At 51.0% G+C, this 57671-nt stretch carries 45 protein-coding genes, 1 tRNA gene, 1 pseudogene and 1 riboswitch (1 of these 48 running past the window's edge); of the genes and pseudogenes, 25 read left to right on the forward strand and 22 right to left on the reverse strand.

All coding sequences use genetic code 11. The features are described from left to right. Window positions 1-84: 84 nt before the first annotated feature. Window positions 85-160 (forward strand) — tRNA-Trp (locus tag JK211_RS10615). Window positions 161-296: 136 nt separating this feature from the next. On the opposite strand, the gene hdfR is transcribed toward JK211_RS10615, so the two are convergent. After that, window positions 297-1121, reverse strand: a complete 825-nt coding sequence (gene hdfR, locus JK211_RS10620; RefSeq protein ID WP_212708652.1) for an HTH-type transcriptional regulator HdfR — start codon at window positions 1119-1121, stop codon at window positions 297-299. 121 nt (window positions 1122-1242) lie between these two features. On the opposite strand from hdfR, the gene JK211_RS10625 reads away from it, so the two are divergent. Beyond that, the gene (locus JK211_RS10625; RefSeq protein ID WP_212708653.1) at window positions 1243-1581 is read left to right on the forward strand and encodes a DUF413 domain-containing protein; all 339 of its coding nucleotides are present in this window, start codon (window positions 1243-1245) and stop codon (window positions 1579-1581) included. 47 nt (window positions 1582-1628) lie between these two features. Here JK211_RS10625 and JK211_RS10630 read toward each other — a convergent pair whose 3' ends face one another. Further along, a complete protein-coding gene (locus tag JK211_RS10630; protein WP_212708654.1) occupies window positions 1629-3149 on the reverse strand; it encodes a YifB family Mg chelatase-like AAA ATPase in 1521 nt (506 codons plus the stop codon). A gap of 327 nt (window positions 3150-3476) precedes the next feature. Here JK211_RS10630 and ilvL point away from each other — a divergent pair, with 327 nt between their 5' ends. The 6 genes from ilvL to ilvA all read left to right on the forward strand — a co-directional run bounded on the left by ilvL (window position 3477) and on the right by ilvA (window position 10047). Then, a complete protein-coding gene (gene ilvL / locus JK211_RS10635; RefSeq protein ID WP_071780145.1) occupies window positions 3477-3575 on the forward strand; it encodes an ilv operon leader peptide in 99 nt (32 codons plus the stop codon). A 150-nt stretch (window positions 3576-3725) separates the two neighbouring features. Then, complete coding sequence (gene ilvG / locus JK211_RS10640; RefSeq protein WP_212708655.1) at window positions 3726-5372, forward strand: acetolactate synthase 2 catalytic subunit; 1647 nt, start codon at window positions 3726-3728, stop codon at window positions 5370-5372. Continuing rightward, entirely contained in the window at window positions 5369-5602 is a 234-nt protein-coding gene (gene ilvM / locus JK211_RS10645; RefSeq protein ID WP_212708656.1) for an acetolactate synthase 2 small subunit, read from the forward strand. The genes ilvG and ilvM overlap by 4 nt, the downstream gene beginning before the upstream one ends. 46 nt (window positions 5603-5648) lie before the next feature. Beyond that, a complete protein-coding gene (ilvE, locus tag JK211_RS10650; protein ID WP_212708657.1) occupies window positions 5649-6578 on the forward strand; it encodes a branched-chain-amino-acid transaminase in 930 nt (309 codons plus the stop codon). Window positions 6579-6642: 64 nt separating this feature from the next. Continuing rightward, on the forward strand, window positions 6643-8493 hold the full coding sequence (gene ilvD / locus JK211_RS10655; RefSeq protein WP_212708658.1) for a dihydroxy-acid dehydratase: 1851 nt from the start codon (window positions 6643-6645) through the stop codon (window positions 8491-8493). Between the two features lie 6 nt (window positions 8494-8499). Further along, window positions 8500-10047 (forward strand): threonine ammonia-lyase, biosynthetic, encoded by a 1548-nt coding sequence (ilvA, locus tag JK211_RS10660; RefSeq protein ID WP_212708659.1) that lies wholly within the window; start codon window positions 8500-8502, stop codon window positions 10045-10047. On the opposite strand, the gene ilvY is transcribed toward ilvA, so the two are convergent. Then, entirely contained in the window at window positions 10048-10929 is an 882-nt protein-coding gene (ilvY, locus tag JK211_RS10665) for an HTH-type transcriptional activator IlvY (protein WP_212708660.1), read from the reverse strand. 161 nt (window positions 10930-11090) lie between these two features. On the opposite strand from ilvY, the gene ilvC reads away from it, so the two are divergent. Further along, window positions 11091-12569, forward strand: coding sequence for a ketol-acid reductoisomerase (gene ilvC / locus JK211_RS10670; protein WP_212708661.1), 1479 nt, complete (start codon window positions 11091-11093; stop codon window positions 12567-12569). Window positions 12570-12890: 321 nt separating this feature from the next. Here the strand turns inward: ilvC and JK211_RS10675 are convergent, their stop codons facing one another. From JK211_RS10675 to JK211_RS10695, 5 genes are all read right to left on the reverse strand, one after another. Continuing rightward, window positions 12891-14225 (reverse strand): MFS transporter, encoded by a 1335-nt coding sequence (locus JK211_RS10675; RefSeq protein WP_212708662.1) that lies wholly within the window; start codon window positions 14223-14225, stop codon window positions 12891-12893. Between the two features lie 268 nt (window positions 14226-14493). Next, on the reverse strand, window positions 14494-15531 hold the full coding sequence (gene yhjD / locus JK211_RS10680; protein ID WP_283092853.1) for an inner membrane protein YhjD: 1038 nt from the start codon (window positions 15529-15531) through the stop codon (window positions 14494-14496). A gap of 78 nt (window positions 15532-15609) precedes the next feature. Beyond that, the gene (locus JK211_RS10685) at window positions 15610-16464 is read right to left on the reverse strand and encodes a PhzF family phenazine biosynthesis protein (protein WP_212708663.1); all 855 of its coding nucleotides are present in this window, start codon (window positions 16462-16464) and stop codon (window positions 15610-15612) included. Between the two features lie 415 nt (window positions 16465-16879). After that, the gene (mqo, locus tag JK211_RS10690) at window positions 16880-18523 is read right to left on the reverse strand and encodes a malate dehydrogenase (quinone) (protein WP_212708664.1); all 1644 of its coding nucleotides are present in this window, start codon (window positions 18521-18523) and stop codon (window positions 16880-16882) included. A gap of 515 nt (window positions 18524-19038) precedes the next feature. Continuing rightward, window positions 19039-19281, reverse strand: coding sequence for a DUF1158 domain-containing protein (locus JK211_RS10695; protein WP_212708665.1), 243 nt, complete (start codon window positions 19279-19281; stop codon window positions 19039-19041). Between the two features lie 314 nt (window positions 19282-19595). Here JK211_RS10695 and mntP point away from each other — a divergent pair, with 314 nt between their 5' ends. From mntP to JK211_RS10715, 4 genes are all read left to right on the forward strand, one after another. Beyond that, a complete protein-coding gene (gene mntP, locus JK211_RS10700) occupies window positions 19596-20168 on the forward strand; it encodes a manganese efflux pump MntP (RefSeq protein WP_212708666.1) in 573 nt (190 codons plus the stop codon). Between the two features lie 131 nt (window positions 20169-20299). Beyond that, window positions 20300-20376: riboswitch (Fluoride riboswitch) on the forward strand. Between the two features lie 95 nt (window positions 20377-20471). Next, window positions 20472-20849, forward strand: coding sequence for a fluoride efflux transporter CrcB (crcB, locus tag JK211_RS10705; RefSeq protein WP_212708667.1), 378 nt, complete (start codon window positions 20472-20474; stop codon window positions 20847-20849). A gap of 177 nt (window positions 20850-21026) precedes the next feature. Beyond that, window positions 21027-22859 (forward strand): ABC transporter ATP-binding protein, encoded by a 1833-nt coding sequence (locus JK211_RS10710; RefSeq protein WP_212708668.1) that lies wholly within the window; start codon window positions 21027-21029, stop codon window positions 22857-22859. 118 nt (window positions 22860-22977) lie between these two features. After that, window positions 22978-23481, forward strand: coding sequence for a TIGR00645 family protein (locus JK211_RS10715; RefSeq protein ID WP_212708669.1), 504 nt, complete (start codon window positions 22978-22980; stop codon window positions 23479-23481). Between the two features lie 100 nt (window positions 23482-23581). On the opposite strand, the gene JK211_RS10720 is transcribed toward JK211_RS10715, so the two are convergent. Continuing rightward, the gene (locus JK211_RS10720) at window positions 23582-24520 is read right to left on the reverse strand and encodes a LysR family transcriptional regulator (protein ID WP_212708670.1); all 939 of its coding nucleotides are present in this window, start codon (window positions 24518-24520) and stop codon (window positions 23582-23584) included. Between the two features lie 94 nt (window positions 24521-24614). On the opposite strand from JK211_RS10720, the gene JK211_RS10725 reads away from it, so the two are divergent. From JK211_RS10725 to JK211_RS10735, 3 genes and pseudogenes are all read left to right on the forward strand, one after another. After that, window positions 24615-25817 (forward strand): MFS transporter, encoded by a 1203-nt coding sequence (locus JK211_RS10725; RefSeq protein ID WP_212708671.1) that lies wholly within the window; start codon window positions 24615-24617, stop codon window positions 25815-25817. Window positions 25818-26008: 191 nt separating this feature from the next. Continuing rightward, window positions 26009-26979, forward strand: a pseudogene (locus JK211_RS10730) (helix-turn-helix transcriptional regulator). A gap of 138 nt (window positions 26980-27117) precedes the next feature. Further along, a complete protein-coding gene (locus tag JK211_RS10735; RefSeq protein WP_212708672.1) occupies window positions 27118-29253 on the forward strand; it encodes a TonB-dependent siderophore receptor in 2136 nt (711 codons plus the stop codon). A 57-nt stretch (window positions 29254-29310) separates the two neighbouring features. On the opposite strand, the gene JK211_RS10740 is transcribed toward JK211_RS10735, so the two are convergent. From JK211_RS10740 to JK211_RS10755, 4 genes are all read right to left on the reverse strand, one after another. Further along, a complete protein-coding gene (locus JK211_RS10740) occupies window positions 29311-30624 on the reverse strand; it encodes a sigma-54 dependent transcriptional regulator (protein ID WP_249213781.1) in 1314 nt (437 codons plus the stop codon). Further along, on the reverse strand, window positions 30617-32488 hold the full coding sequence (locus tag JK211_RS10745; RefSeq protein ID WP_212708673.1) for an ATP-binding protein: 1872 nt from the start codon (window positions 32486-32488) through the stop codon (window positions 30617-30619). Before JK211_RS10745 ends, JK211_RS10740 begins: the two co-directional genes overlap by 8 nt. 101 nt (window positions 32489-32589) lie before the next feature. After that, the gene (locus JK211_RS10750) at window positions 32590-34254 is read right to left on the reverse strand and encodes an aspartate:alanine exchanger family transporter (RefSeq protein ID WP_212708674.1); all 1665 of its coding nucleotides are present in this window, start codon (window positions 34252-34254) and stop codon (window positions 32590-32592) included. 77 nt (window positions 34255-34331) lie between these two features. Next, on the reverse strand, window positions 34332-35957 hold the full coding sequence (locus JK211_RS10755; RefSeq protein ID WP_212708675.1) for an NAD-dependent malic enzyme: 1626 nt from the start codon (window positions 35955-35957) through the stop codon (window positions 34332-34334). A 735-nt stretch (window positions 35958-36692) separates the two neighbouring features. Between JK211_RS10755 and JK211_RS10760 the strand changes: the two genes are divergently transcribed. From JK211_RS10760 to JK211_RS10770, 3 genes are all read left to right on the forward strand, one after another. Continuing rightward, complete coding sequence (locus JK211_RS10760) at window positions 36693-36848, forward strand: YlcI/YnfO family protein (protein ID WP_212708676.1); 156 nt, start codon at window positions 36693-36695, stop codon at window positions 36846-36848. A 413-nt stretch (window positions 36849-37261) separates the two neighbouring features. Then, window positions 37262-38578, forward strand: coding sequence for a CitMHS family transporter (locus JK211_RS10765; RefSeq protein WP_212708677.1), 1317 nt, complete (start codon window positions 37262-37264; stop codon window positions 38576-38578). Window positions 38579-38769: 191 nt separating this feature from the next. Next, entirely contained in the window at window positions 38770-40101 is a 1332-nt protein-coding gene (locus JK211_RS10770; protein WP_212708678.1) for an aspartate aminotransferase family protein, read from the forward strand. 292 nt (window positions 40102-40393) lie between these two features. Here the strand turns inward: JK211_RS10770 and gorA are convergent, their stop codons facing one another. After that, window positions 40394-41746 carry a glutathione-disulfide reductase gene (gene gorA / locus JK211_RS10775; protein ID WP_212708679.1) on the reverse strand — a complete coding sequence of 451 codons (1353 nt, stop codon included), beginning with the start codon at window positions 41744-41746 and terminating at the stop codon, window positions 40394-40396. Between the two features lie 197 nt (window positions 41747-41943). Here gorA and rnz point away from each other — a divergent pair, with 197 nt between their 5' ends. Further along, on the forward strand, window positions 41944-42852 hold the full coding sequence (gene rnz / locus JK211_RS10780; protein ID WP_212708680.1) for a ribonuclease Z: 909 nt from the start codon (window positions 41944-41946) through the stop codon (window positions 42850-42852). An 8-nt stretch (window positions 42853-42860) separates the two neighbouring features. Here rnz and JK211_RS10785 read toward each other — a convergent pair whose 3' ends face one another. Further along, window positions 42861-43703: a 23S rRNA (adenine(2030)-N(6))-methyltransferase RlmJ gene (locus JK211_RS10785; RefSeq protein WP_212708681.1), complete on the reverse strand. Its 843-nt coding sequence runs from the start codon at window positions 43701-43703 to the stop codon at window positions 42861-42863. Window positions 43704-44020: 317 nt separating this feature from the next. Here JK211_RS10785 and prlC point away from each other — a divergent pair, with 317 nt between their 5' ends. Then, window positions 44021-46063 (forward strand): oligopeptidase A, encoded by a 2043-nt coding sequence (gene prlC / locus JK211_RS10790; protein WP_212708682.1) that lies wholly within the window; start codon window positions 44021-44023, stop codon window positions 46061-46063. A 7-nt stretch (window positions 46064-46070) separates the two neighbouring features. Further along, window positions 46071-46829: a 16S rRNA (guanine(1516)-N(2))-methyltransferase RsmJ gene (rsmJ, locus tag JK211_RS10795; protein WP_343876748.1), complete on the forward strand. Its 759-nt coding sequence runs from the start codon at window positions 46071-46073 to the stop codon at window positions 46827-46829. A gap of 111 nt (window positions 46830-46940) precedes the next feature. On the opposite strand, the gene uspA is transcribed toward rsmJ, so the two are convergent. Then, window positions 46941-47372: a universal stress protein UspA gene (gene uspA / locus JK211_RS10800; protein ID WP_212708684.1), complete on the reverse strand. Its 432-nt coding sequence runs from the start codon at window positions 47370-47372 to the stop codon at window positions 46941-46943. Between the two features lie 322 nt (window positions 47373-47694). On the opposite strand from uspA, the gene uspB reads away from it, so the two are divergent. Continuing rightward, window positions 47695-48030: a universal stress protein UspB gene (gene uspB, locus JK211_RS10805; protein WP_212708704.1), complete on the forward strand. Its 336-nt coding sequence runs from the start codon at window positions 47695-47697 to the stop codon at window positions 48028-48030. 70 nt (window positions 48031-48100) lie between these two features. Here uspB and pitA read toward each other — a convergent pair whose 3' ends face one another. Beyond that, entirely contained in the window at window positions 48101-49588 is a 1488-nt protein-coding gene (gene pitA / locus JK211_RS10810; RefSeq protein WP_212708685.1) for an inorganic phosphate transporter PitA, read from the reverse strand. A gap of 234 nt (window positions 49589-49822) precedes the next feature. On the opposite strand from pitA, the gene JK211_RS10815 reads away from it, so the two are divergent. Both JK211_RS10815 and JK211_RS10820 read left to right on the forward strand, forming a co-directional pair. Further along, a complete protein-coding gene (locus tag JK211_RS10815; RefSeq protein ID WP_212708686.1) occupies window positions 49823-51010 on the forward strand; it encodes an NAD(P)/FAD-dependent oxidoreductase in 1188 nt (395 codons plus the stop codon). A 1297-nt stretch (window positions 51011-52307) separates the two neighbouring features. Further along, window positions 52308-53417 carry an SDR family oxidoreductase gene (locus tag JK211_RS10820; protein WP_212708687.1) on the forward strand — a complete coding sequence of 370 codons (1110 nt, stop codon included), beginning with the start codon at window positions 52308-52310 and terminating at the stop codon, window positions 53415-53417. A 74-nt stretch (window positions 53418-53491) separates the two neighbouring features. Here JK211_RS10820 and JK211_RS10825 read toward each other — a convergent pair whose 3' ends face one another. The 5 genes from JK211_RS10825 to JK211_RS10840 all read right to left on the reverse strand — a co-directional run. Beyond that, window positions 53492-53809 (reverse strand): hypothetical protein, encoded by a 318-nt coding sequence (locus tag JK211_RS10825; protein WP_212708688.1) that lies wholly within the window; start codon window positions 53807-53809, stop codon window positions 53492-53494. Window positions 53810-53900: 91 nt separating this feature from the next. Next, a complete protein-coding gene (locus JK211_RS10830) occupies window positions 53901-54770 on the reverse strand; it encodes a helix-turn-helix domain-containing protein (RefSeq protein WP_212708689.1) in 870 nt (289 codons plus the stop codon). Between the two features lie 439 nt (window positions 54771-55209). Beyond that, window positions 55210-55392 carry a DUF6404 family protein gene (locus JK211_RS17095; RefSeq protein WP_371734621.1) on the reverse strand — a complete coding sequence of 61 codons (183 nt, stop codon included), beginning with the start codon at window positions 55390-55392 and terminating at the stop codon, window positions 55210-55212. Window positions 55393-55521: 129 nt separating this feature from the next. Next, window positions 55522-56220, reverse strand: coding sequence for a fimbria/pilus periplasmic chaperone (locus JK211_RS10835; RefSeq protein WP_212708690.1), 699 nt, complete (start codon window positions 56218-56220; stop codon window positions 55522-55524). Continuing rightward, a protein-coding gene (locus tag JK211_RS10840) for a hypothetical protein (protein WP_212708691.1) crosses the window boundary here: on the reverse strand, window positions 56189-57671 show its 3' portion. 182 nt of this gene lie beyond the right edge of the window; only the last 1483 of its 1665 coding nucleotides appear in the window; its start codon lies beyond the right edge, outside the window; its stop codon occupies window positions 56189-56191. Before JK211_RS10840 ends, JK211_RS10835 begins: the two co-directional genes overlap by 32 nt.

Genomic DNA, 57671 nt, shown 5'->3' on the forward strand with positions numbered 1-57671 from the left:
GAGCGGTAGTTCAGTTGGTTAGAATACCTGCCTGTCACGCAGGGGGTCGCGGGTTCGAGTCCCGTCCGTTCCGCCACCCTATTTAGGGGCGTAGTTCAATTGGTAGAGCACCGGTCTCCAAAACCGGGTGTTGGGGGTTCGAGTCCCTCCGCCCCTGCCAGAAAAAATAATCCTTTGCCTGGCAAAGGATTTTTTTTTGTCTGAAAAAACCTGTCTTTTACCGACATTCGCCGTCTGGCGATGCCGGTTCCTGTTCTTTCTGTATTTTCCTGAATAAATGTTTATCTGATAATTATTTAACGTAACACTACCGGTACTTTCAGTAATTGTTTCAGGGCTGATTGCTGATCACTATTTTGCAGCCAGACAGCATATAAAGGTCTGACAACTGTTGCTGTATCGGTCACCGGAACCAAATCTTTATACAGTGTTTGCCAGTATTCCGGCAGAAATGCACAGGAATCGGTAGTGTGCAGTAAATCCCGGGCAATATGAGCGGATGTCGTCGTCAGTATCGGGGTATCCTCATTTCCTGACAGATAAAACTCGTGCTGATGAAAGTCTGCCCCCCATTCCAGTTTGATATACCGGTACTTCTCTTTTTTCTCTGAGTGACGGGAACGGAATAATGCCAGCGAAATATGGCCAATTTGCTGGCTGGATAATTCATCCATTTTTGGTGCTTCGGTGGTGATCAGAACATCCAGTTGCCGTTCGTGGATCTGTTTGACCAGCAGGTGCCTCTGGGCGACCCTGGCTTCAATATACAGGTTTTCCCTGGTCTGATACAGGCTTTTCAGCCAGGGGGTCATATAAGCCTCCCAGAGCGCAGTACTGGCACCGATCGTCAGTTCATGGTGCTGTAGTGACAGGGATACCTCTTTCTTTGCCAGCTGCCAGGTATTCATCAGGTTCTCTGCATACGGCAGCAGGCGTTCGCCAGCTGATGTCAGACGAATATTATTCCGGTGTCGGGTAAACAGGCTGACACCGAGCTGATTTTCGAGCTGGCGAATGCGGAAACTTACCGCGGACTGGGTCAGATACAATGCTTCTGCAGCCCTTCCAAAATGGCGTGTTCTGCTGACTTCGAGGAAAGTTTTCAGCAATTCAGTATCCACAATTTCATCTCCAAAATCATTAATCGTTATGATTTAAATCTTTTGTTTTACACTTTGTCAAGCGTATCTAATACTCCGCGCCATAAATCACACGACCATAAAAGAGTTAGGAGCGTGTAAAATGTCGGACAGCTTTACCACAACCAATCGCTTTTTTGATAATAAACACTACCCGCGAGGGTTCTCACGCCACGGTGATTTTACCATCAGGGAAGCCCAGCTACTTGAGCGTCATGGCTTTGCTTTTAATGAGCTGGATTTGGCAAAGCGTGAACCTGTAACGGAAGAAGAACACAGATTTGTAGAAGTCTGTCGCGGTATTCGTGAGCCGGCAACCGAAGCAGAACGCGTCTGGTCAAAATACATGTCCAGAATTAAACGTCCAAAACGTTTCCACACGTTATCCGGCGGTAAACCGCAGATGGATACCGTCGAAGAGTTTAATGACAGCGACGATTAATAGTATCAGTGAAAGGGCCAGCGGCCCTTTTTTTCGTCTGTTATTTATCAGGTCCGTTCCTGTTGTAAACGATGTAATAATCTGTCCATCGCACGGTAGCTTAATGCCTCCAGCAGTTGCTCTTTGGTAATTTCCGGTTGCAGCCTGAGATCAGCCAGCGTCCTGGCAACTTTCAGAATGCGCTGCCATGCCCGGACGGACAGACCGAGAGCAGATAAGGTCTCTTCAAGCCATTGTGCATCTTGCTGAGTGATCTGACACCAGCGCCTTACCTCTGCATTATTCAGCAAAGCATTTATCTTACCGGCCCGTTTCTGTTGGTATTCCCTGGCCCTGATAACCCGTTCACGGACCTGTCCGCTACTTTCGCCAGGCTGGAATGTTTTGCTCAGTGTACCCGGCGGTAACAGGGGGACTTCAAGAGAGAGATCAAAGCGGTCGAGGAATGGTCCTGATAACCGGTTCAGATAACGAAGTAACTGGCTGGCTGACTGCCGGCGATGCACTCCTTCGTAATGTCCGGTTGGGCCGGGATTCATAGCAGCAATTAACTGAAAACGTGCCGGAAAAGTGATCCTTGCTTTTGCTCTGGCAATTGATATGTCTCCGGACTCCAGAGGCTGGCGGAGGGCATCCAGTGTTTTTCGCTCAAATTCGGGTAGTTCATCGAGGAACAGTACCCCGTTATGGGCCAGAGATATCTCTCCGGGCAGTGGCAGAGAGCCTCCCCCGACCAGAGCAAACATGGAAGCACTGTGGTGGGGAGCGCGAAACGGGCGATCGGTACAGAGTGTTGCAGCAGGGGCATTATGGCTCAGACTCAGCAGGGCGGTACATTCCAGGGCTTCGTGCGCTGTCAGCGGGGGTAAAAGGCCGGGAAGTCTGGCTGCCAGCATCGTTTTCCCGGTTCCCGGCGGACCAACCAGCAACATATTGTGTCCGCCGGCGGCTGTAATCTCTAATGCCCGGCGGGCATGCTGCTGGCCGATAATATCCTGCAGGTCGGGATACTGCCTGCTGATAACGGGCAGGTGATTTTCTGCCTGACGCAACTCGCCTTTGCCGTGCAGAAAATGACAGATTTCAAGCAGAGTTTTGCCAATACAGGCGGTATCGCCCTGGATGAGCCCGGCTTCGGCTTCGTTATCGGCAGAAAGGATCATGGTTCGCTGTGCATTCCGGGCAGCGATAACGGCAGGGATTGCACCTCTGACTGCTCTCAGGCTGCCATTCAGTGCCAGTTCACTGAGGAATTCTAGCCGGGGCAACTGTGCCGCAGGTATTTGATGAGACGCAGCCAGGATAGCGATGGCGATAGGCAGGTCATAGCGTCCGCCCTCTTTAGGCATATCTGCCGGTGCCAGGTTAACGGTAATACGGCGTGCGGGAAAAGTGAATCCGCTATTGAGTATGGCGCTGCGCACCCGCTCGCGGGCTTCTTTTACCGTTGCTTCGGGTAATCCGACCAGTGTCAGCCCGGGGAGCCCACTGCTCAGATGTACTTCAATCATGACTAAGGGTGCATCAATACCGATACTTGCCCGGGTCATTACTCTGGCTAATGACATATTCTCTCCTTATGATCATCGCCAGTGTAAAATGCTGGTCATGGATACGGTGAGAAAATAAGCAAAATTCAGAAGTTACCACGCAAAGAAACAGGCCGGGGAAAAAATTTTTGCGGTGTCATTATGAGCGGTTTTACAGTACTGCTGTTTTTTCGACATAAAAAGATGGCAATTATCTTTTTAAATATAACTAATACTTATCAATATCTTAAAAAAATACCATACCGGTTCCCAAAAAAATAAACACAGAAAAATGTTGTCACATCACATTAATCTGTGATAACTCTTTAGGCATTACTTCGAATTAAGCGAATTATTGTACTTATTATGAAAGCCCTTCTACGAGTGATTAGCCTGGTCGTGATTAGTGTGGTGGTGATTATTCTACCATCGTGCGGGGCTGCACTCGGAGAAAGAAAGGCTTAAAAATCAAGCCTTAATCGAAAGAGAACCCCCGCACCGAAAGGTCCGGGGGTTTTTTTTTGGTTATCAGGCATTACAGTATTTTAATGTGGAGCAGATGATGAAAAGTAGTATGAAATTCTGTTGTTCCCGACAAAAGGCAGGAGAATAGCCATGACCGGAGCACAGTGGGTAGTTCAGGCATTACGGACACAGGGGATTCAGACCGTTTTTGGTTATCCGGGCGGGGCAATTATGCCAGTGTATGATGCTCTTTATGATGGTGGTGTTGAACACCTGCTGTGCCGGCATGAGCAAGGCGCTGTAATGGCGGCAATTGGTTATGCCAGAGCGACCGGTAATACGGGCGTGTGTATTGCAACTTCTGGTCCGGGAGCGACTAACCTGATCACCGGGCTGGCGGATGCGATGATGGATTCAGTTCCTGTGGTTGCCATCACCGGACAGGTTTCTTCTGCTGTGATTGGTACTGATGCTTTCCAGGAGATTGATGTTCTTGGATTATCCCTGGCCTGTACTAAACACAGTTTTATGGTGCAGTCACTGGAAGAACTGCCTGCGATACTGGAAAGCGCGTTTGATATTGCTAATTCCGGTCGTCCGGGGCCGGTTCTGGTCGATATCCCTAAAGATATCCAGCTGGGTTCTGCTGATTTCACGCCACATCAGTTACCGGTTAATCCGCCGCTGCAGCTGCCTGACGCGGATATCGCAGCCGCCCGGCAGTTAATGTCCCGGTCAGTAAAACCGGTAGTGTACATCGGTGGTGGTGTGGGGATCGCCGGTGCGGTTCCGGCGTTACGTGATTTTCTGCGGGTGACCGGCATCCCGTCAGTTTGTACCCTGAAAGGGTTAGGGGCAGTTGCGGATACGGAAGAGGCTTATCTGGGCATGCTGGGCATGCATGGCAGTAAAGTGGCCAACCTGGCAGTCCAGCAGTGTGATTTGCTGATTGCTGTCGGGGCCCGTTTTGATGACCGCGTGACCGGGAAACTGGACACTTTTGCGCCTGATGCCTCGGTTATCCATCTGGATATTGACCCTGCAGAGTTGAATAAACTGCGCCGTGCCCATGTCAGCCTGCAGGGATGCCTGAATCAGCTGTTACCCGCCATCAGCCAGCCAATGGATATCGCTGAATGGTGCAGCGCCACAGCGTCGACGAAGCGGGATTTCGCCCCCGCGTATAATCATCCCGGTGACGCCATCTATGCCCCTGCATTATTAAATACCCTCTCAGAAAAAAAACCGCCCGCAACCATTATCACAACCGACGTCGGCCAGCACCAAATGTGGGCGGCTCAGCATATGACGTTTGATACACCGGATCGTTTTATTACCTCCAGTGGTCTGGGGACCATGGGCTTTGGTTTACCCGCCGCCATTGGTGCTCAGGTGGCCTGTCCGCAGGATACCGTCATTTGTGTATCCGGCGATGGCTCTATCATGATGAATATTCAGGAACTTGGCACCATTAAACGCCGGAAATTACCGGTGAAAATCCTGCTGCTGGATAACCAGCGACTGGGTATGGTTCGCCAGTGGCAGCAATTGTTTTTTGAACAACGCTACAGTGAAACCATTCTGACCGATAATCCTGACTTCCTGACGCTGGCAAGCGCTTTCGGTATTCCGGGGCAGCAAATCAGCCGTAAAGAGCAGATTGATGGTGCATTAGCCGAAATGCTGAATAGCGACGGGCCTTACTTTCTGCATGTCTCCATCGATGAAGCTGAAAATGTCTGGCCACTGGTTCCTCCCGGTGCCAGCAATGCCAATATGATGGAGGACAGTTTATGAAACAGCATCAGTTATCTATCGAAGCACAGTTCCGCCCTGAAATTTTAGAACGTATTTTACGGGTTATCCGCCATCGTGGTTTTCGGGTATGCACTATGAATGTTGTCGCCCGGGCAGCGGACAATGAGCAGGTCAGTATTGACCTGACCGTGGCCAGCCAGCGGCCGATTGATTTATTGTCGGTACAACTTACAAAACTGATGGACGTTACCCGCGTTCAGGTTCAATAACAAACAAACACAACACATCCACGCTAAAGCGTAAAAGGACAGAATAATGACGACTAAAAAAGCAGAGCTTATCTGGTTCAACGGGGAAATGGTTAAATGGGAAGAGGCTAAAGTCAGTGTGATGTCACACGCACTGCACTATGGTACTTCAGTATTTGAAGGTATCCGTTGCTATGACTCGCATAAAGGCCCGGTTGTTTTTCGCCATCGTGAACATATGCAGCGCCTGCGCGACTCAGCCAAAATCTATCGTTTCCCTGTGTCACAAAGCGTTGATCAACTGATGGAAGCATGCCGTGAAGTTCTGCGGGTGAATAACCTGAAAAGTGCTTATATCCGTCCGTTAGTCTTTGTCGGAGATGTCGGCCTGGGAGTTAACCCGCCGGAAGGATTCAGTACCGATGTCATTATTGCCGCCTTCCCGTGGGGAGCCTATCTGGGCGCAGAAGCCCTGGACCAGGGTATTGATGCTATGGTCTCATCCTGGAACCGTGTTGCGGCAAATACCATCCCGACAGCGGCGAAAGCCGGAGGGAACTACCTGTCCTCATTGCTGGTGGGCAGCGAAGCGCGTCGTCATGGCTATCAGGAAGGGATCGCGCTGGATGTGAACGGCTACGTTTCAGAAGGCGCAGGTGAAAACCTGTTCGAAGTGAAAGATGGCATTCTGTTTACCCCGCCATTCACCTCTTCGGCGCTGCCGGGGATCACCCGTGATGCCATCATTAAACTGGCCGCAGACTTAGGTATCGAAGTCCGTGAACAGGTGCTGTCCCGTGAATCCCTGTACCTGGCGGACGAAGTCTTTATGTCCGGGACTGCAGCAGAAATCACACCGGTGCGCAGTGTTGACGGCATTCAGGTCGGCGAAGGTCGCTGTGGCCCTGTGACAAAACGTATTCAGCAGGCATTCTTTGGTCTGTTTACCGGTGAAACGGAAGATAAATGGGGCTGGTTGGATCAGGTCAACCCATAATAATTGAGATATCACGCGGGTAGTCACTGCCCGCGAATTTTTTCCAGACTGGAGTAAACAGAGCATGCCTAAGTACCGTTCCGCCACCACCACCCATGGACGTAATATGGCCGGAGCCCGCGCCCTGTGGCGCGCAACCGGAATGACTGATGATGATTTCGGTAAGCCGATCATTGCGGTTGTAAACTCATTCACTCAGTTTGTGCCGGGCCATGTGCACTTACGTGATCTGGGTAAGCTGGTTGCCGAACAAATTGAAGCATCAGGGGGCGTTGCTAAAGAATTTAATACCATTGCGGTTGACGATGGTATCGCAATGGGCCATGGCGGTATGCTGTATTCACTGCCATCACGTGAGCTGATTGCTGACTCCGTAGAATATATGGTAAATGCGCACTGTGCTGATGCCATGGTCTGTATCTCAAACTGCGATAAGATCACCCCGGGAATGCTGATGGCGTCATTGCGTCTGAATATTCCGGTCATTTTTGTGTCCGGCGGCCCGATGGAAGCCGGTAAAACTAAACTGTCAGACCAAATCATTAAGCTGGATTTGGTGGATGCGATGATTCAGGGTGCGAATCCGAATGTCAGCGATGCCGACAGTGAACAGATTGAACGTTCAGCCTGTCCGACCTGTGGTTCCTGCTCCGGTATGTTTACGGCAAACTCCATGAACTGTCTGACCGAAGCTCTGGGTCTTTCTCAGCCGGGAAATGGTTCTCTGCTGGCGACCCATGCCGATCGCGAACAACTGTTTATCAACGCCGGTAAGCGAATTGTCAGCCTGACAAAGCGTTATTATGAACAGGATGATACTTCTGTGCTGCCACGTAATATCGCCAGCAAGGAAGCATTTGAAAATGCGATGACGCTGGATATCGCCATGGGCGGGTCGACAAATACCGTACTGCACTTACTGGCAGCGGCGCGGGAAGGGGAAATTGACTTCGATATTTCAGATATCGATCGCCTGTCCCGTCAGGTACCTCATCTGTGTAAAGTGGCACCCAGTACCCCGAAATACCATATGGAGGATGTGCACCGTGCCGGTGGAGTGATTGGTATTCTCGGTGAGCTGGACCGTGCAGGCCTGCTGAACACCTCAGTACCGAATATCCTGGGTACCACCTTGCGGGAAGCCCTGGATAATTACGATATCATGCTGACGAAAGATGAAGCAGTGAAAGAAATGTACCGTGCCGGCCCTGCCGGGATTCGTACCACGAAAGCTTTCTCGCAGAACTGTCGCTGGGATACGCTGGATGATGACCGTGAACAGGGCTGTATCCGGACCCGTGAACATGCATATTCACAGGATGGCGGGCTGGCAGTACTGTACGGCAATATGGCGCTGGATGGCTGTATTGTGAAAACAGCCGGGGTGGATAAAGACATTCTGACCTTCCGTGGTCCGGCAAAAGTGTATGAAAGTCAGGATGATGCCGTAGAGGCGATCCTTGGCGGTAAGGTTGTTGCCGGCGATGTTGTGGTGATCCGCTACGAAGGCCCGAAAGGAGGGCCGGGTATGCAGGAAATGCTGTACCCCACCACCTATCTGAAATCGATGGGCCTGGGTAAAAGCTGCGCATTAATTACTGATGGTCGTTTCTCCGGAGGGACATCCGGATTATCTATCGGCCACGCGTCTCCGGAAGCAGCGAATGGCGGCACTATTGCCCTGGTAAAAGACGGTGACATGATTGATATCAATATCCCTGGCCGCAGTATCAGCCTGGATATCAGCGATGCAGAACTGCAGACACGTCGTACCGCGGAAGAAGCCCGTGGCAATGCCGCTTATACCCCACAGGATCGTCAGCGTGAAGTGTCGTTTGCACTGCGGGCTTACGCTTCACTGGCGACCAGTGCCGATAAAGGTGCCGTTCGCGACAAGAGTAAACTGGGAGGTTAATCGATCATGGCAGCTTCCAAACCTCTTTCTTCCGCACCTTCGGGTGCGGAGTACCTGCATGCAGCGTTGCGATCCCCGGTCTATGAGATTACCCGGGTCACTCCGTTACAGACGATGGAAAAACTGTCGCGGCGTCTTGGCAATACCATCATGGTAAAACGTGAAGATCGTCAGCCGGTGCATAGCTTTAAATTGCGCGGAGCTTACGCAATGATTGCCGGGTTGAATCAACAGCAACGCACCCGGGGAGTGGTGACTGCGTCGGCCGGTAACCATGCTCAGGGGGTTGCACTGTCTGCCAGCCAGCTAGGGATCAAGTCTCTGATTGTGATGCCGGTAGCCACCGCAGAAATTAAGGTAGATGCGGTGCGTGCTTTTGGCGGAGAGGCCTGTCTGCATGGCGCAAACTTTGATGAAGCAAAAGCGAAAGCTATCTCGCTGGCAGAAGAACATGGTTATACCTTTGTGCCGCCGTTCGATCATCCGGCAGTGATCGCGGGGCAGGGTACCCTGGCACTGGAACTGCTGCAGCAGGATGCACATATCGATCGTATCTTCGTCCCGGTGGGTGGTGGCGGTCTGGCTGCCGGGGTGGCGGTGGTTATTAAACAACTGATGCCGGAAATTAAAGTGATCGCTGTTGAAGCTGAAGATTCCGCCTGCCTTAATGCCGCACTCAAGGCGGGTGGGCCGGTGGATTTATCGCGGGTCGGTTTGTTTGCCGAAGGGGTGGCTGTTAAGCGTATTGGTAACGAAACCTATCGTCTTTGCAGGGAGTACCTGGATGATATCGTGACTGTCGACAGTGATGCTATTTGCTCAGCAATGAAAGATATTTTCGAAGATGTGCGTGCAATCGCCGAGCCTTCCGGGGCTCTGGCGCTGGCAGGGATGAAAAAATATATTCAGCAGCATGATATTAAAGATGAGCGGCTGGCACATGTTTTATCCGGTGCTAACGTCAATTTTCACGGACTGCGTTATGTCTCAGAACGCTGTGAGCTGGGCGAACAGCGCGAAGCTTTGCTGGCAGTGACGATCCCGGAACAGCCGGGGAGCTTCCTGAAGTTTTGTCAGATCCTCGGTGGCCGTGCGGTGACCGAATTTAATTATCGTTATGCGGATGACCAGAATGCCTGCATTTTTGTCGGCGTGCGTTTAACCCGCGGGCTGGACGAACGCACTGAAATTGTCCGGCAACTGAGTGACGAAGGTTACCTGGTGGTGGACCTGTCAGACGACGAAATGGCTAAACTGCATCTGCGTTATATGGTCGGGGGCAGGCCGGGTAAACCATTGCAGGAAAGGTTATACAGTTTTGAGTTTCCTGAATCGCCGGGAGCTCTGCTGAAATTTCTGCAGACCCTGGGCACGCACTGGAATATCTCCCTGTTTCACTACCGTAGTCATGGCACAGACTATGGCCGGGTACTGGCTGCATTTGAACTCGGTAATAATGATCCCCGGTTTGCGGAGCATCTGTCCGCACTGGGTTATGATTTTCATGATGAAAGTAATAATCCGGCCTTCCGGTTTTTCCTTGCTGGCCGGTGATCAGAGTAAATCCCAGAAAGCATTGATCAGCGGCTCTCCGAGCCGCTTCTTCCGGACACACACCCCCAGTTCCAGCGGAGTACCCGTATCGCTGAGTGGCAGGGACATAATACGGTTACGTACCGGCTCGGGGCTGTTTTCCAGCACCACGACCGGCAATAAAGCCACACCACAGCCGAGGGCAACCATCGACACTATCGCTTCGTGTCCTGCGACCGTGGCATAAATCAGCGGATTGGTGATTTTTCTGCGGCGCAGCCACAGATCGACGCTGCGCCGTACCGGCCCTTGCTCAGGAAAAATAAAGGGTACCCGGCTCCAGTCAGGATCGACCGAGGTGACCTCGCTCCTGACCGGGCAAGGTAATGCCGGCGCAATCAGTGCCAGGGGCAGCACATCCAGAGGATTAAATGCTATTCCTGCAGGCAGAGACTCAGGTTTACCGGCTATTGCCAGGTCGGCTTCACCGGAACTGATTTTCTCTACGGCATCAGAAGGGTCGCCGGTAGATAATTTAATTTCCACCTGCGGATGTTCGGCCCGAAAACGGTCAAGGACAGGAGGCAGATGGCTATAGGCAGCAGTCACGGAGCAGAACAGATGTAACTCACCACTCAGGGAAGGACTATTAAGGTCCATCAGGTGACGCAGTTGCTGATAATGCAGCAGGGTTTGTCTGGCAAACAGGCTGAAATTTTCTCCGGCGGTGGTCAGGGCAACTGAACGATTATCGCGCATAAATAACGGGTGACCCACGTCCTCTTCCAGCCGCTGGATTTGACGTGAAAGGGTGGAGGGACTGACGTGCATAGCGCGGGCCGTCTGGCCAAAATGACGGCTGTCGGCCAGATGCAGAAATAATTTCAGATCCCGTAAATCCATGCTGAGTGACTCCGTAGTGTATTGCAGTTATTGCAATATAACGTTGTTAATATATCAATTTAAGCAATAGAAATCCTGACATATGATGGAGGTATTCTCAGTCACGCAACCTTCGCGGCTGAATACCTTATAAATACAAACACAACTCAACCGGAGTACCCATGGCTAACTATTTCAACACTCTGAATCTGCGTAACCAGTTAGCGCAGTTAGGCAAATGTCGTTTTATGTCCCGTGACGAATTTGCGGACGAAGCCAGCTTTCTGAAAGGCAAAAAAATCGTGATTGTTGGTTGTGGTGCGCAGGGCCTTAACCAGGGGCTGAATATGCGTGATTCCGGTCTGGATATTGCTTACGCCCTGCGTGCTGAAGCGATTGCTGAGAAACGTGCCTCATGGCGCAAAGCGACAGATAACGGCTTTAAAGTCGGTACCTATGAACAGCTGATCCCGCAGGCCGACCTGGTGGTCAACCTGACGCCGGACAAGCAGCACTCTGCTGTAGTTCAGGCAGTGCAGCCTCTGATGAAAGAAGGCTCTGCACTGGGTTACTCTCATGGTTTTAACATTGTTGAAGTCGGCGAAACTATCCGTAAAGATATTACGGTCGTGATGGTCGCGCCAAAATGTCCGGGCACTGAAGTCCGTGAAGAATATAAGCGTGGTTTCGGGGTTCCTACCCTGATCGCCGTACATCCGGAAAATGATCCTAAGGGTGAAGGTCTGGCGATTGCCAAAGCATGGGCAGCAGCTACCGGAGGCCACCGTGCCGGGGTGCTGGAATCTTCTTTTGTTGCCGAAGTAAAATCAGACCTGATGGGTGAACAGACTATCCTGTGCGGTATGTTACAGGCGGGTTCTTTACTGTGTTTTGATAAGCTGGTGGCTGAAGGTACCGATGCCGCTTATGCTGAAAAACTGATCCAGTTTGGCTGGGAAACGATCACCGAATCACTGAAGTTTGGTGGTATTACCCTGATGATGGATCGTCTGTCGAATCCTGCAAAAATTCGTGCGTATGAACTGTCAGAACAGCTGAAAGAGATCATGGCTCCTCTGTTTCAGAAACATATGGATGACATTATCTCTGGTGCATTCTCTTCCGGTATGATGGCTGACTGGGCTAATAATGATAAAGATTTGCTGACCTGGCGTGAAGAGACCGGTAAAACAGCCTTCGAAAATGCTGCGCAGTTCGAAGGAAAAATTGCTGAGCAGGACTACTACGACCAGGGCGTGGTGATGATTGCGATGGTTAAAGCCGGCGTTGAACTGGCGTTTGAAACCATGGTTGACTCCGGAATTATCGAAGAGTCTGCATATTATGAATCACTGCATGAACTGCCTCTGATCGCGAATACCATTGCACGTAAGCGTCTGTATGAAATGAATGTCGTTATTTCCGATACTGCCGAGTACGGTAACTATCTGTTCTCTTTTGCGGCGGTTCCGCTGCTGAAAGACTTTATGGCTCAGCTGCAGACCGGTGATTTAGGTCAGGAAACCCTGAAGGGTAATGGCGTTGATAATGCGCAGCTGCGTGAAGTTAATGAAGCTATCCGCCAGCACCCGATTGAAAAGGTCGGTGGTAAACTGCGCGGTTATATGACCGATATGAAACGCATTGCCGTTGCCGGTTAATGCTAACCAAGGTTTAACAAACAGCCCGGCAATGCCGGGTTTTTTGTTGCCAGGTAACAGCCCGTACCTCAGGGACGAAATACAGCCCTTCATCTGTCACCTTTTCTGTCCGCTATTACTTTTGCCACTGGTGCTGGCGATCAGGCAATAGGGTGTATTGATTATCCTAAGTCTGATCAATATTGCCGGGCAGGGAGCGGTTATACGCCGCTTCACTGTTATTCAGCCTGAGTGAACAACCTGAATTTTGTGGCACTGAACACGGAAAGGGAAACAGAAAAGTGACCTCTTCCCCCTGTGGCGAGGAAGAGGTTTCAGGACTCAGGAGACTTCAAACAGGGTCTGATGGCGTGTTTCTTTGCTGAGCACCAGTGCCAGCAGTGTCAGTACCGCCATCGACGCCAGATATAATCCGACAGCGAACAGTCCGTACTTAGCATTCAGCCAGGTGGCAATATAAGGGGCGACAGAAGCACCTAAAATTGACGACAGGTTATAGGAGAAAGATGCTCCGGTATAACGGACTTCGGTCGGGAACAACTCCGGTAATAACGCACCCATCGGCCCGAAAGTCAGGCCCATAATACTCAGTCCGGTCAGTAAGAACAGCATCACCAGCCATGATGATCCGGATCCCAGCAGGGCAGGGAACAGCAAGGCGAAGGCAATAATCAGCAACGTGATCGCGATCATGGTGCGGCGGCGACCAAACCGGTCCGCCATAATACCGGCCAGCGGGATGGTAATGCCGAATCCGATAACCGCAATCATCAGCATCCACAGGAAACTGTTACGCGAGAAGCCTAAACCGGCGGGTGCGGGTGCAGTGCCGAAGCTCATTGAATAGACAGTCATAATATAAAACAGGGTATAGGTGGCCAGCATAATAAACGTCCCGATAATTGTGGCCCCGAAATGTTCAGAAAGCAGGGTGGCAATCGGCACTTTAACCTGTTTATTCTCTTGTTTAACTTTGTCGAATACCGGGCTTTCATGCAGCGACACACGCACATACAGGCCAATAATCACCAGTACGGCTGACAGAATAAAAGGCACTCGCCAGCCCCAGTCCATAAACTGCTGGTCAGTCAGCAGCCAGGAAAGCAGTAAAAAAGTGCCGTTTGCGAAAAAGAAACCGATAGGCGCACCCAGCTGCGGGAACGAACCATAAAACGCCCGTTTTCTGGCCGGCGCATTTTCGGTCGCCAGCAGAGCTGCACCTCCCCATTCTCCGCCCAGTCCCAGCCCCTGGCCAAAGCGGGCCAGGGCCAGCAATAAAGGCGCTGCCACGCCGATGGTGCTATAGCCAGGCAGTAATCCGATCACGACCGTCGAAATACCCATCGTTAATAAAGAGGCTACCAGTGTCGCTTTACGGCCGATCCGGTCGCCGAAGTGACCAAATACTGCTGAGCCGATGGGCCGGGCAACGAAAGCAATGGCGAAAGTTGCCAGCGACTGAAGTGTCGCGACAGTGGCATCACCCTGCGGGAAAAAAATATGTGGAAATACAATAACGGCCGCAGTGGCATAAATATAGAAATCAAAAAATTCAATGGCGGTACCCACCAGGGAGGCGATAACGACTTTTCCTCTTGAGTTCACCGGGGGAGAGTCTGCGGCTGATAAGTAAGGCTCAGTATGGCTGGTTTGCATAATAATAGATTCTTATTTTTGTAACGATGGACGAACCATATTACGCAGCTGTTTTATAGCCTTCAATCACCAAAAAGCCTGAGCTGGTGCGGATATCAGGCGATAAAGTGAATAATCTTTGATGTGTTCTCTTTGCCAACAGATGGCAATGGTTAGTCGGGGGTTTTTCAGAGTATTTCGCTAATTTAAGGCCGAAAAAAAGTGGCTCTGTCACTCTGATCGGCCTTTTTGGCTTAAAAATATCCGTGAGATAAAATTTTTCGCTGATTTAATCTCTGGTTACATTTTGTGATATCTCGGCGGACGAATCACTTTCCGCGGCGGCACTCTGAGTCTGTGCAGTATTATACTGAGCGGTGGCTATCCATGCTGCACAGAACAATGTCAGCCGGGCAAAAAAGTAAAAGAATGCCATCAGGCCCAGCACTGAACCGAATGCGGCACCGGAAGGCGAAGACGCCACCTTCGGCAGCATAATCGTCATAATAAATTTAATCACTTCAAAGCCAATAGCGGCCAGTAATGTGCCCCGCAGTAAGGCTTTTCTGGGTGGCTGGTGGGCGGGTAATACCCAGAAAATCCATAAAAAAATCAGGAAGTTTGCTGATACAGAGATGGTCAGGGCAATAATCGTCATTACCGGCCGCAGCCAGTCGATATGATCTAACCCCAGCGCATGAACAATGATTGCCTGCGCAGAACCTGCCACCGATGTCAGAGAAAGAGCAATCACCAGCGCCAGCATCAGACCGGTCAGAGAAATAAAATCACGGATATATTTCCGCCAGATTTTTTCACGATCCCGTTCGGTCCGTTCCCAGATATCCCGGGACTGTGCGCGGATAGCTTCGCGTAAATTCCCCACCCAGCTGATACCGGAATAGAGCGCCAGTAATAACCCCGTAATGCCCACGGTGGTGCGTTGCTGGATAGCCGTGTTTACTGTACTTTTCAGGGTTCCGGCCAGCGAAGGGTCACTGATACTGTTCACTATCTTATCAATGAGTTCAGCCAGCAGGTTTTGATTCGACGCCAGAACAAAACCTATGGCAGCGAATGACACCATTAATATCGGGATAATCGAAAGAAAGGAAAAATAGGTAATCGCCGCGCCAAACTGGCTACCCATCCGGTCATTAAACCGTTCAATTGCGCGTAAAAAATGGGCGACAGCAGGTATATTTCTGAACCAGTGAATACCTTCGGTTGCTTTAGTGATCGAGCGATCGACGGAAGGATTGCCGGTCTTAATCACGGGTTCCGGCTGTTTTTTTTCTCCGTCAGTGACGGGTGTTTTTTCCACCATGGAGGTCAGGGATCCTTTTGTAATGTAATAAACAACAGGATAATTATAGCGGGCAATTCCCTGACAGACGAACCGGTATCAGGGCAGCAGGAAATTTCCACGGATGCGGGTAGTGACCTGGCCACCTATCCACACCTCTTCCCCGGCGTAATCAATGACAATGCGGCCATGGTGACCGATTGATAACCCCTGGCGGGCTCGATAACTGTCAGTACGTCCCTGCGAGGCCAGGTACTGTGCCAGACCGGCATTAGCACTGCCGGTGACCGGATCTTCGGTAACAGCACCGTGTTTGGTAAATATCACACGCAATTCATAATCATCGCCACTATTATCACTGACGGGCGCAAAGAGAACGATCCCTTTACTGCCGGTGTGTTGTGCCAATAGCGCCAGGGATTTTGCAGACACTGTCAGGGTTCTGAGATGCTCTGTGTGTGCTAACGGTAGCAGTAACCAGCGACTCCCGGCTCCTGCAACTGCCGGTGGCATGCTATCGTCCGTGGATATCCCTGTAATTTCTTCAATCAGTTGTGATGACACCTGAGTTATCGGTGCCGGCGGAGCAAGGAAGGACAAATGGTTTTTCTGGTCAAGACGAACCGGGATGAGTCCGGCGGCACATTCCTGTATTACTCTCCCTTGTTTCGCGCAAATGGATCCGTTTTCCAGTAAGACATGAGCGGTACCCAGTGTCGGGTGCCCGGCAAAATCGAGTTCTCCGTCAGGGGTGAAGATACGGACACGATAGTCAGCATCTTTGTGTTGCGCGGGGAGAACGAAAGTGGTTTCAGAAATATTCATCCATCGGGCAATTTGTAGCAGATGCTGCTCTTCCAGATCCACAGCATTGCAGATCACTGCCAGCGGGTTACCCTGAAAAGGTAATACAGAGAAAACATCTGCCTGGCTGAAACTGACTTCACGGCTCATAACGGTTACCTGAATAGCGGGTGGACGACAGCTCAGTATGCCATCGGATGGCCGGGATAAGGCGCTTTTTTAACCGGGATAACAGCAGGTTATATTACATTGATTTGTCAGCGGATCCGGCGGTGACGGGGCCTGATCCCTGACAGAGAAGCCGGTGATATTGTGGTGTGAATATCCGTGCGGAGATGAAGAAGCCCGGCGGGGAATAAATCCCCCGCGGGCTGAAAGATAAGTTGGTGCTTACTTTTATACCGGAGTATCACCGCAGGGCGGTACTGATTGCGATGCTCTCATCCCGGGTCGCCGGGATAAGGGAAAACGGGAGCCCCGCTAACCGGCAGTGACGCGACAGAAAGCGGGACCAGCGGCTCAGCGCTCTCTTTACGCGAACGGTGAGCGGGTATTCACTCCGGAGTTACTTTCCCACGACGTTTGCCGTGTGAGGACCCTCATCATTAGCCGCGGCCGGCGCTGTATTCTCAGGCCCGGAGCTGAGTTGCTCCGGGGCTGCATAATGTAAATTCAGACGATGACTGGTTGCTGAAAGCACCTGCTCGGTTGCTGCCACGTTACCGTCAAGGGATGTTCCGTAAGACGGGATCATCCGGCGAATTTTCTGTTGCCATGATGCTGAACTGAGTTCTGCCGGAAAGACTTTTGCGATCAGATCGAGCATGATTTTTGCGACAGTTGATGCACCCGGTGAGGCTCCCAGCAGGGCCGAAATGGTACCGTCTTGTGACGTGACAATTTCGGTGCCTAAACGCAGCACGCCTCCCTGCTTTTCATCATTTTCGATGATCTGCACCCGTTGTCCCGCCGTCACCAGACGCCAGTCTTCCGGGCGGGCACCCGGCACATAATTCTGCAGCGCTTCCATCCGGTCATTATCATTCTGCAGCACCTGACCAATCAGATATTTAATCAGGTTGAGGTTCTTACTGCCGACCTGCAACATTGGCAGCATATTTGCCGGTGTCATGGAACTGAACATATCCAGCAATGAGCCCTGCTTCAGGAATTTGGTCGAGAAGGTAGCAAAAGGACCGAACAACAGTACCTGCTTACCGTCCAGCATTCTGGTATCGACATGCGGTACCGACATTGGCGGCGCACCGACACTGGCCTTACCATACACTTTCGCCAGGTGTTGCTTCACCAGCTGCGGATTGTCGGTGACCAGAAACGATCCGCCCACCGGGAAACCGGCATAACGACGGGCTTCCGGAATACCGGTTTTTTGTAGCAGTGGTAATGCTGCACCGCCGGCACCGATAAACACATGGCGGGCGGTCAGTTTTTTTGAGGTATTTAAGTTCAGGTCCTGTACTGTGACCTGCCAGCGCCCGTCGGGTAATCGGTTGATCTCCCGGACTTCATGGCGGGTACGCAGGGTGAAATTATCATTTTTTTGCAGTGCATTAATCAGCTGCCGGGTAATTTCACCAAAGTTAACATCGGTTCCGGTCTCGGTACGGGTTGCGGCAATCGGGGCACCGCCAGTACGGCCCTGCATCAGCAGAGGCACCCACTCAGCGATCTGCTGCGGGTCTTCTGAATATTCCATGCCGCGAAACAGGGTACTGGATTTCAGTGCCTCAAAACGCTTACGCAGAAACTGAACATTCTCGTTTCCCCAGACAAAGCTCATATGCGGGGTGGTATTAATAAAGCGCTCCGGCTCACTCAGGCGTCCCATTTCGACCTGGGAGGCCCAGAACTGTCGTGAAATCTGAAACGCTTCATTAATTGCCACGGCTTTACTGATATCAATGCTTCCGTCGGCTTTTTGCGGAGTGTAGTTAAGTTCGGCCAGAGCCGAGTGTCCGGTCCCGGCATTATTCCAGCCATTAGAGGATTCTTCAGCAACACCGGACAGGCGTTCTGTCATCTCCAGAGTCCATTCAGGTTCCAGCTCCTGCAGAAAAGTCCCCAGTGTGGCACTCATCACACCAGCACCGATCAGTAATACATCGATGTCTTTTCCTTGCTGAACCTTTTGTCCTGCGCTGACCGCAGTGCTCATGGCGAGAGAAAGGTTCATTGTTGATTTACACATGAGGCAATATCTCCTCTTCTGTCGGGTGTCTTTCCCTGACAGGCTTGCGGGCAAAATAGAGGCCTTTCGTTAAGCATCCGGAGCTTGTCTGACAGGCCAAAAGTTATCCGGTAATATCCTGCCCGGGGGGGAAGGCGTTAATACCAGGTTATATGTTTTACCTATGAATATAACATTTCTGCCTCAGAATTAAACAAGTCTTTGTCGCGGATCTTTTATTAAAAAAACAGGCGGAATTTCTGCCTTTTACCGACAGCATTAATATTTAAAATTATTGAATTTCAACTGTTTATATATTTTTCTTCGCGGAAGGGAAAATAAAAATTCTGAAAGAAAGTGTGAAGAAGTTCAAAAAAACAAAATTTTCAACTAATTGATAATAAAATATATTTATTCTGTTATTGTTTAGAGGAGGAAGAGATATAAAGAGCAATATTTGTATGTTATTTGTTATTTAATTGTGTATCACCTCTGCGGGTTATCCTCCCCGGCATCGCGGGGAATGCAGGCTTATTTCAGTGGCGGGTGAAACGACGCCACAGAAAGCGAATCACAAAAAATTCCACGCTGCCAAGTAACAAAAACCACAGGCTGAAGACGATGGTATACAGCTGGTTTAAATCCATAATATGCAGTGCAGACATCAGCGCTCTGGCGACAGGCAACCCGAATGCCGGTGCCGGCAACAGTAAGGCTGATAAGAACCCCGCTAATAATATGCCACAGGGAATAAGCAAGCTTTCGAGAGGGTTTTTCATAATGATCCGCAACAGGAAAAGAAGAGTGCCTGACATTCTCCGGGAATTGCTGGCCGGTTTCAATCATCATCAGGGGATATTCATAAGGCGGAACTTATGCCTGCAGACAGCAGGATCTTTCTGAAGTTGCTTATTTTCCATTGAGTTAGCATAAACTTAGCGAATGTTATAAGTTATAGCCTTTGCTATAACTAACCCCATGATTTTATTGTCTTTTTTAATCCATCCCTTCGTGGTAGACTGCGCATCACCCGGTTGCCGGAAGTCAGAGCAACTTTAATTGTCCTGAGAGACAAGTCTGAGCGATAAACCTGATGGATGTAATTACTACAATTATTCTTGCCTTTGGCATGTCGATGGATGCCTTTGCCGCGGCGCTGGGAAAAGGCGCAGCACTTAAACGGCCGGGAATGAAAGAGGCATTACGTACCGGTGCTATCTTTGGTGGTATCGAAATGCTGACGCCATTGATTGGCTGGGGTATTGGCCTGGCGGCCAGCCAGTATGTGATGGCGTGGGACCACTGGATTGCTTTTCTCCTGCTGACGATACTGGGCGGCAGAATGGTGATGGGTGGCTTCCGGCATGGCGCCGCTGAGGAGTGTGTTGCCCCTGAGCGTCATGGCTTTATGGTGCTGGCGATGACAGCAGTCGCCACCAGCCTGGATGCACTGGCCGTAGGCGTGGGGCTGGCTTTTCTGCAGGTGAATATAGTTATTACCGCAGTGGCTATCGGAGCGGCGACGACGATTATGGCAACCACCGGAGTCTTAGTTGGCCGGTTTATCGGTCCTATCCTTGGGAAATGGGCTGAAGTCCTGGGCGGCGTTGTGCTGATAGGCATTGGCTGCACCATCCTTACTGAACATCTGGGTATATTCAGCTGATACCGGGTTCCCCGGGTCTGCCTTTCCGGCAGTATTCAGCAAAGGCATGTTGTCTGATCCGCCTTCACAGGCTATTATTTTCCGGCAGTATATACAGTGACGGCAGATCATCATGATCTGCCGTTTTACTGCCACTGCGGGGTGATGGTGTTCCGCCTCAACCAACCGCTGTTCTGATACCGGAACAGCTGATGACGCCTGACATAAAACTTAACCCGCCTGGCGGGGAGTTTGCTGTGTCAGGTGCTTTCCCCTGTCACCGGTCATGTCTCCCCGCGGCATAATAATATTCAGGAAACTGGTATGCTGAAGTCTTTTATGGCTGTGTTACTCGGGGGTGGTGCCGGGTGTTTGTTACGCTGGTGGTGCTCGGTCAGATTTAATCCGGTATTTCCGGGCTTACCGCTCGGCACGTTACTGGTCAACCTGGCCGGTGGATTTATTATCGGCGGGGCTCTGGCCTGGTTTGTCCGCCATCCTCAGCTGGATCCTGCCTGGAAACTATTAATCACTACCGGACTCTGTGGTGGTCTGACAACCTTTTCGACCTTTTCGGCGGAACTGATGGTCATGCTGCAATCCGGTAAGTATTTCTGGGCAATGAGCAGTGCCTGCCTTCATCTGTTCGGTACTTTACTGATGACATTTGCCGGCTTTACACTGATTACCCTCATCGGGTAGCAGAGTATCACGGCCGGTCCGGTGAGATGAATTGCCGGTCCGGCCACAGGATCCGCGTGATCGGATCCTGTGGCCGCCGCCGATCTGCGGCATCAGCCCGTTTTCCGCTGACATGCTGAAGGATGGTGCGTTTTGCACTAAGCTATCGGTTAATTCTTCAGCTCCGGGTCATACGCTATGCTATCTGAACGTTTTGAACGATTTATCGATATTTTCCGTGAAGCACCTTCCGATTCTCCTCCTGAAACCATTGGCCGCTTCTACGCTTATTATCTGCGCCAGGTCTGGCCATCTTTTGCCGGGTTACTGGTGGTTGGCTTAGTCGGCGCGCTGATTGAAGTGTCGCTGTTTGGCTATCTGAGTAAGATTATCGATTTAGTGAATGCCTCAAAACCGGCGACCTTATTCACTGACCACTGGATATTACTTAGCTGGATGGGGGCTGTTGCATTGATCATCCGGCCGCTGTTTATCGGCTTGCATGATCTGTTAATCCACCAGACGATTAATCCGCGGATGACCAGTATGATACGCTGGCAGCATCATAAATATGTGCTGCGGCAGAGCCTGACCTTTTTCCAGAATGATTTTGCCGGGCGTATTGCCCAGCGAATTATGCAGACCGGTAATTCATTATGTGATTCTGCAGTACAGCTGGTGGATGCTATCTGGCACGTCTTAATCTATGCCATCACCGCCCTGGTACTGTTTGCGGCCGCAGACTGGAAATTAATGATTCCGTTAATTATCTGGATGGTAATATACGTTTCCTCATTATTATTTTTTGTCCCGAGGGTAAAACAACGTTCAGTGGTATCTTCTGAGGCCCGGTCGAAACTGATGGGTTTTATTGTTGATGGTTATACTAATATTGCGACCCTGAAGTTATTCGCCCACAGTTCACTGGAAGAAAATAAGGCCCGCGAGGCGATTCATGACCAGACCGTGAAAACGCAGCATGCCGGGCGAATGATAACCGCCATGGATGTTACGCTCTCGATACTGAATGGCGCACTGATCGTCAGTACCACCGGTATGGCGTTAATTTTATGGACTCAGTCGTTAATTTCGGTCGGCGCTATTGCACTCGCGACCGGGTTAGTGATCCGACTGGTGAATATGTCCGGCTGGATTATGTGGGTGGTGAACGGTATTTTTGCCAATATTGGTATGGTCCAGGATGGTATGGCGACTATCTCACAACCACTGAGTGTTCAGGATAAGCCCGCAGCCCCGGAACTGAAGGTCACTGCCGGAGAAATTCACTTCGACCACCTCTCTTTCCGCTATGGTCATGGCCGGCCAATTCTGTCGGATATCGATATCACAATTAAACCCGGAGAAAAAATCGGTCTGATTGGTGCTTCCGGAGCGGGTAAATCTACCCTGGTGAACCTGTTACTGCGGATGTATGACCTGAATGAAGGCCGTATCTGTATCGACGGACAGGATATTGCCGGGGTAACCCAGCAAAGTCTGCGCAGTCAGATTGGGATGATCACCCAGGACACCTCGTTACTGCACCGTTCTATCCGTGACAACCTGCTGTATGGCCGTCCTGATGCCAGTGATGCTGAAATCGCCGCGGCTATCCGCGGGGCGCGGGCGGAAGAATTTATACCTCAGTTGTCTGACTCCCTGGGACGGTACGGGCTGGATGCACATGTCGGTGAGCGGGGGGTAAAACTTTCCGGCGGTCAGCGGCAGCGTATTGCGATTGCCAGGGTACTGCTGAAAAATGCCCCGATTCTGATTATGGACGAAGCGACTTCGGCACTGGATTCAGAAGTCGAAGCGGCAATTCAGGAAAGCCTGGAATCACTGATGACCGGGAAAACGGTGATAGCCATCGCCCACCGTCTATCGACCATCGCACGGATGGATCGGCTGATTGTGCTGGAACAGGGAAAAATTGCAGAAACGGGGAATCATCAGCAGTTGCTGGAAAAACAGGGCGTCTATGCGCGCTTATGGCAGCGACAAACCGGCGGTTTTGTCGGCACAGATTAACCGCCGGCGGTGACAGGCGGGGTTGCCCGCCGGTGCAGAGAAAAACAACCACGGGGTTACAGGCTGAATCTCCAGTCGGGTATACTGCCGGGATATATTTAATATTTTGCGGGTTGTTATGGAACGTTTTATCGAAAATATGATGTATGCCACTCGCTGGCTGTTAGCGCCGGTTTACTTAGGACTGTCGCTCGGGCTGCTGGCATTAACGATCAAATTCTTTCAGGAAATTGTGCATGTTCTGCCGCATATTCTCTCGGTGACCGAAAATGAACTTATCCTGTTGTTATTATCGCTGATAGATATGGCGCTGGTGGGGGGATTGCTGATTATGGTGATGCTGTCCGGCTATGAAAACTTTATCTCAGCGCTGGATATTGATGAGCATAAAGAAAAGCTGAACTGGCTGGGAAAAATGGACTCCGGCTCGCTGAAGAATAAGGTCGCGGCCTCGATTGTCGCCATCTCTTCGATTCATCTGCTCAGAGTATTTATGGAAATGAAAAGTATCGATAACAGCAAAATACTCTGGTATATCCTGTTGCACCTGACCTTTGTACTGTCAGCCTTTGTGATGGGATACCTGGATAAAATGTCACGTTATGGCAAATCAGCCCATTAGTCCTTACCGTTAACCTGATGCTGCAACGGCTCCGCTTTCTGACGGGGCCGTTTTCTTCTCTGCCAGCCTGCGGTTTGGATCCGCGGATCACCGGAACAGACTATTTTGTCGCCGGGCGGGTACCTGTCAGGGTGGGCATCACCTGCTTTATCATGCTGAAAAAATGGCGTAGCCTGGCCGGGTAATAGCTGGCCCACGGATAAGTCAGCCAGACCGGTAGTGGCGGAGCCTGCCATTCCGGCAAAGGTTCCAGTAAACGGCCTGTCGCCAGATCATCAGCCACCAGCCAGGACGATACCAGCGCGACCCCCATTCCCGCCACCGCCGCTTTTCTTACAGCATAAATGCTGTCACTGAGCAGGCGGGGACTGATGGTGATGGTCTGACTGAGTGCATGATGAGTGTGTTTCAGGGTAATTTCAGTACGATAAAAAGTGCTCAGGGAAAGCCACGGAAGGGCCGCCAGATGGTCGAGTGTTTCCAGCGGCGGTACACTGGCCAGCAATTGTGGTGTGGCAACCAGACTGCGGGGGACTTCGGCGATTTGAATCGCGACTAAATCCGGGTCACTGAGCGCACCGACCTGGATAGCACAGTCAATATTTTCGGCCACAAAATCAGGGGTACGATCATTCAGCATCCACTCGATATTCAGGGCCGGGGACTGTTGTAACCAGTCAACCAGTGGCGCAATCATCTGGTCCTGACCAAAGGCATGGGGAGCCCGCACCCGCAGTGTACCCACCGGTTCATCGTGGCTGTTAGTCAGTTCATCTTCCAGCGCATACCAGTTACCCACCAGCTGCCGGGCCCTGCGGTAACAGCGTTCCCCGTCATCGGTAAGTTTCAGTGCGTGGGTTGAGCGCATAATCAGTTTCTGGCCGAGCATATTTTCTAATGCCTGTAACCGGCGGCTGACCGTTGGCTGACTGACCGAAAGCTGCCGTGCACAGGCCGATAAACTGCCACTTTCCACAATCCTGATAAAGGTTTGCATCAATTCAATGCGGTCAATACTGCCGGACGAGACGACTTTCATACGTACCACGCATAACAGATTTGTGTAATCCGAGTCTACCATGCATTAAAGAGTTCAGGTTTACTTAACTCAACCCTGATACGGAGAAAGAATAATGTCAGCAATTGAGCAGACCACAAACGATGAACACCTTTCAGCCCCGCTACTGTTTACCCTGGCCGCCGGTGCCGGGCTAAGTGTTGCTGCTATTTATTACAGCCAGCCAATGCTGGGACTGATGGGAAAACAGTTTAATGCGACTACCGCCCAGTCGGGACTGATCCCGATGCTGACTCAGGCAGGTTACGCACTGGGGATCCTGTTGCTGACGCCACTGGGGGATCGCTTTGATCGTCGTAAGCTGATCGCCGTGAAAGGATTATTACTGGTTGCGGCACTGATACTCTGTGCGGTTGCACCGGGACTGAATTTATTACTGGTCGCGAGCTTGCTGACCGGGCTGGCGGCGACCATGGCACAGGATATTGTCCCGGCATCGGCGGCTCTGGCACCGGAACGCAGCCGCGGGAAAACCGTCGGCACGGTAATGACCGGGCTACTCACCGGGATCCTGTTATCACGGGTAGTCAGCGGGATTATCGGTGAATATCTGGGCTGGCGGAGTCTGTATTTTATTGCTGCGGCATCGGTATTATTGATTACTCTGGCACTATGGCGGGTATTACCGGTTTTTCGTCCATCGGCAGCGGTTCCCTGGACTTCACTGATGCGCTCCCTCTGGAAGCTGTGGCATCAACACGCGACACTGCGGCGTGCTGCGATTGCGCAAGGTCTGTTATCTGTCGCTTTCAGTGCTTTCTGGTCAACGCTGGCGCTGATGCTGTATCAGGATTTTGGTCTGGACAGTGCGGTGGCGGGGGCATTCGGTCTGGCAGGGGCCGCGGGCGCCCTGGCAGCACCTTTAGCCGGGGGAATGGCGGACCGTATTGGTCCTGCCCGCGTCACTCAGTTAGGTGCCGGACTGGTTATTTTTGCGTTCGGGCTGATGCTGCTGATGCCGTTATTCCCGGCAGAAGGGAAGCTGGGGATAATTGTTGTCAGTGCCATTATTTTTGACCTCGGGATCCAGGCATCACTGGTCGCCCATCAGACCCTGGTCTTCCGGCTGGCGCCGGAAGCACGCAGCCGCCTGAATGCACTGCTATTTACGGTCGTATTTATCGGTATGGCGGCCGGTTCCGCCCTCGGAAGCCTGGCACTGACCCACGGGGGCTGGAATGGTGTCGTGATCCTGTCAGTGATTGCGGCGGTGCTGGCTCTGGTGGTGCGTTTATGCAGCCGCCACCTGCATAACTAATATTAGTACCGGGAGGCGCTGCTCCCGGTATTGCCTTTCTTACTGATTTACTGACTGACCGCGGGGTGCTGTTACCGGCCATTAAATGAAAATGAGTATCATTTAATTTACTCGCTGTGATTCTCAATGCTAATATGCCGGGCAATAATTCATCAGCGGGGCCTCTTCCGTCTTTACCGGCAACTTTCCCTATGAACAGTCTTTCGTCTGAAATCAATCAGCGCTCATTTTTAGTCGCGGATTTTCGTGAATTCGGCAGCCGCTATGGGATTGATTATCGTTTTCCCGGCGGTGACGATACTACCGAACTGGTCAGAGGGCGGGTGGAAGAGTGGCGACTGTCATCCGGGATGAGTGTGACCCATTCTGACTTACAAATCCTGCATCCCTATGAGTCAACATCGGCGGGCAGTTCTCCCCTGTATATGCTGGTGGTACTGGAAGGCCATGTGGATTTACAACTGAATGGTCAGCCCGTCAGCCCGTCAGCCTGTCAGCAGGTAGGGTGCTGAGTACCCCGCTGGGAAAAACGTCGGTTCTCTCTGCCCGTCATCATAAAGATCAGCGGCTAATCACTCTTTCCCTCGGATTTAGCCCGGTTTCCTCCCCGCCACAGTCTCCGCTGGCAAGGGTATTGAAAAGCGGGCCACGCACCGGTACCCCGTTTACGGTCTGGCATTTGCCCGACTCTCTGCTGGCCAGTATGCGCTTTGCTATCGGTTATCAGTCGACGGCCGCTGCCCGTGAACTGATGCTGGAAGGACTGATGCTGCAGTTACTGGGGACGATGATAACGCCCCCCGACTGGCAGCAGAATACACGAACCTTGCCCGGTGAACGTCACCGGCTGGAAGTTGTTCGTCAGTTACTGGCCTCCAGTCCGGAAAAAAACCATTCTCTCGAATCCCTGGCAAAAACAGCAGCCATGAGCAGCAGCAGTCTGCGGACTAAATTCCGTCAGGCTTATGGTGATTCTGTTTTTAACTATTTACGTGATTGTCGCCTGGCACTGGCCAGACGTTATCTGCAGCAGGGCTACAGTGTACAGCAGGCAGCATGGATGTCTGGCTACCAGCATGCTACTAATTTTTCCACTGCCTTTCGGCGTCGCTATGGTATCAGCCCCAGTCATCTGTGCAGCAGCCCCGCGTCACGTATATGACCGGTGCGCCTGCCGTCTGTCTTTTGTCGTTTTTCATACACAACATGTCACCTGGCATAGGCGTCATCCTGTTGAAAAACGTAATAATAGCAGCCTGAAAATCAATAAATTACGGTAATACTTTTTATGGCAAGGCAGATGAAAAAAACCGCTCCGGGGCTCTGTGGTTACCGGCTGGCAGTGAGTACAGCATTGATGCTGTCATCGCCGTTATGGGCAGCGACAGAGACGCTGGTGGTGACTGCCAGCGGGGAAGCGGGCGGGCAACAAAATACCGTCGCGCCGTATATCAACAGTGCGACGAAATCGGCAGTGCCGGAAACCCGGACCCCTCAGACGGTTGACTCAATCAGCCAGCAACAAATCGGCATGCGCCATGGGAATTCCCTGAACGAAATTTTACGCTATGACGCGGGGGTGGCTTCCGAACTGCGCGGCTCCACTACCTATATGAGTGAATATAAAATCCGCGGTTTTGCGGCAGACCATGAATATTATGATGGTCTGGCACTCCCCTATAATGTGGTCGGCAATACCAAAGCGTTTATCGACCCGTTACTGATTGACCGCGTGGATATTCTGAAAGGTCCGTCATCCGTATTATATGGCAATGCCTCACCCGGCGGACTGGTCAATATCGTAGGGAAAAAACCCCTGTCACACAGCAGTACCCGTCTTGGTGTGACTACCGGTAACCGGGGGCTGAAAGAAGGCTATCTGGACTCGACCGGGCCTATTGCTGACAGCAACTGGAATTACCGTCTGGCAGGGAAAGGCAGTGAAGGCAGTGATCAGCCGGTCACTACCAAACATGAAAGCTATCTGATAGCACCTTCCGTGAGCTGGCAGCCTGATTCAGATACCCGCCTTACGCTGGATGCGTTGTATGAGAATCAACCCGGGCTGACACCGTCAAATCCTTTACCACTGGCTTACCTGCGCAGCGGTTATGCGTCACGCCGCTCATATGCCGGTGACCGCTGGAATGGGTTTAAACAACGGCAGGGGATGATCGGCTACAGTTTTGAACATCAGTTTAATAGTGGCTGGGGTGTGGTACAGCGGGCCCGTTATTTTACCCTGAACAGTCACCAGCGCAGCATTTACGCCACCGGCACCGACACCAGTGACACACAACTGTCACGCTTTGGCTATACCACAGATGAAAGCGTTGACAGTATTAACCTTGATAATCAGCTGACCAAAACCCTGGAATGGGCAGGCTGGCAGCATCATCTGCTGGCCGGTTTTGATTATCAGCACCTTAACTCTGATATGACCTGGCGTTATGCCACCCGTAACCCCGGCATTAATATGCTCAACCCCGATTATGATCAGGTAACAACAGATAATGCGGGGCTGTATACCTCGACGAATAACCGGCTCAGTTTTCACCAGAGCGGTTATTATCTCCAGGACCAAATGACGCGGGGTGGCCTGAATGTGCTGGCCAGTCTGCGTTATGACGATTATCAGTCATCGACGACCGATTACCTGAGCGGGGGCAGTAAATCATCGATTGACCAGCATAAACTGACTAAACGGCTCGGTGTTCTGTATCAGTTCAGTAACGGCCTGGCACCTTATCTCAGTTATTCAGAAGGTTTCCTGCCGGTAGCGCCGCAGGGCACCCTGACGGCCAGCCAGGCAAAAGCGACTACCAGTAAACAACTGGAAGGCGGGGTAAAATATTTACTGTCTGAGTATGCGACTACACTGACCGCATCGGTCTTTGAGATCAGACAAAAAAATGTGCTGACGACTGACTATACCTACACTGCCGGCGGGTTACTGAATTATCGTCAAACCGGTGAAGTCAGGTCCGACGGGGCAGAACTCAGTATTGTCAGCCGCCCGCAGGACAATATGACGCTGATTGCCAGCTATGCCTATACCGATGCGGTAAATAAGAAAGATGACCTCTACCAGGGCAAACGGGTGACGCAGGTTCCGCAAAACAGCCTCAATCTGTGGGGAGACTACACCTTTGAGCAGGGCATTTTTAACGGACTGATGCTGGGGGCTGGTATGCGTTATTACGGTAAAAGTGAAATCACTCCGGACAATGCATTACCTGCGATTGGCGGTAATACGCAGTATGACCTGGCGGCCAGCTACGATATGGGGGTATTAAGTCAGTCACTGCAAGGGCTGACACTGAAAGCCGGTGCCCAGAACCTGACCAATAAAATGACCTATACCTGTTACAGTAGCAGCTATTGCTGGATAGGACGGGATCGCAGCTGGCAGATAGGCGCTGACTATCGTTTCTGAATCTACCGTACTGCGGTAATGGCGGCCCGGCCGGTGAGCCCGACAGTGGCCGTCAGGTTATTGCAGTGCGTACTTTTTTACTTTATCGAACAGTGTACTTTTTGCGATCCCCAGAGCTTCTGCCGCCTGGGAAACATTACCGTGATGTTTGCTGAGTTCGGAAATAATTAAATCTTTTTCGAAATGCTCAACCAGCTGCGGTAATGTCAGCACTGTCTCGGAGCTGTGACGCCCGGCTTCCCCGGTCATACCGAGGACACAACGTTCGGCTTCATTCCTCAGTTCACGCACATTTCCGGGCCAGGACCAGGTCAGGTAGTTCTGCATTTTTATTACATCAATTACCGGTACCTCACGGCCAAAGGTTGTGGCTGCGGTTTCGGAAAAATATTTAAATAACAGAGGAATATCTTCACGGCGCTCACGCAGTGGCGGGATAGGCAGTTCAATGACATTCAGGCGGAAATTAAGGTCAGCACGGAATTGTCCCTGTTCTGCCAGCAATCCCAAATCGGCTTTGGTAGCACTGATCACCCGGATATCCACAGGAATCGCCTGATTGGAACCGAGTCGCTCAATCATTCGCTCCTGCAGTACACGCAACAGCTTGATTTGCATAGCCATTGGCATACTTTCAATTTCGTCGAGAAACAGCGTCCCGCCCTGAGCATATTCAATTTTACCAATCCGTTTCTGGGTTGCTCCGGAAAATGCGCCGCGTTCGTGGCCAAAAATCTCGCTGTCGAACAGCGTCTCCGGCAGACCACCACAGTTGAGGGCGACGAAATTACCGGGCCTGCCACTGAGGTCATGAATACAGCGGGCAAGCAGCTCTTTACCGGTACCGGTTTCACCATGGATCAAGATATTCGCGGGCGTTGCTGCGATATTTCTCACAGTTTCACGCAACTCACACATCGGTTGTGCATGGCCGATAAAACGACTATCCAGGTCACTGACATGGGCCAGTTTCTGGCGCAGTTTCTCAACTTCCAGTGTCAGTTTTCTCTTTTCCAGCGCACGGCGTACTTGCTGGATTAATACCTGGGGTGAAAAGGGCTTAGGCAGAAAGTCATAGGCACCGCTGCGCATAGCTTCGACCGCCGTCATAATATCGCCGTGACCGGTGATCATAATCACCGGAACCTGAGGAGCGACGGACTGCATTTGCTGCAGAAAATCCATACCACTGAGGCCCGGCAGGCGTAAATCAGTCACCACCACGCCGCTAAAACCGGGGGGCAACATTTTCTGTGCCTCCTCAACTGAGCCGGCTCCGGCGGCGGGGATATCTTCAATCTCCAGCGACTGAATACAGCTGGTGCGCACGGACTCATCGTCCTCGATAATTAATACATGGTAATCAGCCAATGAGATTCTCCTGCTGTGCCGGACTGAGCTGCAATCGGATGGTAAATCTGGCCCCGCCGCTGGCCAGGTTATCGGCGCTCAGGCTGCCATGAAAGCTTCTGATAATATCTGCCGAAATGGCCAGCCCCAGTCCGAGTCCGGTGGTTTTTTTGGTCGTAAAAAAGGGTTCAAAAATATGTTCGATAATCCCGGCGGCCAGCCCCGGACCGTTATCGGAAACCTCAATAATCGCTTCTGAAAAGAAACGGAATAAGCGCACCGAAATTTCCGGGGATGGCCGGTTATCCAGGACATCAATCGCATTCGCCAGCAGGTTTACCAACACCTGTTCGAGACGTAAGCCGTTGCATTGCGCATAAATTTCGTCACACGGAAACACTTTGTGCAGCGTAATATGTTTCTTTTCCAGCCGGTGTTTCAGCAGCATCATCACATTATCGATACAGTGGCTGAGGCGTACCTGGCTGATGCTCTCATCGGAGGGCCTGGCGAAAGAACGCAGCTGGCCGGTCAGCACGCCAATACGGTCAACCAGTGCTGAGATCCGGGTCAGATTTTCACCGGTGGCTTTCAGGTTGCCGCGTTGCAGAAAAATAAGCGTATTCTCAGAATAGGCGCGGATAGCAGCCAGTGGCTGATTAATCTCATGGGCCAGTCCGGCAGAGAGCTGGCCGATAACTGCCAGTTTTTCTGTACGAATCAGCTCCTTTTGCAGATTCCGCTCCCGTTCTTCAAAGCCGAGCCGTTCGGTAATTTCTTTTTCCAGTTCCAGATTTTTGGTCCGGAGTTCACGGCTTCTCTCTGCGACCAGCACTTCCAGCTGACTATAAGCATCCCTGATCGCGTTGTTATTCTCGGCAATCTTACGGACCAGTTTCATACGCTGGCTAACAAAATAACCGAAGAAAATAATTGAACTGAGTATGCTGTCGATTAACGCAATACGCAGCCAGATATCGCGGTAAACCGGCGTTGCCGGCAACATACCGGTTAAATACATACTGGTACCGGGGATCGGCGCCCGGGCGGCCAGATAATGCTGACCGGCAATCGTCATAAGCGTGAAACCTGCCGGATGCCGGTCAGCACGGACTTCCGGCAGCGGAGTGATCTTATAACCGCCAAATTGCCGTGTATTCACTGCGGTTTGTAAGTCTTCGGCTTCCGCAATCCCCAGAGTATGGTATTTCCAGCCCGGGATATTCGAAGCAATGATTATCCCGCTGGCATCTGACAGGGCCAGTGGTTCACTGAGCGGCGCATCGGCGACGAATAAATGGTCCATATTAATTTTCAGTGCCAGCACCCCGATATCTTTTCCTCCGGCCGTCATCCGGGTCGAGAGGTAGTAGCCGGGCATATTTTCTGTGGTGCCGACCGCATAGAACGCCATCACATGATCACTCACTGCCTGGCGAAAATAGGGCCGGAAAGAAATATCGTGCCCGCGCAGTGCATTCGGCCCGCAAGACTGCTCTGAGGCGATGATAATGCCCGCTTGTGAGGCCAGGAAAACCTGACCGGCACCAATCACCTGACTGATATTTCTGAGTTTCTGACTGATGACGGTATAGGGTACGCGTTGCGGAGTGAGGAGATAATTTTGCAGGTCACTGTCCATTGCCAGGGTCAGTGGCAGATAGCGGTATTTATCCAGATTACGTTCGAACGTATTTATTTTACTTTTCAGGCTTCGCTGAATCTGTGCCTCGGTTTTAGCCAGTGCTCGCGGCAGAAGACAGAGGTAACTCAGCCAGTCAGTCAGCAATACCGCAAGGATAATACTCGCGGCCAGTAACAGACTATGACGCGAAAAGTTAAAAAAACCACTGGCGGGGGGGATTTTGTTTTCTTTCTGAAACATTGCTCATTTTCCTGCTTTACTGATTGTATCGCGGGGATCCGGGCGGCAGCACTTCTTCTGACGACCGGATCCGGATCAGTGTTTCAGAGTAAGGCCGCGCCTTAATAAATATTAAGAAGCACGATAGTCAGTACTGCCATCACTAAGCGCGACACCGCATAACCTACCGTATAGCCGATGGCCGGAACGCTGCTTTGGGCCGCATCCTGAATTGCGCCGAGGGCTGCCGTGGTGGAACGGGCGCCGGCACAGACACCAAATAAAATTCCCGGATGAAAGCGGAAAACGTAACGTCCTAATATCAATCCAAGGATCAGGGGAACCAGTGTAACAATGATCCCGCAGATAAATAAGGGCAACCCGTAATGTTTAAGTCCGCCAATAAATCCTGATGCGGCATTAATCCCGACAATGGCAATAAAACCATTCAGACCCAGATTATTTAATAACCAGATAGCCGGATTGGCTATTTTACCAAAAGTCCGTTTGACCGAACGGATATAACCGCAAATAACCCCTGCAACAATGGCACCAACATTGGTACCGAGGCTAAGCGGAATGCCGCCCACATGGATAGTAATGGCACCAATCAGGCAGCCAATGGCAATACCGGCACACATAAACATTAAATCAGAAGTATTGCTGTTACGGTCAGCATAACCGGTTTTTGCGGCCAGGGCGGCGACATCTTTGCCTTCACCTTTGACGGTCAGTACATCGCCGGGTTTCAGGGCTAAATCCATATCCAGCGGCAGTGTTTCATCGGCACGGGTGACGGAAAGCAGAAAAATACCATGGCCGGGACGGCTGAACTCGGTATAGACCAGCTCGCCGAGGGTTTTACCGCGTGCCGCCTGTTTACTGAGGACAATATCCAGTTTCTCAGTGGCAAAATTAAGCAGGTTAATATCGGCACTTTCCGGACCAATCAGCGACTGACTGGCGACAATATCCTGCAGGCTGCCGGAGGCAATAATTTCCGCGCCCTGAGTCAGCAGGGTATCGGCTTCGCACTGTGTCACCGGACCTTGTGGCTGATAACGAATACGGCGGATAAATACTTTATGTCCCAGCATATCTTCTGCCTGCGCGACCGTTTTTTGGTCAAAATCGGGGTTTTGCACAGTCAGTGCTCTGGCGACATGGGCAATGTACGCAGAATCTTTAATTTCCTGGTGGCGGCTATGCGTTTTTTCGTAGTCACGGCAGGCTTCGGGCAGGTTAATTCCCATCAGTCTGGGGCCCAGGGTTGCCAGGAACCAGGCAGAACCGGCGGTACCAAACGGATAGGTAACCGCATAGGCGACCGGCAGTAATGCAGCCGCAGCCGCGGCATTCTGGGACATCACACTGGACGCTACACCCAGCACCGTCGAGTTAGTATATCCCCCGGACAGTAACCCTGCGGTCAGCGCGCTGTCATAGTGGAAGATTTTGCCTAACAGAATGGCGGTTCCCAGTCCTGACAGACAGATAATTACCGTAAACACTACCTGAGGCAGACCGTCACTTTTCAGAGCACGAATAAATTCCGGGCCCACCGCATAACCGACGGCGAACAGGAACATATCAAAAAACGTCGATTGCATGACCGGGGAAATATGTAAGTCGAGCTGACCTATCAGTAGTCCGGCAATTAATGTACTGGTGACCACCCCAAGACTGAATTTTCCGAAGGTAAAGGTACCAAACCATGCGCCTAATGCGAGGGTCAGGTAAATCGCAATATCGGGATTCTCATGCAGAGTGGAAATAAAGAAGTTCATGATTTTCTCCTGATGGAAAAAAGGGGCGGGTAAACGCCCCTGAAATACTGTCCCTGAAATAAACCTCAGTCGGGGAATTAATAGTGAGGTTTATAAAGCATCTCTTCGATCCAGCTGCGGATATTCGCCGGACGTTCAGCCTGTGCCAGTCCGCTGTCAAACATGTATTCGACAATACGGGTTGCGGTGGTGATTTCGGTCTCCAGAATATTGTCCTGGCTCGGATACAGCATGCCTTTTTTCTGCATGTCGGCGGTCACCTGCTCAGCGGTTGCATGAGCGGCCACAATAAAGCATTCATCGTTTAGTAGCAGCGGTCTGGCGGCGTAGGTTGCCAGGCCAATGGCCGGGTAAATGTAGAAATTATTTGCCTGGCCGGGCAGGAAGGTTTTGCCGTCCATATCAAATTCCGGGAACTGGACACCGGCCGCAAACAGGGCTTTACCTCCGGACCAGGTATATGCCTGCTCAGCTGTACATTCCACTTTGCTGGTGGGATTAGACAGAGCAAAAATAATTGGCCGCGGATTAATTTCACTCATTTTTTCTACCACCTCACGGGTAAAGGCACCGGCGCTGGTACTGACACCAAACAGAATGGTCGGTTTGAAATCTTCAATCACCTGCACTAAATCACGGGAAGGTTTCGCATCCAGAGCAAACTTCTGTTGTTCCGGACTCAGATCCTGACGGGAGGTTTCGATAAGACCGTTGATATCCATGTAGGCAATGCGTGAACGGGCTTGTTCTTCTGACAGGCCCAGATCACGCAGCTCTGCACAAATCAGTTTACCGATACCGATACCGGCAGAACCTGCGCCGTAGAACAGCACCCGTTGTTCTGTCAGGCTGGAACCGGTGATGTTCATCGCGCTGGCGATACCGGCCAGTGCAACGCTGGCGGTGCCCTGAATATCATCGTTGTAGCACAGCACTTTATCTTTATAGCGGTCCAGATAACGGATCGCATCAGTGCCTTTCCAGTCTTCAAAATGAATACAACAGCCAGGGAACACCGTCTGAACTGCCTGCACAAACTCTTCGGTCAGTTCGTTCAGTTCCTGCTCGCTGACAGGTGCTTCGCGGGTACCCAGATACAGCGGATCAGCACGCAGTTTTTCGTTAGTGGTACCGATATCGAACAGTACCGGCAGTAAACATTCCGGAGGAACAGCAGCACAGGCGGTATACAGTTGCAGTTTACCGATAGGGATCCCCATGCCGTTCGCCCCGATATCGCCCAGGCCAAGAATACGTCCGCCGGTAGAGACACAGATAAATCGAACATCTTTGACTGGCCAGTTTTTCAGTACTTCGGCCATACGGCCTTTCATATGGCGGGTAATGTACATACCGCGCGGACGACGATAGATATGGCCAAACTCCAGGCAGGCGTCGGCAACGATTGGATCGTACAGGATCGGAATGAAGCGTTTCGGATCGGACATAACGGTTTTATAGAAGACGACCTCATTACGTTCTTCAAGGCCAATCAGATAGATATAACGTTCCAGGTCGTCTTTTTTGCTGTCCAGATGATTCAGTACGCGCTGAACCTGCAGGTCAAGTGATTCTATGGACGGTGGCAGTAACCCTTCCAGATGTTTACTTTTACGTTCCTGCTCGCTGAATGCAGTGCCTTTATTCCCTGCTGCGTTATGCAGTAAATCCATGCCTGAAAGGGAAATTGTTTCCATAGTCATGATATAGCTCCTGTAAACAATAGAATAAAACCAGTGAAATAACGCGTTTGCTAATCCTGGTTATCTATTGCAACGGGCGTGCCAATGGCTGATAAATTTTATCTTGATGAAATTAATGGTTTTTTTATTTTGCGTCTTGCAGCAAAGGACGGATTTCCGGAAATTAAGGCTTTCTGACGGCGGGATAATCGGCGGTGTTTATTTTTTATACCTGGCAGCAGGTTAAATTAATGTATAAGTAAGGTAATATAAGTTAATTTCAGGGGTATTTTTTTAGCATACTTATAAGTTTTCACCTGAACCGGAAATAGAAAACTTATTTTATGTTTCATTTCTGAGATTATTTTTTCTGTTTTTCAGCCTCGGCAGAATAAAACAGTCTGCTATTAAGACTCTCTGGCCGCCTGTCGGTGGGTACAGCGCTCTCCGGCTATTTTTATCCATGTAATTTGTCCGGTTTTCCGTCCCTGTGCTGTATTGCTGAAAAAACGTGCGGGCTTGTCAGGCACCGCACAGCAGATAAACAGCGTAAAACACCCTCTGGAACAAAATTTCATTAATCGAAATATAAAATTCTGTTGTAATTGTTTACCAGAAGATGGCATTTGCTGTTAATTTCGGTGATTTTCTGACTATTCAGGATCTCAGCCGTGTCTTAAAGAATGGTGTACCGGTTTTATTTTTGGCTATAACGATTGAGTTACAGTGAGTGAAGAATTAAAGGAGTTATAAACAATGAAAATGAGTACCTCGAAAACACGTGCTAAACATATTCGTTTTCCACACCATATCCTGAGTGATATTCAGGAATCATTAAAGAAAGAAAGCAGCGAAAACTTTTCTGCCTGGGTGATTGAAGCCTGCCGTATCAGGCTGAGAAAGAGCAACTGATCACGGTATGTAGCAGCGTATTACCACGGCAGCATCATTATAAAGCAGATGACAGTAATACCGGACGGAGGGACTTGTCCGGGCGCTATTGTTTCTTCCCGTTCCCCGCTTTGATATCTTCAGGCTCTCTTTTCTGTCCGGCCGGTTCTCTGAATGCCGTCTCTCCGGTGTTTATCCGATTCTGATCACAAAATTATTCGCCGAAAAAAGCAAAACATGATGTATATCGATTTTCTGATTTAAATGTTTATTAAATGTTAATTAATAAGCTGGTTTTGTGTTTAGCTGTGTTCAGATAAAACAAGAAACTTTCTTCTTTGCCGGTGGAAAAAAGGGTCTGGTCAGCCCCGGAAAAGGCTGACAGATAACCGCCGCAGATTTTTTTATTCTGAACAATGCCGGAGGGTAGCAGCGTGTTGACGATTCTGGGTTTTGCGATGGTCGTTTGCTTTATGTACCTGATTATGACCAAACGGATGTCTGCGCTGATCGCTCTGATCATTGTGCCGACATTGTTTGCTCTGGCAGGCGGGTTTTATTATGGACTGGGAGATATGATGCTGGACGGGGTGAAAAAACTGGCACCCACCGGTGTGATGCTGACATTTTCGATTCTGTATTTCGGCCTGATGATTGATGCCGGCCTGTTTGACCCGCTGGTACGTTTTATTCTGAAAATTGTGCGCGGTGACCCATTAAAAGTCCTGATGGGAACCGCAATACTGACCTTACTGGTTTCGCTGGATGGCGACAGTTCAACCACTTATATGATTGCTATTGCCGCATTTCTGCCATTATATCGTAAGCTCGGCATGAACATACTGGCGATGACCTGCCTGGTGAACCTTGCCAGCGGTATTATGAATCTTTCGCCATGGGGCGGACCCACAGCAAGAGCCGCGGCAGCTTTACGTATTGATGCGCTGGATATTTTTATTCCGATGATCCCCGCGATGCTGGTGGCCTGTTGTTCGCTGGTCGGGCTTGCCGTCTGGTTTGGTCTGGCAGAACGGCGGCGGCTGGGCATGATCACCGTTGCCGTTCCGGATAACCGGAATATCAGTCCCGACACCGGTGATGAAACTGCCGGCGCGGCTAACCGGCGGCCTGAAATGTTCTGGCCTAATTTTATTCTGACCACAGTATTACTGGTGATGCTGGTGATGGGCACGTTACCGATCCAGATATTATTTATGCTGGCATTTGCTATTGCGGCAATGCTGAATTATCCGTCACTGGAGCAGCAGAAAGAGCGTATCAGCGCCCATGCGGGCAATGTGCTGGCAGTCACGTCACTGATTTTCGCCGCCGGAATATTTACCGGTATTTTATCCGGTACCGGCATGGTGGATGCGATGGCAAAAAGTCTGCTGTCGGTGATACCCCACAGCTTTGGCCCTTACCTGGCAGTATTTACGGCGGTTATCAGTCTGCCATTCACTTTCTTTATGTCTAATGATGCCTTCTACTTTGGCATTCTGCCGGTGATAGCCCAGACCGCTGCCGGATATGGTATTTCAGCGGAAGAAATTGCCCGGGCCTCGATTGTCGGACAGCCGTTCCATTTACTGAGTCCGCTGGTACCCTCTGTCTATCTGCTGGTCGGTCTGGCGAAAGTGGATATTGGTGATCATCAGCGATTTTCTATCAAATGGGGAATATTTATCAGTTTGATGCTGCTGGCTGGCGGAATTCTCTTTGGTGCTATCCCCGTCTATCATCAGGGATAATCGGTTCCCGGCACCGCCGGGTCTGTGCCGGGCAACAGGGGGATTATCTGATGATAATCTCCCTGCAGGGGCAAAGAGATAAGTTTTTAATATAGATGAGTATTTTGATAACTAAAGGTTCGCTAATATGCATTTAACCTGACGCCGGGTTGGCTGCACACTGTTCTTCATCCCTGTTATGAGGAACCACTATGTCTGAATCGATAGCAACTTCCGGTCTTAATTTGCAGTCCCACTGGATGCCCTTCAGTGCTAACCGTCATTTTCAGCGTGATCCGCGTTTTATTGTCTCAGCGAACGGACGCTGGCTGACTGACGATAAAGGGCGTCAGTTATTTGACAGCCTGTCCGGATTATGGACCTGTGGTGCGGGCCATTGCCGCAGTGAAATCCAGCAGGCAGTGGCAAAACAACTCGCTTCTCTCGACTATGCACCGGCATTTCAATATGGCCATCCCTTATCATTCCGGCTGGCAGAGAAAATAGCAGAGCATATGCCCGGTACACTGGACCATGTCTTTTTTACCGGGTCGGGATCGGAGTCGGCCGATACGGCGATCAAAATGGCCCGCGGATACTGGCGTGCTAAAGGTCAGCCGTCAAAAACTAAATTTATCGGCCGGGCCAGGGGCTACCATGGGGTGAATGTCGGCGGTAGCAGTCTCGGGGGGATCGGCGGTAATCGTAAGATGTTCGGTCAGCTGATGGATGCTGATCATTTACCTCATACCTTACAGGCGGGTCATGCGTTTACCCCGGGGATGGCGGCGACCGGAGGTGTCGCACTGGCTGACGAAATGCTGAAGCTGATTGAACTGCATGATGCGTCGAATATTGCGGCAGTGATTGTTGAGCCGCTGTCCGGCTCTGCCGGGGCGATTATTCCGCCACAGGGTTATCTGCAGCGGCTGCGTGATATCTGTGACCAGCATAATATCCTGCTGATTTTTGATGAGGTAATCACTGGCTTTGGACGTATGGGACGCTGGACCGGTGCTGAGTTCTTTGGTGTGACGCCGGATATCCTGAATTTTGCCAAACAGATCACTAATGGCGCAATTCCGCTGGGCGGTGTGGTTGCCAGCCATGAAATCTATCAGACCTATATGTCGCAGGCATTACCGGAACACGCGGCAGAGTTTGCTCATGGTTATACTTATTCAGGGCATCCGGTCGCCTGTGCGGCCGGACTTGCCACCCTGCAATTACTGGAAAGAGAGCAGCTGGTGGGGCAGTCGGCTGAGCTGGCTCCGGTATTTGAAACCAAACTCCATGCGTTGCGCGGCTGTCCGAATGTGACTGATATCCGTAACTGCGGGCTGGTCGGTGCAATCCAGCTGGCACCCCGTGACGGCGATACGGTAATCCGGCCATTTGACGCGGGAATAGCCCTATGGAAAGCCGGATTCTATGTACGTTTTGGCGGGGATACCCTGCAATTCGGGCCGATGTTTAATACCCGGCCAGCGGAGCTGGATCGTCTGTTTGACGCAGTGGGTCAGGCACTGCACCAGATTGACTAGTGAACTTACCCGCAGCGACGCTGCACAATTCGACCTGTAACGACGTGTGGCGGTTCGCCGGCCAGCGCGGTAAAAAGGATTTCGGGATATTGTTCCGGTCCGGCGTCCCGAAAAAGCGTCAGACGAAGGTTGTTATCAGGCAGGCAGGTAAACAGGATGTTTTATTGCTTTGTGGCGTGCGGATATCCGGGTGATATAACCGGCTAACGGCAGGTGGCGTCAATACTGAAAGCCGGTAACAGGCTTTCAGTATTGAGTAGCGGCCGGACAGCCATCGTCCGGCCAGGCCACTTTAGCGCATGGTAACAAACTCTTCTGCACCGGTCGGGTGGATAGCGACAGTGTTGTCGAAATCTTTTTTGGTGGCACCCATTTTCAGTGCCACGGCAAAGCCCTGCAGCATTTCATCGACACCAAAACCAATACCGTGGATACCGACAATTTTTTCATCGGCACCGACACACACCAGTTTCATCCGGCAAGGCTGGCGATGGCGGGTGACGGCGGTATACATGGCAGTAAATGATGATGTATAGACTTTCACCGCGTCATCGCCGTACTGCTGGCGTGCCTCCGGTTCGGATAATCCGACCGTCCCGATAGGCGGATGGCTGAAAACCACTGTCGGGATATTACTGTAATCCAGGTGTTCTTCCGGTTTGTTATTAAACAAACGTTCGGATAACCGGCGACCGGCAGCAACCGCGACCGGTGTCAGTTCCACGGCCCCTGTATTATCACCGACAGCATAGATCCCACTGACACTGGTGTTCTGGAATTTATCCACCACAATGCAGCCTTTCTCATTCAGTGCCACGCCGCTGGCCTGCAGGTTCAGGTTATCGGTGGCAGGCTGACGGCCAATCGCCCATATCAGACAGTCAACCGTATATTGTTCGCCGTTTTCCAGGGTCAGGGTCAGGCTGCCATCGCTGTTTTTGTCGACTTGTTTCGGCACTGCCTGAGTATGCAGTGACGGCCCCTCGGCGTTCATCACTTCTACCAGGGTGTCAGACAGCAGCGGATCAAACTGGCGCAAAGGTGACTGCTTACGGACAAACAGATGCGTTTCGGCCCCCAGTCCGTTGACCACCCCCGCAATTTCCACCGCGATATAACCGGCACCGACCACAGCAACACGCTTCGGTAATGCATCCAGCTCAAAGAAGCCGTCGGAATCAATACCCCACTCAGCGCCGGGAATATCCGGATGCGCCGGGCGTCCGCCGGTGGCAATCAGAATATGGTCAGCCGTAATCTGTTCGCCGTTCACCTCGACCGTATGCGCATCAACAAAACGGGCAAAGCCTTTAATCACATCGACGTTGTTTTTTCCCAGCACGTTATCGTAAGAGGTATGGATGCGGTCGATATAGGCGGTACGGCTTTTTACCAGTGTTGCCCAGTCAAAATGATTAATGGTGGTATCAAACCCATAATCAGGGCCGTATAAACGAATGGCTTCAGAAATCTGTGCAGCGTGCCACATGACTTTTTTCGGTACACAACCGACGTTAACACAGGTACCGCCCAGTGCTTTCGCTTCAATCAGGGCACATTTCTTACCGTACATTGCCGCGCGGTTAATTGAGGCGATACCGCCGCTGCCGCCGCCAATGGCAAGATAGTCATAATGTTTAGTCATTGAAAATGTCCGTCCGTTTTCGGGTTACGCAGAGGGTGATTCGGTTATGCAGACCACTGCGGGGCGCCTGCGGCTGTTTCTGCTGTGCTGTATTCATTGCTACCAGTGTAACGCGACTCTGGTAAATGCCGCAAAGTTTGCACCTATAGTTGTGATAGGATGCGGGCTGGTTCTGACTGAATATCCGGAAGCATAGCATGTACCTCACCTTTCTTGGCACCTGTGCCGGCACACCCAGCCTGCAGCGTAATGTCACCGCGATTGCGCTGACGCTGCCAGCGGCAGGCGACTGGTTATTTGACTGTGGTGAAGCCACGCAGCACCAATATATGCGCAGTGCGTTAAAACCCGGCAAGCTGGAAAAGATTTTTATTACACATTTGCACGGCGACCATATTTTTGGTTTGCCCGGCCTGCTGACCAGCCGCTCCATGAGCAGTATCAGCCAGCCGCTGACTGTCTATGGTCCGGCCGGTATCAGGGCATTTATCGATAATGCCCTGTCACTCAGTGGCTCATGGGTCAGTTTCCCGCTGGAGATTATCGAAATTGATGAAGGTGTTATTTTCGATGACGGCGGGTACCGGGTGACCGCCTTTCCCCTCAGCCATGTGGTGCCTTGCTTTGGCTATCGTATTGAACAATATGATAAACCCGGTTACCTGGATGCCGCGCGGCTGAAAGCCGAAGGCATCCCTTCCGGTCCCTGGTTTCAGCAACTGAAGCAGGGCGCGACTATTATTCTGCCGGACGGACGGCATGTGGCGGGGCGTGACTATCTGGGGCCGGCGATTAAAGGCAAATCAGTGGCTATTTTTGGTGACACTGCCCCGTCAGCCGCTGGCCGGTTACTGGCAGAAAACGTGGATGTGATGGTCCATGAAACCACACTGGAGGCGGCGATGGCAGAAAAAGCCAATAGCCGTGGCCACTCGACGACGGTTCAGGCAGCCTGTACCGCAAGGGATGCCGGCGCTAAACGGCTGATCGCAACCCATTTCAGCTCACGTTACGGCACCGGGGATATGCCACGTTTACTGGCAGAATGCCAGTCGGTCTTTCCGGCGACCGAACTGGCATATGATTTTGCGGTTTTTGAGATTTAAAACGAGGGTTATTCAGGAACGACCCAGTTAACCAGGGTGTGTCCGGTGCCTGAGGGCACCAGCTGCTTGTGCAGCCAGGGTAAAACCGCTTCCATATCGGATGCCAGTTTCCAGGGCGGGTTAATCACAATCATGCCTGATGCGGTCATGCCGCGCTGGTCACTGTCCGGACGCACGGCCAGTTCAATTTGTAAAATCCGTTTAATGCCGGTCGCCTGTAAGTCGTTCAGCATCCGTTTGATTTGCTGACGTAATACCACCGGATACCATAAAGCGTAAACCCCGGTCGCAAAACGCTTATAGCCTTCCTGAATACCGGCCACCACGGCCTGATAATCGGTTTTGAGCTCGTAAGGCGGGTCAATCAGCACCAGCCCGCGACGGGAAGGAGGGGGCAGTTTTGATTTCAGCTGTTGATAGCCGTCGGCACGGGACACCCGCGCACGTTCATCTTTAAGAAACTCATTACGCAACAGCGGAAAGTCTGACGGGTGCAGCTCGGTCAGTTGCAGCGTATCCTGCCCGCGCAGCATATGACGGGCAATCAGTGGCGAGCCGGGATAATATTTCAGGCGACCTGACGGATTCAGTGCACTGACCGCGGCCAGATAAGGGGCCAGTTGCTGCGGGGCTTCCGGATGCTGCCAGATACGGGCAATCCCTTCCAGATATTCGCCCGTGCGTTCAGCATGTTCGCTGTTCAGCAGATAACGTCCGGCACCGGCATGGGTGTCCAGGTAGAGGAAAGGTTTCTCTTTTTCCTGCAGTGACTGAATGATCAGGCTCTGTACGGTATGTTTTAAGACATCCGCATGATTACCTGCATGGAAACTATGACGATAGCTCAGCATGTTATTAACCTTAGTGGGATTTTTTGTTCTGTGAGATGTAAACCCGGCTATCGTCACACCCTCACGGTAGAGACAAATTTCAGCCTGTCCGGCAGCGTTATGCGGCCGGGCGGCGAGTATAGCAGTATTGGCTGACGCACAGTAGTCAGGGCGGTTATTTATCCGGCGGTCACCGCTGGCCGGCCGGGCGCTCAGGGCGTCTGCAGATAAAATTCCGTGATCTGCCTGGCGGCAGGACATTGATTTTCTGTCGGTCCGCCCCCATCCTGATCCTATCGCGCATGCTGAGCGCCCCCTAACATCAACAGGATTGTGTTATGACTAACCCGTTACTGACTCCGTTCACACTGCCCCCGTTTTCGTTGATTAAGCCTGAACATGTGGTGCCGGCCGTTACTGAAGCTTTACAGCAATGCCGTGCCACGGTCGAAAAAGTCGTGGCACAGGGCGGCCCTTATCGCTGGGAAACATTATGTCAGCCGCTGGCAGAGAGCGATGATCGGCTGAGCCGCCTGTTCTCGCCGGTCAGTCACCTGAACTCAGTGAAAAACAGCCCTGAACTCCGTCAGGCCTATGAGCAGGTTCTGCCCTTATTATCGGAATATGGCACCTGGGCAGGGCAGCATAAAGGGCTGTATCAGGCGTATGTCAGCCTGAAGGAAGGCGACAGTTATGAAACCCTGAGTACTGCGCAGAAAAAAACTGTCGATAATGCACTGCGTGATTTCGAATTATCCGGTATCGGTCTGCCGGAAGAGAAGCAGCAACGCTATGGCGAAATCGCTTCCCGCTTGTCAGAAATTGGTGCGGCTTACAGTAACAATGTGCTGGATGCGACCATGGGCTGGAGTAAGCTGATCACCGATGAAGCCGAACTGGCCGGGATGCCGGAAAGTGCACTGGCGGCGGCAAAAGCGCAGGCCGAAGCCAGAGAGCAGCAGGGCTGGTTACTGACTCTGGACATTCCGAGTTATCTGCCGGTAATGACCTACTGCGAAAACCGGGCCCTGCGCGAAGAAATGTATCGTGCCTACAGCACCCGCGCTTCTGACCAGGGACCGAATGCCGGTCAATGGGATAATGGCCCGCTGATCGAAGAAGAACTGGCCCTGCGCCATGAGCTGGCTCAGTTACTCGGCTTTGGCTCTTTTGCCGAAAAATCACTGGCAACGAAAATGGCAACCTCTCCCCGTCATGTGCTGGATTTCCTGTCAGACCTGGCGACACGTGCCCGTCCGCAGGGTGAAAAAGAGCTGGCCCGGTTACGTGAATTTGCCCGACAGCACTATAACGTGGATAACCCGGAAGCCTGGGATATCACCTTCTATGCTGAGAAACAGAAACAGTACCTGTACACCATCAGCGACGAACAACTGCGCCCTTATTTCCCTGAAGACCGGGCCGTCAGTGGTCTGTTTGAAGTGGTAAAACGTATTTACGGTATTACCGCCAGAGAACGTAAGGATGTGGATGTCTGGCATCCGGATGTCCGCTTCTTTGAACTGTACGATGAACGCGGTGAACTGCGGGGCAGCTTCTATCTGGATCTGTATGCCCGGGAGCATAAACGGGGCGGGGCGTGGATGGATGACTGTGCTGGCCGGATGCGTAAAGCCGATGGCTCCTTACAGAAACCGGTCGCTTACCTGACCTGCAACTTTAACCGTCCGCTGAAGGGTAAACCGGCACTGTTTACCCATGATGAAGTGATCACTTTATTCCATGAATTTGGTCACGGCCTGCATCATATGCTGACCGAAATCGACACCGCCGGGGTTTCCGGTATTAACGGGGTTCCCTGGGATGCCGTAGAGCTGCCAAGCCAGTTTATGGAAAACTGGTGCTGGGAACCGGAAGCGCTGGCATTTATTTCCGGCCATTATGAAACCGGTGAACCGCTGCCGGAAGCGCTGCTGGAGAAAATGCTGGCGGCGAAAAACTATAATGCAGCCATGTTTATCCTGCGTCAGCTGGAGTTCGGGCTGTTTGATTTCCGGTTACATGCGGAATATGACCCGGCCAAAGGGGCCCGTCTGCTGGAAACCTTGCAGGAAGTGAAAAAACAGGTTGCGGTAGTACCGTCACCCTCATGGGGGCGTTTCCCGCATGCCTTCAGCCATATCTTTGCCGGGGGCTACGCCGCGGGTTACTACAGCTATCTGTGGGCGGATGTGCTGGCTGCTGATGCCTACTCGCGGTTTGAAGAGGAAGGTATTTTTAACCGTGAGACCGGACAGTCTTTCCTCGACAACATTCTGAGCCGTGGCGGTTCCGAAGAACCGATGGTGCTGTTCAGTCGTTTCCGTGGCCGTGAACCACAGCTGGATGCGATGCTGGAACACTACGGGATTAAGGGATAACCCGCGGGTGAATATTTGTCTGATTGATGAAACGGGCGCCGGAGACGGCGCCTTATCTGTTTTAGCTGAACGCTGGCAACTGACCCATGATCAGCAGGCGCCGATGGCGCTGGTGATGACGGCGTCACACCTGGAATTACGTAAACGTGATGAGCCAAAGCTGGGCGGCATTTATGTCGACTTTGTATCCGGCGCCATGGCCCACCGGCGTAAATTTGGCGGCGGACGTGGTGAGGCGGTAGCCAAAGCCGTCGGGATTAAAGGCAACTATCTGCCGGAGGTGGTGGACGCGACTGCAGGACTGGGACGTGATGCTTTTGTACTGGCGTCTGCCGGCTGCCGTGTCAGAATGCTGGAACGTCATCCGGTTGTGGCGGCGTTGCTGGACGATGGTTTACAACGCGGTTACCGTGATGCGGAAATCGGTCCCTGGCTGCGGCAGCGGCTGACCCTGATCCATGCCACCAGTCATCAGGCCCTGGCCGACATCACCCCGCGTCCGGATGTGGTCTATCTGGACCCGATGTATCCGCACCGGCAGAAAAGTGCCATGGTAAAGAAAGAAATGCGGGTGTTTCAGTCTCTGGTCGGGGCAGATGAAGACGCTGACGGGTTACTGTCTCCGGCCCGGTTACTGGCCAAAAAACGTATTGTAGTGAAGCGCCCTGACTATGCTGAACCTCTCGACGGGGTTGCAACCTCTTCGGCGGTAGTTACCAAAAGTCATCGGTTTGATATCTATCCGTCACTGGCCCCGGCAGAGTAACGGTTTCCGGCCAGCCGGCAATTTGCTGACCGGAGAGTGAGTAATTACTTACTCTCCGGTCACTGTCGTCTGACAGAGAACACCCTTATCAGGGCCTGTGACTGTTACCGGTTATTCTTCGTCTTTCATCGGCACAATCAGCATATCGATATGTACGGTATTGATTAACTGGCGGGCCGAGGACATCAGTTTGCTCCAGAAATCCTGATGGTGACCACAGATCACCAGGTCAGCATGATATTTATGGATCGCATCAATCAGTACCTGTGCCAAATCGCCGCTGCCACTCAGGGTCTGACTGATGGGATAACCGGCGCTGGTTGACAGGTGAGTCAGTGCTGACTGAGTCTCTTCGGAAATACGTTTCTGCATATCTCCCAGATTAACGTCAATCAGACCGGTATAAAGATCAGAGTAATTAACGTCGACATGAATTAATGACACTTTAGCATTGTAAGGGCTGGCGAGTGAGACCGCTTTTTCAACCAGCAGCTGACTTTCCGGGGAAAGATCAACGGCGACCAGAATATGTTTATAAGACATGACAGACTCCTTAATACGAAAAAGGTAGGGATCAGCAAAGGCATATCAACGACAGGTTGCTGACCACTATGGCGATTTTCTACTGTGTGCTGTGAATTTATCCTACCATAGGGCGGCAGAAGTGAGTATAGAATGATTATCGCCTGTCTGGCAGTACGCCAGCGATGAAACGGGTCAAAGCAGCGTGCTTTTTTCCTCCCGGGTTATAATGAATATTCACTTACCGGACGGAAAAATATTATCTGTACTAATCAATAGTCATCACGGCTGTGGCCAGCTGTATGATATAGCGGTGTGACAAGGGGACAGGCAGAGGGGAATGATGATAAACACAACGGCACTTTTTATCGGGCTCTGTATTGTCTGTGTCATTAATATGCTGAGGTATGTTTCTTCATTACGTACCTTGCTGGTGGTGATGCGTGGCTGTGATCCGTTACTGTATCAGTTTGTGGACGGTGGCGGTTTTTTTACCGCACATGGCCAGCCCTCGAAGCAGATGCGACTGGTACGCTATATCTATGAAAAACGTTACCTGGATCACCATGATGAGGAATTTATCCGGCGTTGTGAACGGCTGCGCCGGCAGTTTATTCTGACCAGTAGCCTGTGTGCCCTTATAGTGATCAGCCTGGCAGGGCTGATTATCTGGCATTAGCGGCGGCCAGGGGAAAAAAAAGCTGCCCCGGCAGAGGCAGCTTTTAGTCGCGATAACTTTACGTGGCTGATTAAATAATATGCAGCGCAATCCAGTAAAGGCCCGCCGATAACAGAATAGAGACCGGCAGAGTCAGGACCCATGCCATCACAATATTCTTGATGGTTTTGCTTTGCAGGCCGCCACCATCGACCAGCATCGTCCCGGCAACGGATGATGACAGTATATGGGTGGTCGATACAGGCATACCCGTATAACTGGCAATACCGATAGAGGTAGCCGCCGTCACCTGCGCCGCCATCCCCTGTGCGTATGTCATGCCTTTCTTGCCGATTTTTTCACCAATAGTGGTAGCGACGCGACGCCAGCCAACCATGGTGCCCAGTGACAAGGCCAGCGCAACCGCAACGATAATCCAGACCGGTGCATACTCGATGGTTCCGAGCAGGTCATGGCGTAAATCATCAAGGAAACGGCGATCCTGACTGCTGGTTTGCGGCAGTTTGGCCACTTTATCCGCGGTATCCGAAATACACAGCAGCAAACGTCGCATCTGGGCACGGTTTTCGACCGTCAGCTGGTCATAACTGCTGAGGTTTGTCAGCATTGCACGGGCATGGGCAACAGCTTCCAGTGCCCGTTCATTACTGCAATGGAACTCTTCCACCGGCGTGCTGATCACAACCGGCGTTACCGACGGCGCAATAATCGACTGCAGTGACTGACTGTTCTGCTGGTAATACTGTTGCAGATGATCAACCGCGTCACGGGTACGGGTAATATCGTATCCGGATGCATTCATGTTGACGACAAATCCGGCCGGTGCCACGCCAATCAGGACCAGCATAATCAGACCAATGCCTTTCTGTCCGTCATTCGCACCGTGTGAGTAACTGACACCCACTGCTGAGACAATTAATGCAATCCGTGTCCAGAAAGGCGGCTTTTTCTTGCCATCAATCTTTTCACGTTCGGCTGGCGTCATATGGATCCGTGAGCGCTTACGCGTCCCGCTCCAGTATTTCCGCAGCAGAAAAATCAATACCCCTGCCAGTACCATCCCGACGATCGGTGACAGTATCAGCGACATAAAGATATTAATGACTTTCGGGATATTCAGTGCATCAATCAGTGAACTGTCGGTGACCAGTGCATTTGTCAGCGCAATGCCGATAATTGCGCCGATCAATGTATGGGAACTGGAGGCCGGCAGACCAAAATACCAGGTGCCGAGGTTCCAGATAATTGCTGCCAGCAACATGGAAAAGACCATAGCTAAGCCATGGGCTGAACCGACATTCAGCAGCAGATCCGTCGGCAGCATATGAACGATAGCATAGGCTACGCTCAGTCCTCCCAACAGAACTCCCAGAAAGTTAAAGATCCCCGCCATTGCAACAGCCAGCTGCGCACGCATGGCACGGGTATAAATTACCGTCGCCACTGCATTAGCGGTATCATGGAATCCGTTGATTGCTTCGTAAAACAAAACAAACAGCAGAGCAACTATCAGTAGTAGGCCAGTACTTAAATCGATACCAGCAAAAAGATGAAGCATAAACGTTACGCCATTTTTTGAGGACATGAACCCCGCGCATTATCAGCGACAGAGGTCCATTCAGGAAAGAGAAATCTCCTTTTTTTTACATGGCAGTGGCCGGTGGCGGAATATTTTGTTTTAAAATCACTTAAAAATTATCAAGTTATGTTGTATCCCGCCGGCTGAGAAATTTTCATTCTGGAGTCGGGTCACGCATATCTCTACAATCAGCCGTTTTTCGGCGGGGGAAGTATGGAAAAGTTTGACGTAATCGTTGTGGGCGCAGGGGCTGCCGGGCTGTTTTGCGCGGCTCAGGCCGGACAGCGCGGCCTGAAAGTGCTGGTGCTGGATAACGGCAAAAAAGCGGGCCGTAAAATCCTGATGTCCGGCGGCGGGCGCTGTAACTTTACCAATCTGTACACTGAACCTGCCGCCTACCTTTCACATAATCCGCACTTTTGTAAGTCAGCACTTGCTCGCTACACACAGTGGGATTTTATTGAACTGGTGGGGCGTCATGGTATTGCCTGGCATGAAAAAACCCTCGGCCAGCTGTTTTGTGATGACTCAGCACAGCAGATTGTCGACTTACTGCTGACGGAATGTCAGGCAGGTAATGTCACTCTGCGGCTGCGCAGCGACATTCTGAGTACTGCACGTACGGAAACGGGTGACTACCTGCTGCAGGTGAACGGATTTGAAGTAAGTGCTCGCAAACTTGTTATCGCTTCTGGCGGACTGTCTATGCCCGGGCTGGGCGCGACCCCGTATGGTTATAAAGTGGCCGCGCAGTTTGGGCTGCGGGTATTTCCGACTCGTGCTGCACTGGTCCCTTTTACGTTGCATAAACCTTTACTGGAGCAACTCCGGACGTTGTCCGGGGTTGCTCTGCCGGTCACGGTGAGTGCAGCACAGGGACAATTATTTAAAGAGGCGATGCTGTTTACTCATCGCGGACTGTCCGGCCCCTCTATGTTGCAGATTTCCAGTTACTGGCAACCCGGTGAATCCCTGACCATCAATTTATTGCCGGATATCAGTCTGCCGGAATTTCTGGACACGCAGCGGACAGCGCACCCCAATCTCAGCCTGAAAAACTGCCTGGCAAAAATTTTACCAAAACGTCTGACGGAGATACTGCAACAGCTGCAGACAGTACCGGATATTACCCTGAAGCAACTGAATCAGAAGCAGCAACAGCTGCTGGTACAACAGCTGACCTGCTGGACAATACAACCAAACGGCACTGAAGGTTACCGTACCGCTGAAGTCACACTGGGTGGGGTTGATACTGACCAGCTTTCTTCACGTACCATGGAAGCCCGTGATGTGCCGGGGTTGTATTTTATCGGTGAAGTTGTGGATGTTACCGGCTGGCTGGGCGGCTATAATTTTCAATGGGCCTGGAGTTCGGCTGCTGCCTGTGCAGACGCGTTGTAATTTTCTCTGTCCTCTGCCTGTGGCCGTAGATTATCCCCGCAGGGAAGCCGGCTGTACTCTGCGGACTGGCTGCCGGACACCACAAGGCAGATAAACCCCAAATCCGCAGCGCGGAAGTTTCAGCGTTGCAGAGGTGACTACCTGTCCTGATAAATTTCTGACTGGCTGACGATATTACCGGTGATTATTCCGGTTTCACTGCCGGTCAGTACAGGAAAACACTGGTTCTGAAACGGATACGCTGCAGACTCTGTTATTACCGGGAAGATAATATATAATATATTGATATTAAACTGTTTTTTATAATCAGCGTCTCTTATCCCCCCGGGGCTGCTGACCCGACACAGACAGAAAATATCTGCCGGATTGTTTCGACAGATACGCAAGGCGCTGAGTCACCGTGCTGCGGATGACCAGCAGCTAAAGCCGGTTGTTAAAGGTATTATACGGAATCGCACAGCCTGTAAATCTCTGCATCTGCTTTTATTCGCTGGATTATAAACAATAAGAAACCCTTATCATTTTTCTGAACAGTGACTGTCAGAAACCTGCGTTGTTTATCGGCTGACGGATGTAAGCGGTTTTTCAGTCATAACATCATCTGTCAGCCTTTCTGAGACTGTCTGAGTGTCAAGTGTCTGTTATTGCCTTATTACCTGTTAAATAATTTACTATTTTTGCTGTTTAGTTGTGATTTTTTATAAAAAAATTTAAAAATTAACCATTTAAAACATAGTGTTATATTTAATTTCATAATCTGAAAGTGTTTTAATGCGGCTTTAATAATAAATTAATCAATAACAGACTTATTTATTTTAAATTAAAATATCAGTTTCGACTGAAAAATATAAACATTTGTTAAACCGCGAGTGATTCAGGCTATACTTTTTAATGAACTTATGAATCTCTGTTTTTACAGAAATATAAACAAATAATAAATGCATTGATTTTTTTTCGGGTTCTTAGTTAAATGAAAAGTTAAAATAGCGATTATCACTGACTGAATAATAATGCTGAGGAAAAGTATTATTGAACGGAAAGGGGCTGCGGAAAAAGCACCATTAAACGTCATTGTGTTATCTGAAAATCCGCGCAGGAGAGTGTTATCGGTCATTCCTTTACCAGAAGCAATCTGAAATTATTATTCTTTGTTATTTAAAGAATATTTAATATAAGGGGCACCAGAATACCCCGGCTTTTCAATTTTCCGACGATATCGTTGCCACTATTCCTGCCTGAGGGTGCTGTCTGTCAGGTGATCTTAAAATGTTACAGAGTGTATAAATAATTAAATATTATGAATCATATTTTAGTTACCGGTGCGACCGGCTTCCTGGGGGGCGCTGTTGTCGCTGACCTTTTAAAACAGAAAGAGAAAAGCCAGCTACTGTTACTGGTCAGAGCAGCATCCGCGGAACAGGGACTGGTCAGAATTAAAGAAAACTTAGCCAGGTTTTCTCTGGGAGAGTCAGTACTGAATACCCTGACCACGGCCAATATTTTACCGGGTGACTTAGCCTCTCCGCAGGAGTTTGCCGATGATCCGCGGCTGGACACGGTGACCCATGTGATGAACTGTGCCGCGGTGGCATCATTTGGTAAAAACCCTTATATCTGGAAGGTCAATGTCGAAGGGACGTTACAGTTTGCCAAACGCATGAGTGAGGTCGCAGGGCTGAAACGATTCTTACACGTTGGTACGGCCATGTCCTGTGCCCCTGAACCCAATATGGTGGTAACGGAAAACAAACTCGATACTGAACGTGACCAGCATATTGTCGAATATACGTGGAGCAAAGCCACCATTGAAAAAATGATGGCTGAGACACTGCCTGATTTACCGCTGATCATTGCCCGGCCATCAATCGTGGTTGGCCACTCTGAATATGGGTGTACACCTTCTTCCAGTATTTTCTGGGTATTCCGTATGGCTCTGATGCTGGGACGTTTCCCGTGTAACCTCAGCGATCGTATTGATGTTATTTCTGTCGATTACTGTGCCGAAGCGCTGGTGATGTTACTGCTGGCAGACAACCTGAATGACTCTATTTTCCATATTTCGGCCGGGTCTTCGAACAGTGTCAGTTTTGCCGAAATCGATCAGGCGATGGCAAGGGCATCAGGCGAAGAGGCTGTCGCTGAGCGTTACCGTAAAGCCACCTATAAGGAACTTTCAGCCAGCCGAAAAACATTCGCTTCGCTATTTGGTCCCTGCAATGAACGAATTGTATTGCGGGCGATGAATCTGTACGGGCATTTTTCTGAGCTGAATGTGGTATTTGATAATTCAAAAATTATTGATCTTGGTATGTCTCCGCCGAAAAAATTCACTGACTATCTGGACCGGTGCTATTTATCCACCCGCGGGTCAACGATTGCTGAATTAATGGAAGTTGATTTTAAATAATTGCTGAATATGGTGACCTGGCAGGCCGGGCATTGCGCCGGTCCCTGCCAATCTTCGTGAATCTCAGCACAGTATCAGTTCATTTGATAGCATTTTGATGTCGCCACGTTCTGATCAGCACCTGTCCCCGCCCCTTTCAGTACACAGATAATATAATGTTTACCTTTCTTTATCGTTACCATCGGGCCGTCAGTACCCGGTGAGGTAGTAATGACCGCAGCCCCCTGGTTCAGCATATGTTCCAGTGAATCATTTACTGCGGATAAACGGGTCGGATACTCAAGGGCATTGCCCGGCACTTTGGCGCCGGTTTCCGGCGGCCATTGGGCCGCGGCCGAAAATGCTGCACCGAGGGTCAGGCAGCCGAAAATCATGGTCGATAGCTTTTTCACCGCATTCTCCGGATGATCTGTTTTTTCTGTGGTCAGAAACAACTCAGGGCCGGCATCTTAGCCCGGCAGACAGCGACAGCGCTACCCTGAATTACCGGTAATTTTCCCCTGCCGGAGGAATGACAGCAGAAACCGGGATGTAATAGCAGCCGGAAAAGGTGTCCGGTAACGGCTGATCTGGCGGGCAGCTTTGCTGGCTGATAAAGACATCCTGCCCGGCACGGCGTGCTTCCGGGCGGAAGGGCATCACATTCTGATAGATACTGGCCTGCATATCGACAAACTGCTGCTGTGTGCCGGAAAAACGGAAACGCAGAAAGCTGCCAGCCCGGTCCTGCCTGAGCTCATGGTCCTGCAGGCTCTGCTTAAAGGTCAGGGTGAACCGGATTTTCCCGCTGCGCGGGTCGGGTTCGAAATCTTCGGCCACACAACTGTGCAGCAACCCTTTTTGCATACTCAGCACCTGCTGAATAATTTGCAACCGCTGTCGGCAGTGGTAATCAATATCTTCAAGTTCATTATGATCACAGTAATAGCTCAGGCCGGTTCCGTGGATAAATTCAGGCCCCTGTGTCACTATTTCCGGCTCAGGTACTGGCAGCAGGTCGTGGGTTGCTTTCCCAACCATCCCGCGGAAATGCCAGTCATGGGTGGCGCGGTATTTGCCCGGAGCAATACCGAAATGGCGGGTAAAAGCCCGGGTAAAGGTTTGCTGTGAACTGAACCCCAGTAAATCACTGATTTCTACCGCCGGCATGGCGGTCATTTTCAGGATCAACGCCGCTTTATGCAGTTTCCGGTAACGGATATAAGAAGCCAGCTGAAATCCGGTATCTTCTCTGAACATACGTTGCAGATGCCACTTACTGTAACCGGCTTTTGCCGCAACATCGTCAATGGTCAGTTTGCCTTCCAGATGCTTCTCAATCCAGTCGACAAGATCCTGTGTAAAGCTATTCATCGGTGGCTCCTTTAATTACCGGAATAATATTAGCGGTAATCTGTACTAATAGCCATAATATAAAAATATTGAAATTTATATAAATTTGTGTGCAGAGAGATAAATATCTGCGGATTATTGGTCAGTCATAACGTTATTTTAAGAATAAAACCGATAAAGACGGAATAACACCAGGCGGCTATAACGATACTCTGTCAGATAACTTACAAATCTCAGTCCTTCCTGACAAGAAAATAATCTCCATACGGGAAGCGTTAACGAATAATATTCTTCCTGCGGACCGTGTTAGCAGAGATAAAAATAAATAGTTTTCGCATCATTAATCACTTTTTTGCTGCCATTATACCGTCCTGCCACATTACGGCCGCTGTTTCCCTCTGGTACTGTTATCGGCCAGGGCCGGAGGCCTCTGCCCCGCGACCACTCAGCCGGCCATACTTCACAACATATTTTGTACCAGCGACTGTAGTACTGCGTACAGCACCCCCGAAAAAAGAGACAGACTGATTGCCCGCGGTACTCTGACACCGGCCTTTTTCCATTGGCGGAACCACATAATCAGACCCCAGCAAACTGCAAAGAAAATTGTACTGAAAATAAAGCTAAAGACAGTGCCGTTCATTTTTTTCCCGTAATTTTTCTGACAACAGCCATCTATATTACATGATTTCGGGTGACTGTTATCGGGCGATTTTATAAATAAAAACCTGCAAGCCCGGCTATTATTAGTTGCAGCCTTTTGCCGGTTGTTTCAGTGACAGCGCTGGTTTAAGGTAATAAAGCGCTGATCATAGATAAGATAACTGCTGGCAGCCCCGGCCAGCTGCTTGTTTTGCAGTTGTTCTCCGGGCAGCAGATACCAGGCAAGTTCCTGTTGCTCTTTGCTCTGACAGCGGGGTCTGATAATAAGCTTAAAATAAGTATTTCCATTATTGATGAGCCTGCCATTATCCGGCTGCCACTGATAGCTGAAATGTATTTTTCGCGGACGGACAATAAGCAATGTGTCAAGAACCACTGCCGGTTGCATACTGATCTGGCCGCCACCGCGGTAGGGAACCGACAGGTCACGGGTTGCTATCTCTTCAATGGAAATACGATAGTAACGTTCTTTCGTATCTGCAGGGCCGCGATAATAGAACTTAAAATTGTCACTCTCTGCTGGCTGCAGGATCATGGTTTTTGGTGAAAACAGCAATTGCCCGTCAGTCGCAGGCAGACGCTGCTCATGCTCGGCCGGCCGGCGGACAGGATACAGCGTTACCTGATAGATACGGGCACTGCGGTTATTATTCCGCACCTGTCGGGCAATAAAATTACGTTCAGCCGGGAGAGCCAGGGTCAGATTTCCTGATTCTATGCCGGCGACGCGGACCGGCAGTAACAGGATGAAGCCTGTTATCAGGATCAGCAGCCGTTTAAGGTAAGTTTTTCCATGTCGCTTTAACATGAATTTCTCCGGAGGCACTGACATCGCCATACCAGTGTTGCTGGTTAAGGGTGCGCAGCGAACGGGGATCGTCCATCTGCAGAGAAAAAATCAGCCGGGTCACATTGATCATGCCCTGATTACCGTAGCCGTCATTCCACGGTCGTTGCTGCCACAGAGCATCGGTAATGTCATACCACTTACCATCACAGCCTGCGGCTAAACGCAGTGGTGAGCCATTACGCGAAGTCATACTCAGCCAGCCAGGGAAAGGCACTTGCAGGGTGCCGTCGGCAGAACTGAACAGGCAATAGCTGTTACCTGCCAGGGTCACCTGCGGGCCGGTCACCTTGACAGTGACTTTATCGGCGGCTGTTTTGCCGCTGGCAGTGATAATATAACCAAACTCCAGCGCTGGCTGGCCCGCCCCTGCCTGTCCTGTTTTTTCCGGCCTGGCTGAATAATCATCGGCGGTAATACTGACACTGAGATCAGCCGGCTTGATCTGCAAAGTCGTTAACGCCGGAAACTCATACCAGCCGGACTCCGGGGTCCGTGTATTCAGCAGATAGAAACTGATTAATTTACGTGAATCGTTGTCACTCAGTCCCAGGCTGACCAGTTTTTTAAAAAAACGATTACTGAAGAAGATATATATCGCATCAGCGCTCTTCATTTGATCAAAGGTATAGTAATTTGCCGTCCCTCTGATGGCCTGCCAGCTACGGCCATTAAGGCTGAAACGCAGATCATTTGCTTTCAGGGCCGCGGCCAGTGCCGGCTGAGTAACTGCAGGGAAAATATGGATTGACGAATTTGACAGCCCGGAGGTCTGCAGGCGATAGGTTGCCATCTTACAACTGAGACCGTCATCGCCGCCGACTGACTGTAATTTACAGTCACTCTGGCCGGTGCCCGGTACCGGGACGCCCTCGCTGGTGATGAAAACTTCAGATAACGCACTTGAGTGAATAAAACGGATATGGGCGGCCTTTATCTGAGTAACTCTGGTCTGATACCAGCTACCGGAGGCCTGGCCAGTGCAGCGTTCTCCTGCCGCAGCATTGTAAGGGATGGTCGTTTCGCAGGTATTTACCTGCAGGGTTAACTGACCGCCGATAGGCATTTGCTGTAAATACTGATACACACTGTCTGACAGCAGACCGTGCATCCACTTACTGCCGCCGGGCGGAACCACGACACCATAAAATCCGGCAGCATCAGTGGCCTGTGGCGGGATCATCCCTGAGGTGATGTCACAGCCTTTATACCAGTTAATGCAGCGTAAGCCGGTCAGCGGGTGAGAAAAAGGGATATTTTCCAGCCACATATCAAAATAGCGGCCGCCGCGCAGCAGGGTATTACGGCCATTATCCATATAACCGAGGCTTTGCTGTTTAATGACCCCTGACCCCGTATATTTATTACTGGTCCAGTGATTACTGCCGGTCAGCCGGGGATCAATCGCCCCG

The sequence above is a fragment of the Tatumella sp. JGM130 genome (assembly GCF_018257525.1).
In the GTDB taxonomy this organism is placed as follows: Bacteria; Pseudomonadota; Gammaproteobacteria; order Enterobacterales; family Enterobacteriaceae; genus Tatumella; species Tatumella punctata.

What these genes read in the sequence shown, in the direction of transcription:
- JK211_RS10720 (WP_212708670.1), bottom strand. Translation starts at nt 24,520, where the DNA reads ATGAAAGTCGTCTCGTCCGGCAGTATTGACCGCATTGAATTGATGCAA.
- ilvD (WP_212708658.1), top strand. Translation starts at nt 6,643, where the DNA reads ATGCCTAAGTACCGTTCCGCCACCACCACCCATGGACGTAATATGGCC.
- JK211_RS10835 (WP_212708690.1), bottom strand. Translation starts at nt 56,220, where the DNA reads ATGTTAAAGCGACATGGAAAAACTTACCTTAAACGGCTGCTGATCCTG.
- ilvC (WP_212708661.1), top strand. Translation starts at nt 11,091, where the DNA reads ATGGCTAACTATTTCAACACTCTGAATCTGCGTAACCAGTTAGCGCAG.
- ilvY (WP_212708660.1), bottom strand. Translation starts at nt 10,929, where the DNA reads ATGGATTTACGGGATCTGAAATTATTTCTGCATCTGGCCGACAGCCGT.
- JK211_RS10750 (WP_212708674.1), bottom strand. Translation starts at nt 34,254, where the DNA reads ATGAACTTCTTTATTTCCACTCTGCATGAGAATCCCGATATTGCGATT.
- ilvA (WP_212708659.1), top strand. Translation starts at nt 8,500, where the DNA reads ATGGCAGCTTCCAAACCTCTTTCTTCCGCACCTTCGGGTGCGGAGTAC.
- JK211_RS10770 (WP_212708678.1), top strand. Translation starts at nt 38,770, where the DNA reads ATGTCTGAATCGATAGCAACTTCCGGTCTTAATTTGCAGTCCCACTGG.
- JK211_RS10760 (WP_212708676.1), top strand. Translation starts at nt 36,693, where the DNA reads ATGAAAATGAGTACCTCGAAAACACGTGCTAAACATATTCGTTTTCCA.
- JK211_RS10830 (WP_212708689.1), bottom strand. Translation starts at nt 54,770, where the DNA reads ATGAATAGCTTTACACAGGATCTTGTCGACTGGATTGAGAAGCATCTG.
- rnz (WP_212708680.1), top strand. Translation starts at nt 41,944, where the DNA reads ATGTACCTCACCTTTCTTGGCACCTGTGCCGGCACACCCAGCCTGCAG.
- JK211_RS10745 (WP_212708673.1), bottom strand. Translation starts at nt 32,488, where the DNA reads ATGTTTCAGAAAGAAAACAAAATCCCCCCCGCCAGTGGTTTTTTTAAC.
- prlC (WP_212708682.1), top strand. Translation starts at nt 44,021, where the DNA reads ATGACTAACCCGTTACTGACTCCGTTCACACTGCCCCCGTTTTCGTTG.
- ilvG (WP_212708655.1), top strand. Translation starts at nt 3,726, where the DNA reads ATGACCGGAGCACAGTGGGTAGTTCAGGCATTACGGACACAGGGGATT.
- JK211_RS10725 (WP_212708671.1), top strand. Translation starts at nt 24,615, where the DNA reads ATGTCAGCAATTGAGCAGACCACAAACGATGAACACCTTTCAGCCCCG.
- JK211_RS10675 (WP_212708662.1), bottom strand. Translation starts at nt 14,225, where the DNA reads ATGCAAACCAGCCATACTGAGCCTTACTTATCAGCCGCAGACTCTCCC.
- JK211_RS10785 (WP_212708681.1), bottom strand. Translation starts at nt 43,703, where the DNA reads ATGCTGAGCTATCGTCATAGTTTCCATGCAGGTAATCATGCGGATGTC.
- ilvL (WP_071780145.1), top strand. Translation starts at nt 3,477, where the DNA reads ATGAAAGCCCTTCTACGAGTGATTAGCCTGGTCGTGATTAGTGTGGTG.
- JK211_RS10710 (WP_212708668.1), top strand. Translation starts at nt 21,027, where the DNA reads ATGCTATCTGAACGTTTTGAACGATTTATCGATATTTTCCGTGAAGCA.
- JK211_RS10815 (WP_212708686.1), top strand. Translation starts at nt 49,823, where the DNA reads ATGGAAAAGTTTGACGTAATCGTTGTGGGCGCAGGGGCTGCCGGGCTG.
- ilvE (WP_212708657.1), top strand. Translation starts at nt 5,649, where the DNA reads ATGACGACTAAAAAAGCAGAGCTTATCTGGTTCAACGGGGAAATGGTT.
- uspB (WP_212708704.1), top strand. Translation starts at nt 47,695, where the DNA reads ATGATAAACACAACGGCACTTTTTATCGGGCTCTGTATTGTCTGTGTC.
- JK211_RS10625 (WP_212708653.1), top strand. Translation starts at nt 1,243, where the DNA reads ATGTCGGACAGCTTTACCACAACCAATCGCTTTTTTGATAATAAACAC.
- JK211_RS10695 (WP_212708665.1), bottom strand. Translation starts at nt 19,281, where the DNA reads ATGAAAAACCCTCTCGAAAGCTTGCTTATTCCCTGTGGCATATTATTA.
- JK211_RS10820 (WP_212708687.1), top strand. Translation starts at nt 52,308, where the DNA reads ATGAATCATATTTTAGTTACCGGTGCGACCGGCTTCCTGGGGGGCGCT.
- JK211_RS10685 (WP_212708663.1), bottom strand. Translation starts at nt 16,464, where the DNA reads ATGAGCCGTGAAGTCAGTTTCAGCCAGGCAGATGTTTTCTCTGTATTA.
- JK211_RS10630 (WP_212708654.1), bottom strand. Translation starts at nt 3,149, where the DNA reads ATGTCATTAGCCAGAGTAATGACCCGGGCAAGTATCGGTATTGATGCA.
- gorA (WP_212708679.1), bottom strand. Translation starts at nt 41,746, where the DNA reads ATGACTAAACATTATGACTATCTTGCCATTGGCGGCGGCAGCGGCGGT.
- ilvM (WP_212708656.1), top strand. Translation starts at nt 5,369, where the DNA reads ATGAAACAGCATCAGTTATCTATCGAAGCACAGTTCCGCCCTGAAATT.
- JK211_RS10755 (WP_212708675.1), bottom strand. Translation starts at nt 35,957, where the DNA reads ATGACTATGGAAACAATTTCCCTTTCAGGCATGGATTTACTGCATAAC.
- mntP (WP_212708666.1), top strand. Translation starts at nt 19,596, where the DNA reads ATGGATGTAATTACTACAATTATTCTTGCCTTTGGCATGTCGATGGAT.
- mqo (WP_212708664.1), bottom strand. Translation starts at nt 18,523, where the DNA reads ATGTGTAAATCAACAATGAACCTTTCTCTCGCCATGAGCACTGCGGTC.
- uspA (WP_212708684.1), bottom strand. Translation starts at nt 47,372, where the DNA reads ATGTCTTATAAACATATTCTGGTCGCCGTTGATCTTTCCCCGGAAAGT.
- JK211_RS10735 (WP_212708672.1), top strand. Translation starts at nt 27,118, where the DNA reads ATGAAAAAAACCGCTCCGGGGCTCTGTGGTTACCGGCTGGCAGTGAGT.
- JK211_RS10715 (WP_212708669.1), top strand. Translation starts at nt 22,978, where the DNA reads ATGGAACGTTTTATCGAAAATATGATGTATGCCACTCGCTGGCTGTTA.
- crcB (WP_212708667.1), top strand. Translation starts at nt 20,472, where the DNA reads ATGCTGAAGTCTTTTATGGCTGTGTTACTCGGGGGTGGTGCCGGGTGT.
- yhjD (WP_283092853.1), bottom strand. Translation starts at nt 15,531, where the DNA reads ATGGTGGAAAAAACACCCGTCACTGACGGAGAAAAAAAACAGCCGGAA.
- pitA (WP_212708685.1), bottom strand. Translation starts at nt 49,588, where the DNA reads ATGCTTCATCTTTTTGCTGGTATCGATTTAAGTACTGGCCTACTACTG.
- JK211_RS17095 (WP_371734621.1), bottom strand. Translation starts at nt 55,392, where the DNA reads ATGAACGGCACTGTCTTTAGCTTTATTTTCAGTACAATTTTCTTTGCA.